At 62.5% G+C, this 55,375-nt stretch carries 53 protein-coding genes and 2 pseudogenes (1 of these 55 cut by a window edge); 29 read left to right on the forward strand and 26 right to left on the reverse strand.

The genetic code is table 11. The annotated features are described in order from the left end of the window. Positions 1–195 (forward strand): annotated as a pseudogene (locus tag DFO48_RS24080) (allantoinase); the annotation flags it as partial. 392 nt (positions 196–587) lie between these two features. Beyond that, entirely contained in the window at positions 588–1,052 is a 465-nt protein-coding gene (gene bfr / locus DFO48_RS24085; RefSeq protein WP_003074880.1) for a bacterioferritin, read from the forward strand. Between the two features lie 392 nt (positions 1,053–1,444). On the opposite strand, the gene DFO48_RS24090 is transcribed toward bfr, so the two are convergent. Beyond that, on the reverse strand, positions 1,445–2,125 hold the full coding sequence (locus tag DFO48_RS24090; RefSeq protein ID WP_046462706.1) for a 7-cyano-7-deazaguanine/7-aminomethyl-7-deazaguanine transporter: 681 nt from the start codon (positions 2,123–2,125) through the stop codon (positions 1,445–1,447). 248 nt (positions 2,126–2,373) lie between these two features. Then, the gene (locus tag DFO48_RS24095) at positions 2,374–2,796 is read right to left on the reverse strand and encodes a hypothetical protein (RefSeq protein WP_114865041.1); all 423 of its coding nucleotides are present in this window, start codon (positions 2,794–2,796) and stop codon (positions 2,374–2,376) included. A 140-nt stretch (positions 2,797–2,936) separates the two neighbouring features. Between DFO48_RS24095 and DFO48_RS24100 the strand changes: the two genes are divergently transcribed. Next, positions 2,937–3,776 (forward strand): helix-turn-helix domain-containing protein, encoded by an 840-nt coding sequence (locus DFO48_RS24100; protein ID WP_114865006.1) that lies wholly within the window; start codon positions 2,937–2,939, stop codon positions 3,774–3,776. Positions 3,777–3,934: 158 nt separating this feature from the next. Here the strand turns inward: DFO48_RS24100 and DFO48_RS25760 are convergent, their stop codons facing one another. Next, on the reverse strand, positions 3,935–4,357 hold the full coding sequence (locus DFO48_RS25760) for an FCD domain-containing protein (protein WP_233506515.1): 423 nt from the start codon (positions 4,355–4,357) through the stop codon (positions 3,935–3,937). Positions 4,358–4,402: 45 nt separating this feature from the next. Next, positions 4,403–4,669 (reverse strand): annotated as a pseudogene (locus tag DFO48_RS25920) (GntR family transcriptional regulator); the annotation flags it as partial. 27 nt (positions 4,670–4,696) lie between these two features. Between DFO48_RS25920 and DFO48_RS24110 the strand changes: the two are divergent. The 4 genes from DFO48_RS24110 to DFO48_RS24125 are packed head-to-tail and all read left to right on the forward strand — an operon-like array spanning position 4,697 to position 8,815. After that, positions 4,697–5,905, forward strand: coding sequence for a porin (locus DFO48_RS24110; protein WP_114865007.1), 1,209 nt, complete (start codon positions 4,697–4,699; stop codon positions 5,903–5,905). Continuing rightward, positions 5,902–6,279 (forward strand): RidA family protein, encoded by a 378-nt coding sequence (locus DFO48_RS24115; protein WP_003074868.1) that lies wholly within the window; start codon positions 5,902–5,904, stop codon positions 6,277–6,279. The genes DFO48_RS24110 and DFO48_RS24115 overlap by 4 nt, the downstream gene beginning before the upstream one ends. After that, positions 6,260–7,777: an FAD-binding oxidoreductase gene (locus DFO48_RS24120; RefSeq protein ID WP_114865008.1), complete on the forward strand. Its 1,518-nt coding sequence runs from the start codon at positions 6,260–6,262 to the stop codon at positions 7,775–7,777. Before DFO48_RS24115 ends, DFO48_RS24120 begins: the two co-directional genes overlap by 20 nt. 27 nt (positions 7,778–7,804) lie before the next feature. Continuing rightward, positions 7,805–8,815 carry a Bug family tripartite tricarboxylate transporter substrate binding protein gene (locus DFO48_RS24125; RefSeq protein ID WP_114865009.1) on the forward strand — a complete coding sequence of 337 codons (1,011 nt, stop codon included), beginning with the start codon at positions 7,805–7,807 and terminating at the stop codon, positions 8,813–8,815. 670 nt (positions 8,816–9,485) lie between these two features. Here DFO48_RS24125 and acnB read toward each other — a convergent pair. The 5 genes from acnB to DFO48_RS24150 all read right to left on the reverse strand — a co-directional run bounded on the left by acnB (position 9,486) and on the right by DFO48_RS24150 (position 15,590). Continuing rightward, positions 9,486–12,071 carry a bifunctional aconitate hydratase 2/2-methylisocitrate dehydratase gene (gene acnB, locus DFO48_RS24130; protein ID WP_003074861.1) on the reverse strand — a complete coding sequence of 862 codons (2,586 nt, stop codon included), beginning with the start codon at positions 12,069–12,071 and terminating at the stop codon, positions 9,486–9,488. 97 nt (positions 12,072–12,168) lie between these two features. After that, positions 12,169–12,744 (reverse strand): hypothetical protein, encoded by a 576-nt coding sequence (locus tag DFO48_RS24135; RefSeq protein WP_114865010.1) that lies wholly within the window; start codon positions 12,742–12,744, stop codon positions 12,169–12,171. A gap of 31 nt (positions 12,745–12,775) precedes the next feature. Next, positions 12,776–13,780, reverse strand: coding sequence for a CoA ester lyase (locus tag DFO48_RS24140; protein WP_003063564.1), 1,005 nt, complete (start codon positions 13,778–13,780; stop codon positions 12,776–12,778). After that, positions 13,777–14,586 carry a trans-aconitate 2-methyltransferase gene (gene tam / locus DFO48_RS24145; protein ID WP_114865011.1) on the reverse strand — a complete coding sequence of 270 codons (810 nt, stop codon included), beginning with the start codon at positions 14,584–14,586 and terminating at the stop codon, positions 13,777–13,779. The genes DFO48_RS24140 and tam overlap by 4 nt, the downstream gene beginning before the upstream one ends. A 14-nt stretch (positions 14,587–14,600) precedes the next feature. Then, positions 14,601–15,590: a malate dehydrogenase gene (locus DFO48_RS24150; protein ID WP_003053219.1), complete on the reverse strand. Its 990-nt coding sequence runs from the start codon at positions 15,588–15,590 to the stop codon at positions 14,601–14,603. A gap of 230 nt (positions 15,591–15,820) precedes the next feature. Here DFO48_RS24150 and DFO48_RS24155 point away from each other — a divergent pair, with 230 nt between their 5' ends. From DFO48_RS24155 to DFO48_RS24190, 8 genes are all read left to right on the forward strand, one after another. Further along, positions 15,821–16,612 (forward strand): GntR family transcriptional regulator, encoded by a 792-nt coding sequence (locus DFO48_RS24155; RefSeq protein WP_003063570.1) that lies wholly within the window; start codon positions 15,821–15,823, stop codon positions 16,610–16,612. 146 nt (positions 16,613–16,758) lie between these two features. Beyond that, positions 16,759–17,184 carry a succinate dehydrogenase, cytochrome b556 subunit gene (gene sdhC / locus DFO48_RS24160; protein WP_003063573.1) on the forward strand — a complete coding sequence of 142 codons (426 nt, stop codon included), beginning with the start codon at positions 16,759–16,761 and terminating at the stop codon, positions 17,182–17,184. Between the two features lie 41 nt (positions 17,185–17,225). Next, complete coding sequence (gene sdhD, locus DFO48_RS24165) at positions 17,226–17,591, forward strand: succinate dehydrogenase, hydrophobic membrane anchor protein (protein WP_003063575.1); 366 nt, start codon at positions 17,226–17,228, stop codon at positions 17,589–17,591. A gap of 33 nt (positions 17,592–17,624) precedes the next feature. Then, on the forward strand, positions 17,625–19,430 hold the full coding sequence (gene sdhA, locus DFO48_RS24170) for a succinate dehydrogenase flavoprotein subunit (RefSeq protein WP_114865012.1): 1,806 nt from the start codon (positions 17,625–17,627) through the stop codon (positions 19,428–19,430). Between the two features lie 27 nt (positions 19,431–19,457). Then, positions 19,458–20,162 (forward strand): succinate dehydrogenase iron-sulfur subunit, encoded by a 705-nt coding sequence (locus DFO48_RS24175; RefSeq protein ID WP_003053210.1) that lies wholly within the window; start codon positions 19,458–19,460, stop codon positions 20,160–20,162. Beyond that, positions 20,162–20,455 (forward strand): succinate dehydrogenase assembly factor 2, encoded by a 294-nt coding sequence (locus DFO48_RS24180; protein WP_003053208.1) that lies wholly within the window; start codon positions 20,162–20,164, stop codon positions 20,453–20,455. Before DFO48_RS24175 ends, DFO48_RS24180 begins: the two co-directional genes overlap by 1 nt. A 30-nt stretch (positions 20,456–20,485) precedes the next feature. Beyond that, positions 20,486–21,796: a citrate synthase gene (locus DFO48_RS24185; RefSeq protein WP_003063579.1), complete on the forward strand. Its 1,311-nt coding sequence runs from the start codon at positions 20,486–20,488 to the stop codon at positions 21,794–21,796. 266 nt (positions 21,797–22,062) lie between these two features. After that, entirely contained in the window at positions 22,063–22,467 is a 405-nt protein-coding gene (locus tag DFO48_RS24190; RefSeq protein WP_233506516.1) for a nuclear transport factor 2 family protein, read from the forward strand. Between the two features lie 24 nt (positions 22,468–22,491). Here the strand turns inward: DFO48_RS24190 and DFO48_RS24195 are convergent, their stop codons facing one another. Beyond that, the gene (locus tag DFO48_RS24195) at positions 22,492–23,487 is read right to left on the reverse strand and encodes a quinone oxidoreductase (RefSeq protein WP_114865014.1); all 996 of its coding nucleotides are present in this window, start codon (positions 23,485–23,487) and stop codon (positions 22,492–22,494) included. A gap of 125 nt (positions 23,488–23,612) precedes the next feature. Here DFO48_RS24195 and DFO48_RS24200 point away from each other — a divergent pair, with 125 nt between their 5' ends. The 3 genes from DFO48_RS24200 to DFO48_RS24210 all read left to right on the forward strand — a co-directional run bounded on the left by DFO48_RS24200 (position 23,613) and on the right by DFO48_RS24210 (position 30,544). Beyond that, on the forward strand, positions 23,613–24,914 hold the full coding sequence (locus DFO48_RS24200) for a DEAD/DEAH box helicase (RefSeq protein WP_114865015.1): 1,302 nt from the start codon (positions 23,613–23,615) through the stop codon (positions 24,912–24,914). Next, a complete protein-coding gene (locus DFO48_RS25765) occupies positions 24,911–25,417 on the forward strand; it encodes a hypothetical protein (protein ID WP_233506517.1) in 507 nt (168 codons plus the stop codon). The genes DFO48_RS24200 and DFO48_RS25765 overlap by 4 nt, the downstream gene beginning before the upstream one ends. Positions 25,418–25,744: 327 nt before the next feature. Then, on the forward strand, positions 25,745–30,544 hold the full coding sequence (locus DFO48_RS24210) for a DUF3320 domain-containing protein (protein WP_114865016.1): 4,800 nt from the start codon (positions 25,745–25,747) through the stop codon (positions 30,542–30,544). Between the two features lie 84 nt (positions 30,545–30,628). Here the strand turns inward: DFO48_RS24210 and DFO48_RS24215 are convergent, their stop codons facing one another. After that, entirely contained in the window at positions 30,629–31,138 is a 510-nt protein-coding gene (locus DFO48_RS24215) for a hypothetical protein (RefSeq protein WP_114865017.1), read from the reverse strand. A gap of 153 nt (positions 31,139–31,291) precedes the next feature. Here DFO48_RS24215 and DFO48_RS24220 point away from each other — a divergent pair, with 153 nt between their 5' ends. After that, the gene (locus DFO48_RS24220) at positions 31,292–31,747 is read left to right on the forward strand and encodes a helix-turn-helix domain-containing protein (protein ID WP_003074838.1); all 456 of its coding nucleotides are present in this window, start codon (positions 31,292–31,294) and stop codon (positions 31,745–31,747) included. A gap of 64 nt (positions 31,748–31,811) precedes the next feature. Here DFO48_RS24220 and DFO48_RS24225 read toward each other — a convergent pair whose 3' ends face one another. Together DFO48_RS24225 and DFO48_RS24230 are read right to left on the reverse strand one after the other, a co-directional pair. Continuing rightward, positions 31,812–32,327: a glycerate kinase gene (locus DFO48_RS24225; RefSeq protein WP_114865018.1), complete on the reverse strand. Its 516-nt coding sequence runs from the start codon at positions 32,325–32,327 to the stop codon at positions 31,812–31,814. Between the two features lie 105 nt (positions 32,328–32,432). Then, a complete protein-coding gene (locus DFO48_RS24230; protein WP_233506519.1) occupies positions 32,433–33,341 on the reverse strand; it encodes a LysR family transcriptional regulator in 909 nt (302 codons plus the stop codon). A 95-nt stretch (positions 33,342–33,436) separates the two neighbouring features. Between DFO48_RS24230 and DFO48_RS24235 the strand changes: the two genes are divergently transcribed. Beyond that, complete coding sequence (locus tag DFO48_RS24235) at positions 33,437–34,420, forward strand: aldo/keto reductase (protein WP_114865019.1); 984 nt, start codon at positions 33,437–33,439, stop codon at positions 34,418–34,420. A gap of 19 nt (positions 34,421–34,439) precedes the next feature. Here the strand turns inward: DFO48_RS24235 and DFO48_RS24240 are convergent, their stop codons facing one another. Continuing rightward, entirely contained in the window at positions 34,440–35,438 is a 999-nt protein-coding gene (locus DFO48_RS24240) for a GlxA family transcriptional regulator (protein ID WP_003074830.1), read from the reverse strand. A 174-nt stretch (positions 35,439–35,612) separates the two neighbouring features. Between DFO48_RS24240 and DFO48_RS24245 the strand changes: the two genes are divergently transcribed. The 3 genes from DFO48_RS24245 to fghA all read left to right on the forward strand — a co-directional run bounded on the left by DFO48_RS24245 (position 35,613) and on the right by fghA (position 38,791). Next, a complete protein-coding gene (locus DFO48_RS24245) occupies positions 35,613–36,416 on the forward strand; it encodes a hypothetical protein (protein ID WP_114865020.1) in 804 nt (267 codons plus the stop codon). A gap of 149 nt (positions 36,417–36,565) precedes the next feature. After that, on the forward strand, positions 36,566–37,687 hold the full coding sequence (locus tag DFO48_RS24250; protein ID WP_114865021.1) for an S-(hydroxymethyl)glutathione dehydrogenase/class III alcohol dehydrogenase: 1,122 nt from the start codon (positions 36,566–36,568) through the stop codon (positions 37,685–37,687). Positions 37,688–37,939: 252 nt separating this feature from the next. Then, on the forward strand, positions 37,940–38,791 hold the full coding sequence (fghA, locus tag DFO48_RS24255; RefSeq protein WP_114865022.1) for an S-formylglutathione hydrolase: 852 nt from the start codon (positions 37,940–37,942) through the stop codon (positions 38,789–38,791). Positions 38,792–38,842: 51 nt separating this feature from the next. On the opposite strand, the gene DFO48_RS24260 is transcribed toward fghA, so the two are convergent. Together DFO48_RS24260 and DFO48_RS24265 are read right to left on the reverse strand one after the other, a co-directional pair. Next, positions 38,843–39,832 (reverse strand): sensor domain-containing diguanylate cyclase, encoded by a 990-nt coding sequence (locus DFO48_RS24260; RefSeq protein ID WP_233506520.1) that lies wholly within the window; start codon positions 39,830–39,832, stop codon positions 38,843–38,845. A gap of 89 nt (positions 39,833–39,921) precedes the next feature. Beyond that, the gene (locus DFO48_RS24265; protein WP_114865023.1) at positions 39,922–40,197 is read right to left on the reverse strand and encodes a VF530 family DNA-binding protein; all 276 of its coding nucleotides are present in this window, start codon (positions 40,195–40,197) and stop codon (positions 39,922–39,924) included. Between the two features lie 243 nt (positions 40,198–40,440). Here DFO48_RS24265 and DFO48_RS24270 point away from each other — a divergent pair, with 243 nt between their 5' ends. Then, positions 40,441–40,797, forward strand: coding sequence for a cupin domain-containing protein (locus DFO48_RS24270; RefSeq protein WP_003074818.1), 357 nt, complete (start codon positions 40,441–40,443; stop codon positions 40,795–40,797). Positions 40,798–40,839: 42 nt separating this feature from the next. Here DFO48_RS24270 and DFO48_RS24275 read toward each other — a convergent pair whose 3' ends face one another. Together DFO48_RS24275 and DFO48_RS24280 are read right to left on the reverse strand one after the other, a co-directional pair. Then, on the reverse strand, positions 40,840–41,139 hold the full coding sequence (locus tag DFO48_RS24275; RefSeq protein WP_114865024.1) for a putative quinol monooxygenase: 300 nt from the start codon (positions 41,137–41,139) through the stop codon (positions 40,840–40,842). Positions 41,140–41,282: 143 nt separating this feature from the next. Further along, entirely contained in the window at positions 41,283–43,202 is a 1,920-nt protein-coding gene (locus tag DFO48_RS24280) for an FAD-binding monooxygenase (protein ID WP_114865025.1), read from the reverse strand. A 136-nt stretch (positions 43,203–43,338) separates the two neighbouring features. Between DFO48_RS24280 and DFO48_RS24285 the strand changes: the two genes are divergently transcribed. After that, positions 43,339–43,857 (forward strand): MarR family winged helix-turn-helix transcriptional regulator, encoded by a 519-nt coding sequence (locus DFO48_RS24285; RefSeq protein ID WP_114865026.1) that lies wholly within the window; start codon positions 43,339–43,341, stop codon positions 43,855–43,857. Between the two features lie 97 nt (positions 43,858–43,954). On the opposite strand, the gene phnX is transcribed toward DFO48_RS24285, so the two are convergent. The 5 genes from phnX to phnD all read right to left on the reverse strand — a co-directional run bounded on the left by phnX (position 43,955) and on the right by phnD (position 48,632). After that, positions 43,955–44,818, reverse strand: a complete 864-nt coding sequence (phnX, locus tag DFO48_RS24290; protein ID WP_114865027.1) for a phosphonoacetaldehyde hydrolase — start codon at positions 44,816–44,818, stop codon at positions 43,955–43,957. A 58-nt stretch (positions 44,819–44,876) separates the two neighbouring features. Further along, positions 44,877–45,965 carry an iron-containing alcohol dehydrogenase PsrA gene (gene psrA, locus DFO48_RS24295; protein WP_114865028.1) on the reverse strand — a complete coding sequence of 363 codons (1,089 nt, stop codon included), beginning with the start codon at positions 45,963–45,965 and terminating at the stop codon, positions 44,877–44,879. 119 nt (positions 45,966–46,084) lie between these two features. Next, entirely contained in the window at positions 46,085–46,924 is an 840-nt protein-coding gene (gene phnE / locus DFO48_RS24300) for a phosphonate ABC transporter, permease protein PhnE (protein ID WP_114865029.1), read from the reverse strand. Next, positions 46,921–47,766 (reverse strand): phosphonate ABC transporter ATP-binding protein, encoded by an 846-nt coding sequence (gene phnC, locus DFO48_RS24305; RefSeq protein ID WP_114865030.1) that lies wholly within the window; start codon positions 47,764–47,766, stop codon positions 46,921–46,923. Before phnC ends, phnE begins: the two co-directional genes overlap by 4 nt. Beyond that, positions 47,763–48,632, reverse strand: a complete 870-nt coding sequence (gene phnD / locus DFO48_RS24310) for a phosphonate ABC transporter substrate-binding protein (RefSeq protein WP_003074799.1) — start codon at positions 48,630–48,632, stop codon at positions 47,763–47,765. The genes phnC and phnD overlap by 4 nt, the downstream gene beginning before the upstream one ends. A 175-nt stretch (positions 48,633–48,807) precedes the next feature. Between phnD and DFO48_RS24315 the strand changes: the two genes are divergently transcribed. Continuing rightward, on the forward strand, positions 48,808–49,743 hold the full coding sequence (locus tag DFO48_RS24315; protein WP_114865031.1) for a LysR substrate-binding domain-containing protein: 936 nt from the start codon (positions 48,808–48,810) through the stop codon (positions 49,741–49,743). A gap of 173 nt (positions 49,744–49,916) precedes the next feature. Then, complete coding sequence (locus tag DFO48_RS24320) at positions 49,917–50,897, forward strand: tripartite tricarboxylate transporter substrate binding protein (protein WP_114865032.1); 981 nt, start codon at positions 49,917–49,919, stop codon at positions 50,895–50,897. Between the two features lie 119 nt (positions 50,898–51,016). On the opposite strand, the gene DFO48_RS24325 is transcribed toward DFO48_RS24320, so the two are convergent. Beyond that, positions 51,017–52,183, reverse strand: coding sequence for a PA0069 family radical SAM protein (locus tag DFO48_RS24325; protein WP_114865033.1), 1,167 nt, complete (start codon positions 52,181–52,183; stop codon positions 51,017–51,019). 355 nt (positions 52,184–52,538) lie between these two features. Between DFO48_RS24325 and rnk the strand changes: the two genes are divergently transcribed. Further along, positions 52,539–52,946, forward strand: coding sequence for a nucleoside diphosphate kinase regulator (gene rnk / locus DFO48_RS24330; RefSeq protein ID WP_003074792.1), 408 nt, complete (start codon positions 52,539–52,541; stop codon positions 52,944–52,946). Between the two features lie 62 nt (positions 52,947–53,008). On the opposite strand, the gene DFO48_RS24335 is transcribed toward rnk, so the two are convergent. Further along, positions 53,009–54,181 (reverse strand): acyltransferase, encoded by a 1,173-nt coding sequence (locus DFO48_RS24335; RefSeq protein WP_114865034.1) that lies wholly within the window; start codon positions 54,179–54,181, stop codon positions 53,009–53,011. Positions 54,182–54,431: 250 nt separating this feature from the next. Here DFO48_RS24335 and DFO48_RS24340 point away from each other — a divergent pair, with 250 nt between their 5' ends. Next, on the forward strand, positions 54,432–55,016 hold the full coding sequence (locus DFO48_RS24340) for a GbsR/MarR family transcriptional regulator (RefSeq protein ID WP_003074786.1): 585 nt from the start codon (positions 54,432–54,434) through the stop codon (positions 55,014–55,016). A 10-nt stretch (positions 55,017–55,026) separates the two neighbouring features. On the opposite strand, the gene DFO48_RS24345 is transcribed toward DFO48_RS24340, so the two are convergent. Next, positions 55,027–55,375, reverse strand: the 3' end of a protein-coding gene (locus tag DFO48_RS24345; RefSeq protein WP_114865035.1) for a LacI family DNA-binding transcriptional regulator. It continues 725 nt past the right edge of the window; only the last 349 of its 1,074 coding nucleotides appear in the window; its start codon lies beyond the right edge, outside the window; its stop codon occupies positions 55,027–55,029.

Here is a 55,375-nt window from a genome sequence, read left to right on the forward strand (position 1 = left end):
AGCGGCGACAACGCCCCCAAGATGATGAGCATCGGCATGCACTGCCGACTGCTGGGCCGTCCCGGCCGGATTACAGCGCTGCAGCGCTTCCTCGATCACATCCAGAAGCACGACAACGTGTGGGTGTGCCGCCGTATTGATTTGGCTCGTCACTGGGCCGAGCGTTTCCCCTGCAATGAAGCAGTCGCGGCCTGACTGTACGATCCGAGAACCCCAGGCGATTGAGGAAGGCGAGCTGGGCACTCGATTTTTCGAGACATCATCGCCGCCAATTGCAACTAGTGCGGCCCTGCATCCCTGCCCTGTGGGCAGGAGTAGCCTCTGCGGAGGCTTGCCAAGTGCGCCAAGTGCTGTCCCTGCTTTGCCGTTGATCGGTCCATGCTGACCAAAAGTGCTGGGTGCTATCGCCATCCCTTGCGAGGAATCGGACGAACGCAATCAGCCTCGATACGCACCGAGCAATGCGAATGCATCTGCTTACAGCCCGCATCCAGAGCGCGTGCGCTCGGGAATTGATAGCTGCCTTTGATTCCCGAAGCCGGTCGCGAGATACTTCAGGCTTCGAAAACTCACCGAGAACAACAACTATGCAAGGCCATCCCGAAGTCGTCGACTACCTCAAGGACCTGCTTCGCGGCGAGCTCGCGGCGCGCGACCAGTATTTTGCCCACTCGCGCATCTATGAAGACCAGGGGTTCACCAAGCTCTTCACGCGCCTGGACCACGAGATGCAGGAAGAAACCCAGCACGCCGACGCACTGCTGCGCCGCATTCTGATGCTGGGCGGCCGCCCCGACATGCGCCCCAAGGAGTTCACGCCCGGTGAGACCGTGCCCGAGATGTTGCGCAAGGACCTGGATACCGAATACGAAGTCCGTGCCGGCCTGCAGCAAGGCGTGGCGCTGTGCGAGCAGCACCGCGACTATGTGAGCCGCGACATCCTGCTGGCCCAGTTGCACGATACCGAGGAAGACCACGCCTACTGGCTGGAAAAGCAGCTGGGACTGATCGAGAAGGTCGGGCTGCAGAACTATCTGCAAAGCCAGACCTGAGCCCCTGCAGCGCAGCGCGGAGAAATACTGAGGCCGTCCTTGAAGGACGGCCTTTTTCATGGACTAGAGACGAGCTCGGAAACCATAGTCACCACCAACGACGGCGCAGCTTCTTTCTGCAGGGTTGTCGATCTTGCAGGACTCGCCCGGCCCCATCTTCTGGAACGAGGCTCAACCAAAACTCACGCCGTTGCAGCGTCCCATTGACTCGTTGAGAAACGACAAGTCAGAGCCCCCGGGTGGCTAGGCCGTCACCGGATGTCATAGGGGGACCGCCGCTGCTCGCCTCCAAACTCCAACCAGGCACGGGCTACGGCTGCCAGCAGGACAAGGCGATGCCGATGCAATGCCGGACAGGCCCCTGCACCCGGGCCTGCCCTGCACGCCCATCCTCAGCGGATTGCCGTTGCGGGCGTGACCTGCACCTTCATGCTGCGCACGATGGCCGCCAGCACCACGCCATAGGCGGGAACAAACAGCAGCAGACTCACCCCCAGCTTGATGACATAGTCAACCATGGCGATTTCCACCCAGTTGGCCGCCATGAAGGCATCGGAGCTACGCCAGAAGGCGATCGAGAAAAAGGCCGCGGTGTCCAGCACCTGGCCGAACACCGACGCAGCCGCCGGAGCCAGCCACCAGGAATGGCTTTTCTGGCGGATGCGGTCAAAAACCTGAATATCCAGCAACTGGCCCAGCACATAGGCGGCAAAACTGGCCAGTGCAATGCGGAACACAAAGCCGTTGAAGCTTTGCAGCGCTTCCCAGCCATTGAAGCGGCCCTCGTGGAACAGCACACCCACCACATAGGACACCACCAACGCGGGCAGCATGGCACGCATGATGACGCGTCGCGCCGCAGTCTTGCCGATCAGGCGCACCGTCAGGTCGGTGGCCAGAAAGATGAACGGAAAGCTGAAGGCGCCCCAGGTGCTGTGAAAGCCCAGCAGCGTGATGGGCAGTTGCACCAGGTAGTTGCTGGCGATGACCAGCGCGATATGGAACGCGACGAGAACGGAGAGGTAAAACGGCACGCGCGACGCTTGCGTCTGCACGGCATGAGCGGATGTCATGACAGTCCTTTTTGGTCGATGGGGGCGAGGGAACCCATGGTTGCGAAGAATGCGCCAGCGCGGCGCAACCGTGAATTTTAAGCGGTACGGAATTATCTCTGCCTCTCCCGGCCCGCTTATCCGCCCGGGCGCATGGCGGATATAACGAAAAGCATAGCTTGTAGCACCTACCAATCCATGTCTTCAGCAATAAATCAGTCTGCTTTCAAAGAATGACAGGCGCTAGCCGCTACTCTTTTTTTGATCACTCAAAGCGCGAGCTGCGCCTCCTGCCGGGCCACATGGCGAGAGGCACGCAACCCTGCCCACTGCAGATCAGCCAGGACCAGCACCACCACGGCCTGCACCGCCACCCAGGCCAGCCCCCAGGCACTGAGCGCCAGCCCGGAGGCAAACACCAATACCGCGCAGCCCATTGCCCAGCCCAGATTGCCAAGAGCCACCAGACCGATCAGCGTGCGCGGCAGGGGCTGGCGACGCGCCATCCAGGCGGCGGCCGATGCATAGGCCAGCAGGAAGAGACCCGTTCCCGTCAGCAAAACGGCCGGCAGACCTGTCAGATCTGCCAGCGTCTGCGTGACAACCAGTTGCAGCGCGCCCGTGGCGGCGCAGGAGGCCGCATCGGCCCACATCACATGGCGCAGAAATCGGGGAGAAGCAAAAATGGACATGGAAAACTCCTGTTCTATGACGAAGGTCTTGCGGCCGACCCTGTGCCGGCTGCTGAGGTCCATGATTGCCATCCGCGCGCACAGAGTCGATAACCTCGCAGGTCATGGCAGCATGAGCGCCCTGCCACTACGATGCAGGCATGAACTCCAGCACCGCCCCCTCTTCTTTTCATGCTGCTCGTAAGCCGCCCGGTGCACGCGCGCCGTTTGGCGACCACCTGCGCCACTGGCGCCAGCACCGCCGGCTGAGCCAGCAAGGGCTGGCACTGGAGGCCGAGATCTCGACACGCCACCTGAGCTATGTGGAAACAGGCCGCGCCCAGCCCAGCCGCGAGATGGTGCTGCGCCTGGCCGAACGCCTGTCGGTGCCGCTGCGCGAGCGCAATGCACTGCTGGTGGCTGCGGGCTTTGCGCCCATGTACCAGGCCCGCCCGCTGGACCACCCCGATCTGGCAGCCGCGCGCCAGGCCGTGGAGCTGGTGCTCAAGGGGCACGAACCCAACCCGGCTCTGGCCGTGGATCGACACTGGAATCTGGTGGCCGCCAATGCCGTCGTGCCGCTGCTGCTGGACGGCGTGGCGCCCTGGCTGCTGGAGCCACCCGTGAATGTGCTGCGCCTGAGCCTGCACCCCGAGGGACTGGGCCCACGCCTGGCCAACTCCGCGCAGTGGCGTGCCCATTTGCTGCACCGCCTGCAGCAGCAGATCGCCGCCACGGCAGACAGCGAGCTACAGGCACAGCATGACGAAATCGCAGCCTATCCGTTCGCCGAGGACAAGGACTCCCCGCCGCCCAGCCCCATCGCCGTGCCCTTCGAATTGCACACCCATCTGGGCACACTGAGCTTCATCAGCACCATCACCATCTTCGGCACGCCCGTGGACGTGACGCTGCAGGAGCTGGCCGTCGAATCGTTCTTCCCGGCAAATGCCGAGACCCAGGCGGCGCTGCAGCGGCTGCGCCAGGCTTCAGCATCCTGAGGCCTACAGAGCCCTGCCAGCTTAGATGCCCCCTTGGCCACCTCCACGAACTCCTCCATCTGTTCGAAGTTCTGCAGAGATAGGCATCAGCGTCGCTATGGCATGCACACCCTCTCTCGCTGACCTGCCACGCACAGCGAACGACACAGGCTTCACAACTACCACCCCATAGCTGTATTGACAGCCCGCTCGGTACCAAGCAAGTGCTGCTCCATCAATGCGATTAGCGCGCCTGCATCGCGGCGCAATGCCGCATCGAGCAAGGCCTGGTGCTCGGCCTGAACATTGCGCGCAACCAACGGCCCATGTAGTCGTATCTTGCGATAGCGCTCCGAGTGATCGGCCAGTTGGTTCCAGAACTGCAGCAGCCATTCGGAGCCACAGGCGCTCACCAGCGCCTCGTGAAAGCGCCGGTGCTGCGACTCCCACTCGGAGGACATCGCTGAGGAGCCGCCGAGATCAGGCAGCGACACATGCGCCAGCATGTGGAGCGACGCCATCACCTCGGCCTCCCATCGGGCATCGCCACGCCGAATGGACTCGACCAAGCACAGGCGCTCAATGTCGCGGCGGGTCTTCATCAGGTCTGCGAACTCCCGAGATGAAATCCCCCGTACCCGAGCACCGCGGTTTGACTCCGCCCACACCAGCCCTTCAGTGCCTAGACGCACGAGCGCCTCGCGGATAGGTGTCAGCCCCAGGCCAAACCGCTCATCTAGGTCCGCAGCCCTCAGGCGCTGCCCAGGTGCCAACTCCCCGCGAAGAATCTCCGCTCTCAGGCGCTGGTAAGCGCGCTCCGTCCTTGAGCCGGCGTCGCTTTTTTCATCTGTTACTGCATTTTCCGGCATAGCTGTACGAGAGCTTGTCCCCATATTAGATTTAATTAAGCGCATTATGTTTCATGAAATAGAAAATATTTCATGAAACATGAGTCTCCATTGCCCAACCCCACACAAGACCAGCAGAACAAGATGTTCCCAATGCTGTCACGCGTATTCGTGGCGTCGCTCACCCCCGGATTGGCCTTGATTCCCGGCGCACCCAGTATGGCTCAAAGCAGCTCCACGGTTTACGGAGTCGTTGATCTCGGCTTTGTCCTCGAGAGCGGCGGCCCGAATGACGCCGGCGCCAGCAGGCTGACCAGCGGCGTCGCCTCGGGCTCCCGGCTGGGTTTCAGAGGCGATGAAGACCTGGGAGGCGGGCTGTCGGCGCTCTACGCGCTTGAAATGGGCCTGCTCGCCGATACGGGCGGCTTGGCCCAGGGGGGCCAGGCCGCAGTCAGCATCCATGGCAACTTCGGATCCATCACGCTGGGTCGCCAGTACACGCCCGTGGCGTTGATCCAGACCGAGACCGCCCCATTCGTCACGTGCCTGGCTGGCGACTCCGCCAACCTCATCAGCGCGGGCGGCGCGGGCGGCAACAACCGCATGGACAACACGCTACGCTATACCTACAAAGCATCCAGCGGCTTGGCGGCCGACGTAGTCTATGGGTTTGGCGAAGGCGCCGGCGATTCCAGCGCCGAGCGGCAATACGGGGGCGCTCTCGGCTATGTGGCAGGCCCTGCCTATGCCAAGCTGGGCTACCACAGCGTCAATGATGCTGTCGGCAAGGCCGGCCGGCTGACCTTTCTCGGCGCGACCTATGACTTCGGATTCGCCATGGCCCACTTCAACTATGTAGTGAACAAGGGCTCGGCCGTCTTCGACATCGTGAACCAGGATTCACGCGACATGCTGCTCGGCATACCGGCCGAAGCCGTGCGCGCCTGCCTGCCCATCAGCGGCATCATGGACCTGCACCCTCCGGCCCCGGAAACCGGCTGCCTGGAGCAGCGCGTCTACACCATGGTCCTGCGCGGGCCCGGCGACGATGCAGCCATGAGCCCCATCCACTGGAGCGCGGGCAACACCGTGCCCATGCACCTGAGCTACGGCGAGCACGACAGCGAGCGCGTGCAGCGCTCCAACCAGGAGCTTGCGCAAAGGCTGTCACAGGCCGGCGCTCCATGCTCGCTCTCCGTTGAAGCGGGGCAGAACCACTTCTCCACCCATACGGCCTTGCGCGCACCCCAGGCGTCCTGGGACCAGCGCCTGGAGCACGTCCTGAAGGAATCCACACCATGAAGCACATCGTCGATACCGGCCTGCCTCCCATCGGCCAGCCCTTCTCCTGGGCAGTGAAAGCCGGCGGCCTGCTGTTCACCACGCACGGCCCGGTGCGCGGCGACGGCACGCTCGATACCGGCCCCATCGAGCGGCAGACTCGGTTGACGCTGGAGAACATCCGCACGGCCGTCACCGCGGCCGGCGGGCAGATGAGCGATGTGGCCCAGGTGCTGATCTACATGACAGACGAGCAGTACATGCCCGTCATCGACCGCATCTACCGCGAATTCTTCGAAGCGCCCTACCCCAACCGCTCCAGCGTCGCCGTTCGTAGCCTGGTGGCGCCAGGCATGCGCGTGGAAATGGTGGTCTATGCGGCCATCGCCCCCTGAGCCCGCCAACGCCTGTCGCAAGCGCCGCGACAACACAGCCCCCACCGGAGACACCGCCATGCCGACTGCAAGCAACGCCTTCTCAACCATTGCCGAAACAGACCAGCTACTGGCATCGCTGGCTGCCGCCCTGGCGCCGTACTCCGATGCGTCGCTGCTGGCCATCGAAGATTCCATACCGGCATACGCCGGCACCGACTGGCAGGGCGTGCGCGGAGCTACACCACTCGCGGTACTGCGCCCGCGTACACCGGAACACCTTGCGGCAGCCATGCGCGCAACGCATGCGCTGGGGCTGCCAATCGCCGTGCAGGGAGGAATGACCGGCCTGGTGGATGGAGCATTGGCCCGCCCCGGAGAGATCATCCTCTCCCTTGAGCGGCTGAACGCCATCGAGGACATCGATAGGGCCAGCCAGACCATGACCGTCCAGGCCGGCGTGAAACTGCAGCAAGCCCAAGAGGCCGCGGCCGCTCACGGCCTGCTGCTCCCCATCGACATCGGCAGCAAGGGCTCCTGCCACGTCGGAGGCATCGCCGCGACGAATGCGGGCGGCAATCGGGTACTGCGCTACGGCATGGCCCGCCAGTCCATCATCGGCCTGGAGGCCGTTCTGGCGGACGGGCAGATTGTCGGCCGTCTGGGCAAGGCGCTCAAGGACAACGCCGGATACGACCTCAAGCACCTGTTCATCGGCAGCGAGGGAACGCTGGGCGTCATCACACGGCTGGTGTTCGCGCTGCAGCCTCAGCCGGTCTCGCGGCAGACCGCCATCGTCAGCATGCAGAACTTCGACCAGATGGTCGACCTGCTGGCCCACTGCAGAAAGCGGCTGGGCGCGCGCCTGACAAGTTTCGAGGCGATGTGGCGCGACTTCTACGACGCTGTGACGGTCGATCTGAGCGTGGGAGGCACGCCATTTGCGGCCCCCGGCACCAACCTCGTGCTCATCGAGGCCATGGGGCAGGATGCCGAAGCCGACGAGCAATTGTTCATGGAGGCACTAGGCGAATTTCTCGAGTTGGCTGCCGGCTCGGACGCCGTGATCGCTCGCTCCGAGCAAGAAGCCCGGCGCCTGTGGAGCATCCGGGAGTCATCCGGCGAAGCCGCGGCGGCAGCGGCACCGTTTGCTGGCTTCGACATCAGCCTGCCCATCTCCTCGATGCCTGCATGGCTCGAAGACGTCCACTCGCAACTGCGCGCGCATGGCCTGCACCGCACGCAGACCTACGGGCATCTCGGCGATGGAAACCTGCACCTGGTCGTTGGCTACCCAGCCAACCTGCCGCAGATGAAGCAAGAAATCGAAGACCTGGTGCACCGATCCGCAGGGCGGCTGGGCGGCTCCGTCTCTGGAGAACACGGTATCGGCATCTCGAAGAAGCCATACCTGGCCATCAGCCGGAGCCCGCAGGAAATCGAGTTGATGCGCGCACTCAAGCGCACCCTTGACCCCGCCGGGCGCCTGAACGCCGGCCGCATCTTCGATCTGGAATGAATTCACTGCACACAGAGGAACCCGACCATGACACCTACCCGCAACACCTCCATGCGCCGTGCCGCCTGCACGCTTCTTGCAAGCGCACTTGCCACCGCCCTTGCCCTTTCCAGCCCCATCGCGCTCGCGCGCGGAGGCGCCAAGACGAAGCCCATCAAACTGCTCGTCGGATTCTCGCCGGGCGGCGGCACCGATGTCGTGGCCCGCTATCTGGCCGACAAGCTCAGGGAAGAACTGCACCGATCCGTGATCGTGGAGAACCGGCCTGGCGCAGGAGGCCAGGTGGCAGCGCAAGCACTCAAGGCCGCGCCCAAGGATGGAACCACCCTTTTTTTCACCAATGACCACACCGTCTCCATCATTCCTCTGGTGATGAAGCAGCCGGGCTTCAATACCTCCAGGGACTTCACGCCAGTGGCTGGCGTAGCCATCTATGTCTCTGCGCTCTTCACTGGCACCGGCACCCCCGTCAAAAGCTACGCCGAGTACATTCGCTGGGTTCACGACAAGCAAGCAGGCAAAGGCAGCGTGGGCATCCCTGCACCAGCTTCGCTGCCTGAATTCATGACCATCGCCATCGGCAGCAGGAACTCACTGGACCTTACCCCGGTTCCCTACAAGGGCGCAGCCCCCATGCTCAGCGACATCATGGGCAGCCAGATTCTGGCCTGCATCTCGTCGCTCAACGATGTGCTGGAATCGCAGAAGGCAGGCAAGATCAACGTTCTGGCGGTGTCCGGCAAAGAACGACACCCCGGCATACCTGGCACTCCGACCTTTTCGGAACTCGGGGTCTCCGGCTTCGAGGAAAGCCCCTTCTATGCTGTCTACGCACCGCAAGGAACCTTGACAGGCGACATAGCGGCATTCACCCAAGCCATGCAGAAGATTCTCGCCAGACCCGACGTGCAGGAGCGACTGGCTAGCCTTGGCCTGATTCCGCAATACCTCGACGCCGAGCAGATGCGACTGCGCGAGCAGGCCTACGCACAGACCTGGGGCCAGCTCATCAAGGCCAGCGGATATCTGCCCCAATAGCCGCTCCTCATACCTCATCGCCTGAGCAGAAAGCTCCCATGGTCCCGGCCCAGACACCTAGCTCCGGCAAGGACACCTCCTTCCACAGGATCAGCTTCTTGCACCGGCTTGGCCACGGCCTTGCGGTTGGCCGAAAACGGCTTTAGCGCCGCAACACCCGACCTAAACATTGACGCCATATTGAAAGCCACTGCATCGCTTCAAGATGAAGGCAGAAACACAACCGCCTACGTGGCGAACATTCGGGTCCTCGCGGCAAGCATGGTTTTACTTTCTGCCGAGGCGCGGATCGACGTCATGGTGCTGCTGCCGGCATCGGCCCCATGCACTCCTTACTTGGCATCACCAAAGAAGACCTTCGCACCGCGGTCAATGTCAAGCCGCTCGGTACCTTCATCTGCTGCTAGGAAGCCACACGGTGCATGAAGCCCGACGTCCGCCTCATCGCTCTCTCGCCCCTCGCTGCGCCGGGCGCTGGCAACTTCGTCTACTACGTGCCACCGAAATCGGGCATATTGAGCCTCAAGCGTGTCATGACAGGCGATTTCCTAGAGTAAGCGGCACACCATCCGCTTGGCAGCCTGATGCAAGAAAAAAAGCCCGCAGGACTTGCATCCTGCGGGCTTCTTAGCAAGGCCCTTGAAGGCCTTGATTTCTGGTGCCTAGACGCTTAGATCTTGGCCGCCACTTCAGCGTACTCGGCGATTTCGTTGAAGTTCATGTAGCGATAGACGGAGGCCTTGTCGGCATCGATCACGCCCATTTCCTTCAGGTACTCTTCCTTGGAAGGCAGGTAGCCCAGACGCGATGCAATCGCGGCCAGCTCGGCCGAGCCCAGATACACGTTGGTGTTCTTGCCCAGACGGTTGGGGAAGTTACGAGTGGAAGTCGAGATGACAGTCGCACCTTCACGCACTTGAGCCTGGTTACCCATGCACAGCGAGCAGCCGGGCATTTCTGTACGTGCACCAGCAGTACCAAAGGCGGAGTAGTGACCTTCCTTGATCAGCTCGTCCTGGTCCATCTTGGTGGGAGGAGCCACCCACAGCTTGACGGGGATGTCACGCTGGCCGCCCAGCAGCTTGGCTGCAGCGCGGAAGTGACCGATGTTGGTCATGCAGGAGCCGATGAAGGCTTCGTCGATCTTGGCACCGGCCACGTCAGACAGGGTCTTGGCATCATCAGGATCGTTGGGGCAGCAAACGATGGGTTCCTTGATGTCGGACATGTCGATTTCGATGACGTGAGCGTACTCAGCGTTCTTGTCGGCTTCCAGCAGGTCTGGCTTGGCCAGCCATGCTTCGACCTTTTCGATACGGCGCTGCAGAGTCTTGGCGTCGGCGTAACCGTCAGCGATCATGTTCTTCATCAGAACGATGTTCGATGTCAGGTATTCCTTGATCGGCTCGGGGTTCAGCTTGATCGTGCAACCAGCGGCAGAGCGCTCGGCAGAAGCGTCAGACAGTTCGAACGCCTGTTCAACCTTCAGATCTGGCAGACCTTCGATTTCCAGGATGCGACCCGAGAATTCGTTGATCTTGCCGGCCTTGGCCACAGTCAGCAGACCTTGCTTGATACCGTACAGAGGAATTGCGTGCACCAGATCGCGCAGGGTCACGCCAGGCTGCATCTCGCCCTTGAAGCGCACCAGCACGGATTCGGGCATGTCCAGAGGCATCACGCCGGTGGCGGCGCCGAAGGCCACCAGACCGGAGCCTGCAGGGAAGGAGATGCCGATGGGGAAACGGGTGTGCGAGTCACCGCCGGTACCCACGGTGTCGGGCAGCAGCAGACGGTTGAGCCAGCTGTGGATCACGCCGTCACCAGGACGCAGGGCCACGCCGCCGCGGTTGCTGATGAAGTTGGGCAGTTCGCGGTGGGTCTTCACGTCCACGGGCTTGGGGTAAGCCGCTGTGTGGCAGAAGGACTGCATCACCATATCGGCGGAGAAGCCCAGGCAGGCCAGATCCTTGAGCTCGTCGCGAGTCATGGGGCCGGTGGTGTCCTGCGAACCCACGGTGGTCATGCGAGGTTCGCAGTAAGTACCGGGGCGCACGCCCTGGCCTTCGGGCAGACCGCAGGCGCGGCCGACCATCTTCTGGGCCAGTGTGAAGCCGGCCGTGGAAGCTGCAGGCGCCTGGGGCAGGCGGAACTCGGTGGATGCGGGCAGACCCAGGGCTTCGCGAGCCTTGGCAGTCAGCGAGCGACCGATGATCAGGTTGATACGGCCGCCGGCTTGCACTTCGTCCAGCAGCACGTCGGACTTGAGCTGGAAGTCAGCCACGGTTTCGCCGTTCTTGACGATCTTGCCGGCGTAGGGCAGCACGTCGATCACGTCGCCCATTTCCAGCTTGGAGACATCGACTTCGATGGGCAGAGCGCCGGAGTCTTCTTGCGTGTTGAAGAAGATGGGAGCGATCTTGCCGCCCAGCGTCACGCCGCCAAAGCGCTTGTTGGGAACAAAGGGAATGTCCACGCCCGTGCCCCAGATGATGGAGTTGGTGGCGGACTTGCGCGAAGAACCGGTACCGACCACGTCACCCACGTAGGCAACCAGGTGGCCCTTCTTCTTCAGGTCTTCGATGAACTGCATGGGGCCGCGCTTGCCGTCTTCTTCGGGCTTGAACGCCGCGTCGGGACGCGTGTTCTTGAGCATGGCCAAGTAGTGCAGAGGAATGTCGGGACGGCTCCAGGCATCGGGAGCGGGCGACAGGTCGTCGGTGTTGGTCTCGCCAGGCACCTTGAAGACGGTGACGGTGATCTTTTCCTCGACCTTGGGACGCGAAGTGAACCACTCGGCATCGGCCCAGCTTTGCATCACTTCCTTGGCCTTGGCATTGCCGGCCTTGGCCTTGTCGGCCACGTCGTTGAAGAAGTCGAACATCAGCAGTGTCTTCTTCAGCGCATCGGCAGCCACACCAGCCACTTCGGCATCGTCCAGCAGCTCGATCAGGGGGTGCACGTTGTAGCCACCCACCATGGTGCCCAGCAGCTCGGTGGCCTTGGCCTTGGAGATGAGACCCACCTTCAGGTCGCCGTGAGCCACGGCAGCCAGGAAGGAAGCCTTGACCTTGGCTGCATCATCCACACCGGGCGGCACGCGATGAGTCAGCAGATCCATCAGGAATGCGTCTTCACCGGCGGGTGGGTTCTTGATCAGCTCGATCAGGTCTGCGACCTGCTTGGCATCCAGAGGCAGCGGGGGGATGCCCAATGCGGCGCGTTCTGCCACATGGTCACGGTAGGCTTTCAACATGGGTTCTCTCCAATGGTTTTTTGAAAAAGGCTGCGCGTGGAGCGCGAATTACAGGACTGGCGCATGTGCGATACGCCAGTCCTCAGCCTCGCCAGACTTATTTACTGTCCAGCAGGCTGGGAGGTGGGTTCTTGCGGATGGCTTCGGCCACTTGCTGCTGCTCTGGGCTCATGCACTCATCCGCCAGACGCTGGCCGGCCTTCTGGTTCATCAGCATGGACTTGTTGGCGATCTGCAGCCACACGGCACCAGCTGCCTTGTCTTCCAGGCGTACGGTGCCGGTGGAAGTCTTGACGGGGGACATGTGGTACTTGAAGCCACGACCGTCCACGATGAAGTAGCCGGGGTTGGCTGCGTCGGCGTTCACGTTCACATAGGCGCCCAGCTCACAGGCAATGCGGCCCTTGTGCACGCGTTCGGCCACGGCCAGCTCTTCCGTGCCCAGGGGGGAGGAAGCCGGGCCGGCCGCCACGACGGCGGCGGCACCCGCGCCACCTGCTGCTACGGCAGCGGCAGCCTTGCCCTTCTTGGACGTAGTGGTTGCTTTCTTGGCAACGGGAGCCTTCTTGGCGGCGGCAGCAGCCTTGGCCTTGGGAGCAGTTTCTGCCGCGGCAGAGTGGCTGATTGCGACCAGGGGAGCGGCAATCATCAAAGTGGCGATCAGGGTCTTCATAGGAATTAGCTCCTGCAGACTTGTTATGAGTTCAACGGATTGAGGCCGGGGCAAACCAGGGTTGAACTTCAACCGGCAAGACCTGCCCCGTCTGGTGAGCGCGCTCCAGCAACTGCCAAAAATAGCGGTAGCTCGCGCGGTCGTGTAGTACACCACCAAAACTGATGGGCGCCCAATTCTGCACCGCCGCAGAGGTAAGTATTTGTGCCGCCTGTAGAACTTCGTCTTCTGCAGGCGCAAATGCACGCAAAATCGGGCGAATCTGGTCAGGATGAATGCTCCACATGCGTGTGTAGCCAAGCTCACGCGAGGCTTTTTGCGCACAAGCCCCCAAAGCGTCAGGATTCTTGAATTCCGTGACCACGCAGTGCGACGGCACCTTGCCGTGGGCATGGCAGGCTGCCGCGATCTCCAGCTTGGCGCGAACGACCAGCGGATGCTCGAACTGGCCCTGCGCCGTCATGGCGGACGCGGGGATGGCGCCGCCATGGGCCGAGACGAAATCCATCAGTCCGAAGGAGATGCTCTGCACGGCCGGATGTGCGGCGATGTCGAAGGCCTGCTGCACGGCAGCAGGAGACTCTATCAAGACATGTAGCGGCACACGCTTGTCTGTCGCGCGTTGCAGGGCTGCTTCGGCCTTGATGACGTCATCCACCGACTCCACCTTGGGAATCATGATGTGGCAGAGCTTGTCTGCCGCACCGCCGGCAATGATGTCCATGTCTGCCTGGAAATGTGCATGCTCCACCGCATGCACCCGGGCCGCCACACGCGCGCCTTGAGCCGCGCCGTTCGCCAGCTCGACGACCAGACGAGCGTGCTCGGCCTCCTGGCCGACAGGAGCGCCATCCTCGCAGTCCAGCGTCACGTCGAACACGCAGGTGCCGAACTCCTGCATCATCTCGGCCTGCAGTTGCAGGCTTTTGCGCATGCGCGCTTCCACGCCGCTGTAGTGATCGCAGACGGGCAGACGCTGAGCGCCACCCTGGGCATCGAGCAGCACGGTGGCGGGGTGAACCAGTTCTTTCGTCATGACTTGCGCTGAGCCACCATGAAAAGTCGGGGGAAAGCCAGCAGACGCTTGCCGTCGGCTCGCTCCGGATAAGCCGCATCAATGCGGCTTTGATACTCGCTCAGATACTCGGCTTGCAGCTCCTGGGGCAAACCTTCCACGAAAGGCTTGAGGCCCGTGCTGCTGAGCCACTGCACAATCGCTGCGGCCGAGTCCATGGGATGCTGGTAGATGGTGTGCCATACATCCACGCTCGCGGCCTCATTCGAGGGGGCAGCCAACAGGTCGTAATACACGCCTATGGGCAAAATCTCGGTACGCACCTTGCTCGCATCCCCGATGTGCGCCGCAAACAGGGGCAGCTGCGCGACTTCGCGCATGTTTCGGTGCGAGGGTTCCTGACGGTTGTCAGGCATCTGCACGGCCAGCACGCCACCGGGCGCCAGCAGCGAAAACAGACGGGGAATCAGGCTCTCATGCTCGCCCACCCACTGGATGGAGGCATTGGCATAAATCAGATCAGGCGCTGCTTCACCTTCAGCAGGTGCCCAGGAGGCAATATCACCGGCCTCGAACCTGGCCTGCGGCAACTGCTTTTGCGCAGTCTCCAGCATGGCTTCGGAATTGTCGACACCGAGCACATCGGCGCCGGGAAAACGCTCCACCAGAAGCTCGGTGGAGTTGCCCGGCCCGCAGCCCAGATCCACGATGCGGAGGCTGCGAGCGGGTGAATGCAAGCTGGAAGGTACTCTTGCCAGCAGTTCTGCCGCAGGGCGCGTGCGCTCATTGGCAAAGCGCAGATACAGCGCAGGGTTCCAGTCTTGCATAGGTTTTGCGCTGATTACAGCAGGTGCTTGACGCCGTCTTGCTCGCCTTGCAGCTCAGCCAGAGTCTTGTTGATGCACTCTTGCGAGAAGGCATCGATTTCCAGACCTTCGACGATCTTGTATTCGCCGTCAGCCGTGGTGGTCACGGGGAAACCGAACACGATACCGGCGGGGATGCCGTACTCGCCGTTGGAAGGCACGCCCATGGTGACCCATTCGCCGTTGGAGCCCAGGGCCCAGTCACGCATGTGGTCGATGGCAGCGTTGGCAGCCGAAGCAGCCGACGACAGGCCGCGAGCAGCGATGATGGCTGCGCCGCGCTTGCCCACGGTGGGCAGGAACACGTTGGCATTCCATTCCTGGTCGTTGATGGCTTCCTTCACGGACTTGCCGTCCACGGTGGCGAAGCGGTAGTCGGCGTACATGGTGGGCGAGTGGTTGCCCCACACAGTCAGCTTCCTGATGTCGCCAACCTTGAAGCCGCCCTTGGCAGCCAGCTGGGAAGCAGCGCGGTTGTGGTCCAGGCGCAGCATGGCGGTGAAGTTCTTGGCGGGCAGATCGGGAGCCGACTTCATGGCGATGTAGGCGTTGGTGTTGGCGGGGTTACCCACAACCAGAACCTTGACATTGCGCGAAGCCACGGCGTTCAGAGCCTTGCCCTGGGCGGTGAAGATCTGGGCGTTGGCAGCCAGCAGGTCAGCACGTTCCATGCCGGGGCCACGAGGACGGGCGCCCACCAGCAGAGCGTAGTCGGTGTCCTTGAAGGCGGTCATGGGGTCGGCGTGGGCTTCGATGCCGGCCAGCAGAGGGAAGGCGCAGTCTTCCAGCTCCATGATCACGCCCTTCAGAGCGTTTTGAGCCTTTTCGTCGGGGATTTCCAGCAGTTGCAGAATAACGGGCTGATCTTTACCCAGCATTTCGCCGGAGGCGATGCGGAACAACAGGGCGTAACCGATTTGGCCAGCTGCGCCGGTAACGGCGACACGGACGGGCTTCTTGCTCATGGTGAAACTCCAAGATTGGAAAAAAGTGAGATGTTATGGGCGCCAGGCGGCACCAGCGTAACCACCAGTAGCGCAAGCTCCGCAAACATGCGGCAAGTGTACTGCTGAAATCAAAGCCCGGTCAATTTGTCTTATGTCTTATATAAGATATGATCTTCACTTAGCGACCAGAGTCAAATCGACTGTTTTTTGTGCATCGCATCGCGGAGGCGATACCTTCAAAACCAACTATGCCCAGCCCCCACAACACAGCCCCGGACAACAACGCCAGCCATAGCGGTGGCGCCGGCGTCTCCACCCCAGCCTTCAGCCCTCTGTACCAGCAGATCAAGGGGCTGATCCTGCAAAGCCTGGAAGCTGGCGAATGGCGCCCCGGAGAACTGATCCCCAGTGAAATGGAGCTGGCAGCCCGCTTCAAGGTCAGCCAGGGCACGGTGCGCAAGGCAATCGATGAACTGGCCGCCGAAAATCTGGTCATGCGCCGTCAGGGCAAGGGCACGTTTGTGGCCACTCACGCCGCTCAGCAGGTGCAGTACCGCTTTCTGAATCTGCGCCCCGATGCCGGCGACCTGCAGGGCGAAGGCCGCGCAGAGCGCCACATTCTGGAATGCCGCCGCCTGCGCGCGCCTGCCGAAGTGGCCCGAGCCCTGGCCCTGCGCACTGGCGACGCCGTGATGCATGTGCGCCGCACCCTGTCCTTTGCCGCAATCCCGACTATTTTGGAAGACATCTGGCTGCCTGGCAACGCCTTCAAGGGGCTGACGACCGAGCAGATGTCCAACTACCAGGGCCCCACTTACGCCATGTTCGAGCTCGACTATGGCGTGCGCATGGTGCGGGCCGACGAGAAAATTCGCGCCGTTCTGCCGGATGCCGAGCAAGCCCAGCTGCTGAACATTCCCAGCACCACGCCGCTGCTCAGCGTGGAGCGAACTGCTTACACATACAACGATGTTCCAATGGAGTTACGACGCGGCCTGTACCGCACCGACACCCATCATTACCGCAATGCTTTGAACTGAATCCCCCCGTAAAAGCGTTGATTGCAACAGAGCCCAATCATCTGCTATGCAAATTCGGCTAACGGATTCTGCTGCATTGCAATAGAATTTTGTGTCGCTTCGCACTAGCGATTACAACGCAGTTACATCCACGAAAGTACCCTGCCATGACAGAGCAAAAAGCAAAACAGCGGCCAGAGTTCCGCAATATCAACTTCTTCTCGGACCTACCGACCTATCGCCTGCCCCTGGCAGGCATCGTGTCCATCCTGCACCGCGTCAGCGGCCTGCTGATGGCGATCCTGTTGCCGTTCATCATCTGGATGTTCGACAACTCGATCTCGTCGGAAATTTCGTTTGATTCCTTCACGTCGGTATTCGCAGGTCCCTTCGGCTGGTTTGCCAAGCTCGTCTGCCTGGCACTGATCTGGGCCTATCTGCACCACTTCTGCGCAGGTGTCCGCCATCTGGTGATGGACGTGAACCACCACGCCGTGAACAAGCAGACCGGCAAGTCCACCGCCGCAGTCGTGCTGTGCATCAGCGTTGCCCTGACCGTGGTGCTTGGCGCCAAGCTGTTCGGTCTGTACTGATCAGCGCCCAGTCAATAACACCTCACGATAAGGAAACAACCATGTCCGTGAATTACGGCTCCAAGCGTACTGTTGTCGGTGCGCACTACGGCACCCGCGACTTTCTGGCTCAACGCTCTACTGCCGTCCTGATGGCTCTGTACACCGTTGTGCTGCTGGTGCGCTTTCTGACGGTCGGCGGCCCCGTGGGCTACGAGCAGTGGGCTGGCATTTTTGCGCCCCAGTGGATGAAGTTTCTGACCCTGGCCCTCTTCGTGGCTCTGGGCTGGCATGCCTGGATCGGCGTGCGTGACATCTGGATGGACTACGTCAAGCCCGTGGGCCTGCGCCTTGCACTGCAAGTGGTCACCATTGTCTGGCTGGTCGGCTGCATCGGCTGGGGCATCCAGGTTCTGTGGCGTCTCTGATTGAGACACAGTCTCCACGATTGAAGGTTAAGAATGAGCTACTCCAAAGCAAATATCACCAAGCGCAAGTTTGACGTCGTGATCGTCGGTGCCGGCGGCTCCGGCCTGCGCGCTGCGCTGGAACTGTCGCGCGCCGGTCTGTCCGTCGCCTCGCTGTCCAAGGTTTTCCCCACTCGCTCGCACACTGTGGCTGCTCAAGGCGGCGTGTCCGCTTCGCTGGGCAACATGAGCGAAGACAACTGGCACTATCACTTCTACGACACCATCAAGGGCTCCGACTGGCTGGGCGACCAAGACGCCATCGAGTTCATGTGCCGTGAAGCACCGAACGTCGTGATCGAGCTCGAGCACTTCGGCATGCCTTTCGACCGCAATGCCGACGGCACCATCTACCAGCGCCCCTTCGGCGGCCACACCGCCAACTACGGCGAAAAGCCCGTGCAACGCGCCTGCGCTGCTGCTGACCGTACCGGTCACGCCATGCTGCACACGCTGTACCAGCAGAACGTCAAGTCCAAGACCAACTTCTTCGTGGAGTGGATGGCGCTGGACCTGATCCGCAACACCCAGGGCGATGTGGTCGGCGTGACCGCACTGGAGCTGGAAACCGGCGACCTGTACGAACTGCACGCCAAGGCCGTGCTGCTGGCCACCGGCGGTGCCGGCCGTATCTTCCAGGCTTCGACCAACGCCTTCATCAACACCGGTGACGGCCTGGGCATGGCTGCTCGCGCCGGCATTCCTCTGCAGGACATGGAGTTCTGGCAGTTCCACCCCACCGGCGTGGCCGGTGCCGGCGTGCTGCTGACCGAAGGCTGCCGCGGCGAAGGCGCTATTCTTTTGAATAGCGAAGGCGAGCGCTTCATGGAGCGCTACGCTCCCACGCTGAAGGATCTGGCACCACGTGACTTCGTGTCGCGTTCGATGGACCAGGAAATCAAGGAAGGTCGCGGCTGCGGTCCCAACAAGGACTACATCCTGATGAAGCTGGACCACCTGGGTGCCGAAACCATCCGCAAGCGTCTGCCTTCCGTGGAAGAAATCGGCCACAACTTCGCCAACGTGGACATCACCAAGGAACCCATCCCCGTGGTTCCCACCATCCACTACCAGATGGGCGGCATCCCGACCAACATCAACGGCCAGGTCGTGGTCTGGGACGGTCAGCAGAACAATGTGGTGAGCGGCCTCTACGCCGTGGGCGAATGCTCGTGCGTGTCCGTGCACGGCGCCAACCGCCTGGGCACCAACTCGCTGCTGGACCTGCTGGTCTTCGGCAAGTCTGCCGGCAAGCACATCGTGGAATTCGTCAACGGCTTCGGCGCTCACCACGAAGTGCCCGCCGACGGCGCCGAGCGCACCCTGGCCCGCCTCAACCAGCTGCAAGACTCCAAGGACGGCACCTACGCCCAGGACGTCGCCGGCGAGATCCGCCAATCCATGCAGACCCACGCTGGCGTGTTCCGCACGCAAAAGAGCATGGACGAAGGCGTGGAAAAGATCAACGCGATCCGCGAGAAGGTCGGCTCCGTGACCCTGAAGGACAAGTCCATGGTGTGGAACACCGCTCGCATGGAAGCCCTGGAAGTGGACAACCTGATCGAAGTGGCACAAGCCACCATGACCTCGGCCGCAGCCCGCAAGGAATGCCGTGGCGCACACACCGTGTACGACTACGAGCACCCTGCCGACCACGCCGAATTCCCCCTGGGCCGCAACGACAAGGAATGGCTCAAGCACACCCTGTGGGACAGCGCCACCAACAGCCTGTCCTACAAGCCTGTGAACCTCAAGCCCCTGACCGTTGCCAGCGTTCCTCCCAAGGTCCGCACGTTCTAATTCAGCAGCCCACGAGAGAAGATCAAAATGAAGCGCACATTCAAAATCTACCGCTACGATCCGGACAAAGACGCCAAGCCCTACATGCAAACCGTGCAAGTGGAGCTGGACGGTCACGAGCGCATGCTGCTGGACGCCCTGGTCAAGCTCAAGGCCATGGACCCCTCCATTGCCTTCCGTCGCTCCTGCCGTGAAGGCGTGTGCGGCTCCGACGCCATGAACATCAACGGCAAGAACGGTCTGGCCTGCCTGACGAACATGAACACCCTCAAGGGCGACATCGTTCTCAAGCCCCTGCCCGGCCTGCCCGTGATCCGCGACCTGATCGTGGACATGACCCAGTTCTTCAAGCAGTACCACTCGATCAAGCCCTACCTGCAAAGCGATGTCTACGCCTCGCCCAGCAAGGAGCGCCTGCAGTCGCCCGAAGAGCGCGAAGAGCTCAACGGCCTGTACGAGTGCATTCTGTGCGCCAGCTGCTCCACCAGCTGCCCCTCGTTCTGGTGGAACCCCGACAAGTTCGTGGGCCCGGCCGGTCTGCTGCAGGCTTACCGCTTCATCGCGGACAGCCGCGACACAGCCACGGGCGAGCGCCTTGACAACCTGGAAGATCCTTACCGCCTCTTCCGTTGCCACACCATCATGAACTGCGTGGACGTGTGCCCCAAGCACCTGAACCCCACTGCAGCCATTGGCAAGATCAAGGAGCTGATGGTTCGTCGAACCGTCTGATGCTGATGACGAATACTCTGCTCGACGAACGTGAGCGCGACCTGCTGAGGTGGCGCAGCCGCCGTGGTCTGGTTGAGAACGATCTGTTCATCGAGCAGTTCTTCGCCACCTACGGAAGCCAGCTCACGCGGAGACACGCGACTGGCCTGTCTGCCTTGATGGATCTGGCAGACAACGACCTGATGGATCTTTTCTTGCGCCGCAAGGAACCTGAAGGACAACTCGATACCCAAGAAGTCAGGGAAGTGCTGGAGATGGTGCGCAAGCGCCAGCCCGGTAACTGTCCCCAGTAGGCTAGGCAAACTAGAGAAGGAAGTTTGGAAATGAAACTCGCTGACAACAAAGCAACGCTGTCTTTCAGCAATGGCGCTCCCAGTGTGGAAATGCCGGTGTACCAGGGCAATATCGGCCCGGATGTGATCGACATCCGCAAGCTCTATGCCCAGACTGGCATGTTCACGTATGACCCGGGCTTCCTCTCTACCGCCGCCTGCCAATCCGCCATCACCTACATCGATGGCGACAAGGGCGAGCTGCTGTACCGCGGCTACCCCATCGAACAACTGGCCAAGAACTGCAACTTCCTGGAAACCTGCTACCTGCTGCTGTACGGGGAGCTGCCCAACGAGAAGGAAAAGGCCAACTTCGAAGAGCTGGTGACCAAGCACACCATGGTCAACGAGCAGATGCAGTTCTTCCTGCGTGGCTTCCGTCGCGATGCTCACCCCATGGCCGTGCTGACCGGTCTGGTGGGCGGCATGTCGGCCTTCTACCACGACAGCACCGACATCACCAACCCAGAGCACCGCAACATCGCCGCGATCCGCCTGATCGCCAAGATGCCTACGCTGGTCGCCATGGCATACAAGTACGGTATGGGCCAGCCCTACATGTACCCCAAGAACGACCTGTCGTATGCCGGCAACTTCATGCGCATGATGTTCGGCAACCCCTGCGAAGAGTACAAGGTCAACCCCGTGGTTGAGCGCGCTCTGGACCGCATCTTCATCCTGCACGCAGACCACGAGCAGAACGCTTCGACCTCCACCGTGCGTCTGTGCGGCTCGTCGGGCACCAACCCCTTCGCGGCCATCTCCGCTGGCGTGGCTTGTCTGTGGGGCCCTGCCCACGGCGGCGCCAACGAAGCCTGCCTGAACATGCTGGAAGGCATCCAGGCCAACGGCGGCATCGAGAAGGTCGGCGAGTTCATGGAACAGGTCAAGGACAAGACCAGCGGCGTGAAGCTGATGGGCTTTGGCCACCGCGTCTACAAGAACTACGACCCCCGCGCCAAGCTGATGCAGGAAACCTGCAACGAAATCCTGGCCGAGCTGGGTCTGGAAAACGACCCCCTGTTCGCCCTGGCCAAGAAGCTGGAAAAGATTGCCCTGGAAGACGACTACTTCGTCCAGCGCAAGCTCTACCCCAACGTGGACTTCTACTCCGGCATCGTGCAGCGCGCCATCGGCATCCCTGTCAACCTGTTCACCGGCATCTTCGCTCTGGCCCGCACCGTGGGCTGGATCGCTCAGCTCAACGAACAAATGGCCGACCCCGAGTACAAGATCGGTCGTCCCCGCCAGCTGTTCACCGGCTCCGTGTCGCGCGACGTCAAGCCTATCGCTCAGCGTTGATCGGCAGGCCCAGGCCCGGATTTCCGGGTCTCAGGGTGGCAAAAAGCCCGCAGACTGCAAAGTCCGCGGGCTTTTTTACGTGAGCTTGCAATCTCGGCATTTGACAAAAAAAAGCATAGCTTCTTGCGCATTACCCATAACGATTTCAGATTGAAATCGCCATGAAATCCTTTGATAGCATGCGCTATCCGCTATAAAAATTCATGATTCAATCCGAGTCAGAAATGCCGAGCAGACCCGGAGTCGGCTCTTCTATACTGCTCTTCATGCATGCACAACGACAACGCAATCTGGAGCTGGCCCACGCCGTGCTGGACTGGAACCAGCGCCACCTGAACCGCCACACCACGCTGAGCCGCGAGCAAGTCGCCGAATGCTTTGCCGAGCGATTCGTGGTCGAGCCCAATGGCCGCCACTATGCTGCCGACCTCGAGAGCTATCGCGAGTTTCTCGAAGGCATGAAGCAGGACATGGAAGGCATTCGCTACGACATCCGGCACACCACGGCCGACGAGGACTCCGTGGTCTTTTCCATGGATGTCTGCATCACCAAGGCAGATGGCAGCGCCCAGCACTTTGTCGCCATGCTGCTCATGCGCTTTGACGAGCATGGAAAAGTCAGCCTGTGGCGCGAGGTCTATCTGCCACTACCCCAAGCCGGCGCGCAGTAAGACCGCTAACGCAGACAGCCCCCGTCAAGGCACGAGCAAGATGGGCTGCTGGGCGCCATGCGCCTCCAGTTGCCGGTGGGCCTGCGCGGCATCGGCCAGTGCAAACTCCTGCGGCTCGCCCATGCGGAAATGCTTTTTACGCAGCGCCTCGAACAGGCGCGCGGCCATGGCATCGCGCTCCCTGGGCTTTTTGACGAAGTGAAACACCATGGGCCGGCACACGCTGTTCGACTTGGCGGCAAGACGTGCAATCTCCAGCGGCGACACCGGGCCCGACGACTGCCCGTACATCACCAGCTGGCCGCCGATGCCCAGACTTGCCAGCGAACCATCAAAGCTGTCCTTGCCCACGCCGTCATAAGCCACCTCCACGCCTTCGCCGCCGGTCAGCTGCTGTACACGCGCAGCCACATCCTGAGCGCCCGTACCGCGATAGCGGATCACCTCCACGCAGCCGGCCTGATCGGCCTTTTTCGCCGTGGCATCACTGCCCGCCGTGCCGATCACCATGGCGCCCAGCTGCGTTGCCCACTGGCTCAGAATCTGCCCCATGCCGCCACCGGCGGCCTGCACCAGAATCCGAGATCCCTGGCCTACCCGGGCCACCCGGTGCAGCAGCACATCGGCCGTCAGTCCGCGCAGCAGGCTGGATGCGACCAGCGCATCGCTGAGGTCATCGGGCAAGGCAATCAGCTCGTCATGCGAAATCACGCGCTCGGCGGCGTAGATGGAATAGGCGCCAGAGACATAGCAGACCCGGTCACCGGGCCTGAAGCGAGTCACACCCTGCCCGACCTCGGCCACCACTCCCACGGCTTCGATGCCGGGCGTGCCTGGCAGCGCCAGCGTCTTGTAAAGCCCGGAGCGCACATAGATATCGTGAAAGTTCACGCCAATGCGCGTGTGCCGCACGCGCACCTGACCAGCAGCCAGCGGCTGCGAGTCGACCGAAGCGATCTTCAGGACCTCGGGGCCTCCGTACTCCGTCATGACAATGGCTTGATGCGTGGCCTGAATCATGGCTTGCGCTCCTTGATGGTTGGAATCCTCCGAATGTAGCCTGCCGCCGCGCTTGTCCCTGCGCCTCGCTGCGACGCGGCAATTCCCGCACAATGCGCCTCCTGCACACCGCTATTGATTCTTCTATGTCTTTTGCCCCACTAGGCCTGCGCGCCGAGCTTCTGGATGCCACACTCGATCTGGGTCTGCGCGACGCGACGCCGATTCAGACCGAGGCCATCCCCGCCGTGCTGGCCGGGCGCGATCTCTGGGCCTGCGCGCCCACGGGCTCGGGCAAGACCATGGCCTATCTGTTGCCTCTGCTGCAGGCCTGGCTGGCGCAAAAGCGCGGCCACACCGGCTTTGTGCGACCGCTGGCCACCCTGATTCTGGTGCCCACGCGCGAGCTGGCCCTGCAGGTGCATGAAAGCCTGAGCGACATCACACGCCAGTTGCGTGAGCAACCACGCAGCCGCGTGGTCTATGGCGGTGTCTCCATCAACCCGCAGATGATGCAACTGCGCGGCAGCGCCGACTTTCTGGTCGCCACGCCGGGCCGCCTGCTGGATCTGGTGGAAAACAATGCCGTGCGCCTGAACGCGGTGCAGCATCTGGTGCTGGACGAAGCCGACCGCCTGCTGGACCAGGGCTTTGCCGAGGAACTCAACCGCGTGCTGGCCCTGCTGCCCGCCAAACGCCAGACCCTGCTGTTGTCGGCCACCTTCCCGCAGAACGTGGAGGCGCTGGCCGCCCGCCTTCTGCACGACCCCGTTCGGGTGCAGGTCGATGCCGACCAGACTGCCGAGCATTCGAGCAGCCCCGAGAACATCAGCCAGCGCGCCATTGCCGTGGACAGCACCCGCCGCACCCAGCTGCTGCGCCAGCTCGTCACGCAGGGCGAGAACCAGCCCGAATGGGAGCGAGCCCTGGTCTTTGTCGCCAAGCGCCACACCGCCGAAATGCTGGCCGACAAGCTCTACAAGGCAGGCATCTACGCCACCACCTTCCACGGCGATATGAGCCAGGGCGCGCGCAAGGATGTGCTCGACCAGTTCAAGGCCAAGCGCTGGCAGCTGCTCATCACCACCGATCTGGCCGCGCGCGGCATCGATATCGCACAGCTGCCTACGGTCATCAACTACGACCTGCCTCGCTCGCCCGCCGACTATATTCATAGAATTGGCCGCACGGGCCGCGCAGGGCACGCGGGTTGCGCCATCACCTTTGTAAGCCCCGCCGACACTGCGCACTGGCAACTGATCTGCAAGCGCAACCAGCTCGAGATCGATCTGGAGCAGATCCAGGGCTTTGAGCCTACCGAAGCCCTGCCACCGCCGCCGGTTGCGCAGGATGGCAATGGCGGCATCAAGGGCCGCAGACCCAGCAAGAAGGACAAGCTGCGCGCTGCGGCTGCGGCTGCGGATGCAAAGCAGAAGCCAGCCGATTGACCAATCGGCTGCAGAGCCCGGCACTCCAAGCCTCACTTGCGACAAGGCCGCTCCTGCGGCCTTTTTTACGTCTGACAGAAACCGCCTTCTATCAGGCCGGACAGCACGGCGAAAGCGAGCCAGGGATGTCACTGACCTGTCTTGCAGGAGCCTGTGAAGCGATGCGGGGGGCAGCGGCAATGAAATCGTTGAAAGCACTAGCAGGGTCGAGCATCGTCATTGCCTGCTCCGCAGCCCAGGTCGACAAAGCCGATCAGACTGCCAAGACCAGTCAGTTTGCCCAGGTCAATCAACGTGCCCAGGCCAGCCAGCCGGAAGACGCCTGGCATATCAATCAGCACGCCGCAAGCTGCACACCGTCAGCCATCATTTCAGCGAACGGCAACGTGGCAAGAAATGGCAAGAAATGGAACGAGGCAAACCTGGGTCTAGGCATCAGACGATGCGTTTTCCAGCAATTTTTCCTTGCAGGCCGGCTTCTATCGCCCCGGCATAGCCCCTGAAGCACCTACGCCCAAGGCGAGTACACGCCGCTGACTTTTGGCGATCTGCACTCTGGCGTTGATGCCCGTTTGCGCACCAACTACACACGCCCCGTCATGGCGACCGCCAGAGCCCTGGTGCGCAGGCAGGGTGAGCGTTACAGCATTACGGTCCGCGCTGCACCGAAGACCAGGGACCAATGCTCGGCTTTCATTGCGCTTGAGCTGGGCTGGAAACTGTGACCAACTTGTAAAACGGGTAGGTCTGCAGTGCGCTCATTGCCAATCCGCATTGGCTGCACCAGTGAGCACGCTAAAGTGGCAGCTCACTGTGCTTTTTGATACCCCATGCACGCAGACTCGAATTTCGCCCTCATCACCCGCCAGCTCGAAAAAGGCCGCCAGGCGCTGCTTGACCTGTCCACACGCAACCGGCTGCTGAGCCTGCCTCAGGCCGCCACGGCACGCGTGCTGCATTTTGCGGATGAACGCACGGACGAGGTCTATCGCCTGCTGGCGGGCGAAAGCAAAGCCATGAGCTTTGCGCCCGCCAGGACCGAGGAGGAGGAGCAAGTAGCCGCCGGCCCGGCCGAGGAACAAGAGACACAGACCGCCCTCGCCCTGCCCCAGCCCGAGGAGGGCGTCGACGAGCAGCTCGATGCGCGCGGTGTGGCCCAGCGCCATCGTGACCTGAAGCTGCAGACGCGCCTGTCCAGCGAGAAGCTGCAGCGCCGGCTGCTGGACATGTACTCCGATGCCCGCACCTTCATCGAGGAACAGGGCGTCAACATCCTGTTTCTGGCGCTGGGTCAGCTGCAGTGGTTCGACCGCAATGCCCCCGACAAGCCGCGTTTTGCGCCGCTGATTCTGCTGCCCGTGGCACTGGAGCGCAAAAGCGCGGCCGAACGCTTCACCCTGTCCTGGTTGCAGGAGGATGCGGCGGAGAACCTGTCGCTGGCCGCCAAGCTCAAGGCCGACTTTGGCCTCGAGCTGCCCGAATTCAATGCTGGCGACGACTTCGATCCCCGCGCCTACCTGGCCGCGGTCGCAACCATGGCCGCAGCCCAGCCCGGCTGGCAAGTGATGCCCGACGCCATGACGCTGGGTTTTTTCAGCTTTGCCAAGTTCCTGATGTACCGCGATCTGGACACTGCGACCTGGCCACCGGAGAAGCAGCTCGAGCGGCAGGCGCTGATTGCCGCCGCACTGCAGGACGGCTTTGAGGCACGCGAACATCTGTTCCCCGAAGACGCCGATGTGGACCAGCTGATCCCCGTGGACAGCCAGCGCCATGTGGTCGATGCGGACAGCTCGCAGTCACTGGCCATCGAAGCCGTGCGCCGAGGCGAAAACCTCGTCATCCAGGGCCCGCCGGGCACGGGCAAGTCCCAGACCATCACGAACGTGATTGCGGCAGCGATTGCCGGCGGCAAGAAAGTGCTGTTCATCTCAGAGAAGATGGCCGCGCTGGAGGTGGTCAACCGCCGCCTCAAATCCGTGGGCCTGGGGCCCGCCTGTCTGGAACTGCACAGCCACCATGCCAACAAGCGCAAGGTGCTGGAGGAGCTCAAGGCCACGCGCGATCTGGGCAGGCCGCGTGTGGAGCACCGCGAGCAGATCATCCATGAGCTGAGCAACGTGCAGCAGCAGCTCAACTCGCACAGCCGGACCATGCATCAGGCGCTCGCGCCCTGCGCACTCACGCCCTACCAGATCCTGGGCCAGCTGGCGCGGCTGGATGCGGTGCAGATCGCGCATCTGCCAGATCTGCTGCAAGGCGCACAGAACTGGTCGCCCGAGGACTTTCGTTCACGCCAGCAGATTGCCGAAGCGCTGCGCCAGGCGGCGTCCAAGGTGAGTCCGGTGACCGGGCACCCGTGGCGCGGCGTATGCCACCCGGCACTGCTCAAGCTGGATGCACAACGTTTTGAGCAGCAACTGCCGGCGCTGCAAGCAAAGCTGGCCCAGTTGCAGCAGGACGGTGCGCTGCTGGCGCAATCCCTGAGCGCACCGGCAGCGCAAACCATTCAGACCCTGCATGCGCAGATCACGCTGGCGCTACAGCTCGCCAGTGCCCCGGCCATAGACCGGCAGGCCGTCGCCAGCAGCATCTGGGATCAGGGCCTGGACCAGTTGCACAAGCTGCTCGAATGCGGCGCCCAGTTCAGCCGGCAGGCACAGAACCTGCGCAGCAGCTTTGCCGAATCCGCCTGGACGGCGGACTGGAACGCCCCACGCCAGAGCATCGCAGCACATGGCGACTCGCTGTTTCGCATTTTCAACGGCGGCTACCGCGCAGCGATGGCCAGCCTCAAGGGCCAGCTCAAGACGACATTGCCGAGCTCGCGTGCAGAACGTCTGAATCTGCTCGACAGCCTGATCGAAGCCCAGCAACTGCGCCAGAGCCTGAGCCAGCAGCAGACCCTGGGGGCCAATGCCTTTGGCAGCCTGTGGCAGGGCGAGCAAAGCAACTGGGCGCAATTGCAGGCCGTGCTGGGCTGGATGGCCGGCCCCGACGGGCAGGGCCGCAGTGCTGCCTTTCGCCAGCTCTATGCCCAGTTGCCATCGCCCGCACATTGCGCGGATCTGGCCGCCAAGGCCGATGCATCGCTGCAGGCATTCGAGGGCTCTGCGCAAAGCTTGCTGAGCGGCTACCAGCTCGATACGCAGGAAGCCTTTGGCGCCGCCGACCTGGCTCGCATTGCGCTGACCGACTTTGGCGAGCGCCTTGCGCAATGGATCGCCGAGCCCAACGCCTTGCTGGACTGGACCTCCTACCACGCCACCCGTGAGCAGGCACGTGCGGCCGGCATGGCCCCCCTGGTGCAGCAGCTCGAGAATGAATCCATTGCACAAGATGCCCTGCCCACCATCCTCGAGCGCGCTTATTACGAAGCGCTGCTGCGTCAGGCCACTCAGGCTCACCCCGAGCTGGTTGCGTTCAACGGCGATCAGCACAGCCAGAAGGTGCGCCAGTTCCGGGCGCTGGATCTGGAGCGCATCGAACTCGCGCGCGCCCAGTCGGCCATCTCGCATTACGAGCAGGTGCCGCGCAGCGCATCCGGCATGGGCCCGCTTGGCGTGCTCAATGGCGAGATTGCGCGCAAGCGCGGCCATATGCCGCTGCGCAAGCTGTTCAGGCTCGCTGGCGAAGCCGTCCAGGCCATCAAGCCCGTGTTCATGATGAGCCCTCTGTCCGTAGCCCAGTTTCTGGAACCTGGTGCGGTCGAGTTCGATCTGCTGGTGATTGACGAAGCCAGCCAAATCGAGCCCGTGGATGCGCTGGGCGCCATCGCCCGCTGCAAGCAACTGGTGGTGGTGGGCGATGACCGGCAGTTGCCGCCCACGCGATTTTTCTCGCGCATGACCAGCGAGCAGGACGACTTCGACGACGAGGACGAGAATGGGGACGCCAGCCAGTTCATCGCCACAGCAGCCGATGTGGAGAGCATCCTGAGCCTGTGCCTGGCCAAGGGCATGCCCCAGCTCATGCTGCGCTGGCACTACCGCAGCCGCCACCAGTCGCTGATTGCGGTGTCCAACCAGCAGTTCTACAACAGCGGCCTTTACGTCGTGCCCAGCCCCTTCACGGCCCGCTCGGGCATGGGGCTGCGCTTTCACCATCTGCCCGAAGGCCGCTTTGACAGCGGCGCCAGCCGCATCAACCGCATCGAGGCCCAGACCATTGCACGCGCCATCATGGAGCACGCACAGCAGTCGCCGCAGCTCAGCCTGGGCGTGGCCGCTTTTTCGTTGCAGCAAAAAGTCGCCATTCAGGACGAGCTGGAACTGCTGCGTCGCCAGCAGCCCGAGGCCGAGCCCTTTTTTGCCGCCCATCCCAACGAACCCTTCTTCATCAAGAACCTGGAAAACGTGCAGGGCGACGAGCGCGATGTGATCTTCATCTCGGTGGCCTATGCGCGCAACGCGCAGGGCTATCTGCCCATGCGGTTCGGTCCGGTGAGCGCCGACGGAGGCGAGCGCCGCCTGAACGTACTGATCTCGCGCGCCAAGCAGCGCTGCGAGGTGTTTTCGTCCATCACCGCCGAAGATATCGATCTGGAACGCGGCAAGGGCAAGGGCGTGGCTGCGCTCAAGGTATTTCTGCAATACGCGGCCACCGGCCAGTTGGCCCTGGCCGGTGTCAGCGGACGCGATCTGGAATCGCCGCTCGAAGAAGATGTGTACGAAGCGCTGACGGCACAGGGTCTGCAGGTGCAGACTCAGATCGGCATTGCGGGCTTTTTCATCGACCTGGCCGTGGTCGACCCCGAGCAGCCTGGCCGCTACCTGCTCGGAATCGAGTGCGACGGCATGAGCTATCACCACAGCCGCAGCGCGCGCGACCGTGACCGCCTGCGCCAGTCGGTGCTGGAGAGCCAGGGCTGGACGCTGCTGCGCATCTGGGGCTGCGACTGGTTCCGCCAGCCGCGCGCCCAGACCGAGCGCGTGCTGGCAGCCGTCGAAGCTGCCAGGCTGCGCAAGGATGCCGAACCAGTTCAGCCGGCAATAGCCACTTATCAGTCACAGACAGCCACAGAAGTCGTAGAGCGCGCAGCGCAGTCCGATGCCGGCAGCGCCGAGACGGAATCGGCCTCCGGCCCTGACGACAGCCTCTATCAGGAAGCCCGCTTTGCCGTTCCAGCCGGAGAGCTGCATCAGCAATCCACAGCGCAGCTGGCCCAGCTGATGCGCCGCGCGGTGGAGCTGGAAGGACCGATTCATTTTGACGAGCTGGTCACCCGCATGCGTACGCTCTGGGGTCTGCAACGCGCCGGCAGCCGCGTGCGCGATGCGCTGGAGCAGGCACGTCAATCGCTGCTGACCGATAAGGCACTGGCCGCAGAGGGTGAGTTTCTCGACCTGCCGGGACGAGCGGTGCGGGTGCGCAATCGCGCAGAAGTAGGCTCGGCCAATCTGCGCCGCATCGATTGCCTGCCGCCAGCCGAGATCCGTGCAGCGATTGCCCTGGCCCTCAGGACAAGCCTGGGCGGCCAGCGCGACGAGCTGCCCGCTGCGGTGACGCGGCTGCTGGGCCTGAGCGCTGTCACCGCGCCGGTACGCGAGCTGGTGCTGACGCAGCTCGATGCGCTGCATGGCAGCGGCGCCGTGGCATTCAACGGGACGCTGTACCGGCTGCCGACCTGAGTCCCGAGTCAGCAATGAAAACGCCCTGACTTTCTTCAGGGCGTTTTCATTGCACCAGGCCCCATGTCTGCAACGCGCTCTGCGTCAGCGGTCGTTGCTGACCTTGCGGTCCTCGCTCTTGGCCTCCTCCATGGCCTCGGGCTCCAGCTCCTCCGCCGAACGATTCAGGTGAACAAACACCCCCCAGCCGACCATGAGCATGCCGACGGCGACGACCAGGGCAGCGGAATACAGCAGCTTCTCGGGCTGCTCCTGGGCCTTGAAGGTGGCAACCAATCCCTCGATGGCAAGAGCGACCACCAGCACCACCATAAAGCGCGAGAGAAAGCGTCGCACTCTTGTCGGACCGCTGATATGGGCGTCGCGCACCACCTCTTCTTCAATCACGGTCTGGGAAATCTGCAGGGCCACCACGCCTGAGGCCAGAATGCCCAGCGCCTCCACCACATGCAGCGTGGCCTCCGGCTGCAGGCCGGCAGCAATCACGGCCCAGGCCTTGGTGACGGCCATCCAGATCAGGCACAACGCCGCCAGGCCGAACAGCAGGGCTATCAGCGAATGGGCCAGGGTGTAGAGCCAGTGAACAAGCTTCATGAGCAACTCCAAGACCGTGTTGACGATTCATCGCCGTCCATGCTTGCAGACTTGATCCGGCCTCTTCGTAGGACAGTCAAGAAAACTGGTGACTCAATGCAAAGAGCGCCCTGTTTGCCCTGAGCACTCCCCAAATTTGCCTACCATTGGCATATGCCTCGCCAGAACACCAGTCCCGCAGAGTTTCCGCCCGCCATTCTTTTGCAGATAACGCAGCTGGCCCAGCACATCGTGGCCCAGCGCAAGAGTCGGGGCGAAACACAGACGCAGTGGGCACAGCGGCTGGGTATTTCCCAGCCCACCATGGCACGCATCGAGCGCGGCGACCCGGCCGTTGCCATGGCGACCTATGTGTCCTGCCTGTGGCAGCTCAATCCCGAGCTGGATCTGACACGGCTGCTCGCCCCCAAGGCTCCAGCGCTGGCACCAGCATCCCGCCTGGATGCACCCTGCCTCGACATGCAAAGAGCCGTGGCGCCAAAGAGGGCAAAGTCCGTCGCCGAGCCTGCCATCAAGACCGCGCACCACGATGAGCAGCAGGCTCAGATTGAGCGCAATTTCGCTGCCGCCAAGGCCGCATTGGATTTTTTCAAAAGCCCGCTGTTCTGAAGTTTCAAAAGCACAAACCCCGGCCATCACTGACCGGGGTTTGGTGTTTTGGAGCAAAGCCCCATCAGGCCAGGTTTCGTCCCATGGCCAGCACAGCGGCCACATTGCGGGCGGCGCTGCGCACATTGTGCTCGGCCTCTTTCAGCGCATCGTCGATGCTACAGATGCGGCTGAGCACGCTGAAGATGGCGTCAATGCCATGGTCATGCACCACATGGGCATTGGTGCCCAGACCACCAGCGATGCCAATGACGGGCTTGCCATGCAGCCTGGGGACCGAGGCCACACCAAACGGTGTCTTGCCAAAAATGGTCTGCAGGTCGATACGGCCTTCGCCGGTGATGGCCAGATCGGCGTCACGCACGGCGGCGTCCAGGTCCACGGCACGGGCAATAATTTCGCAGCCGGGGCGCAACTGGCCTTTGAGGAAAGCCAGCATGGCCGCGCCCATGCCGCCTGCTGCCCCTGCGCCCGCAACAGCATCGACCTGCACGCCCAGGTCGCGTTCGATGATTTGCGCAAAGTGCTTGAGCACGGCGTCGAGCTGCTGCACGACTTCAGCGCTTGCACCTTTTTGCAGGCCAAAAACTGGTTACAGCGCGATTAGCCATCCTCTCCAGTCATCAGCCCCGGGCCGCTTGCAACTTGATTACACAAAGAGTAAGTAGACACTCAAAGTCAAACTTCAACCGCTGGCCCGAGACAACCTCAGGGCATGGCGTTCAAACAGCGCGATCAGATGATCGGCCACTGCGCGCACGCGCCGGGAATGCGCCATATCGCTGTGCATGACCAGCCATATGGTTTGATCCACGCCCAGCTCGGGTTGCAGGCAGACCAGGCCAGAGCGACTGGCCAGAAAATGCGGCAGCACCGCCAGCCCAAGGCCCGCCTCCACTGCAGCCAGCTGCACCGTCAATGTATTGGCCAGCATGCGGCAAGGCTTGCCTCGCAAGACTTTGTGCATCCATTGCGCTGCGGGTAGATGGGCATGTGACTCGGGCCAGCCAATCATGAGGTCATGCTCCCAGACCTGACTGGTAGGCCCGCCTGCCCGGTTTGCCACATAGGACTGCGCACCATACAGGCCCATGCCCAGTGTGCCCAGACGCCGTAGCCTGACATTGCCCGCCTCGGGTTTGACCATGCGCACCGCCATATCCGCATCACGCCGGTGCAGATTGACCGCCTGCACGCCGCTGACAATTTCCAGCTCCAGTTGCGGGTACTGGGCCAGCAATTGGGGCAGCGAATCCATGATGAGAGAGTTGGCCAGATTTTCAGCTGTGGCCAGGCGCACCGTGCCTGCAACCAACGTCTGCTGGCGGGCCAGATCACCAAAGGCATGAGCCGCACTTTCCAGCGCCTGTGCGCGCTCCAGCAAAGCCTGACCGTCATCACTTAGGCGATAGCCGCTTTGGTGACGGCTGAACAAGGGCACGCCCAATGCTTCCTCCAGCCGTTGCAGGCGGCGCGAGACTGTCGCAATGCCCAGGCCAAGCACCAGGGCTGCGGCACTGAGTGAGCCACCACGAGCCACGGCAAGGAAGATGCGGGCGTCATCCCACTGCACAGCAGTATCAAAGTCAGTCATTTTTCAAAAATGGAAAATTGCTTTTCAGGAAAGCCTCTATGAATATCAATTTTGAAAAATGATACTGCCAGCTCTCTGAAACCAGAAAGTCATCTATGCAATTGAGAACCTTGGGTCGCAGCTTGCAAGTCTCCGCATTGGGGCTGGGCTGCATGGGCATGAGTGAGTTCTATGGGCCCCGCGACGATGAACAGTCTTTGCAGACCCTGAACTGGGCTGTGGACCATGGCGTGAATTTTTTCGACACCGCTGACGGCTATGGCCATCACCACAACGAAGAGCTGCTGGCGCAATTTCTGCGTGGTCGTTCGCAACGCGTGAAAATCGCCACCAAATTTGGCATTGTGCGCAAGCAGGGCGACTACACGCGCAGCATTGACAGCAGTCCAGCCTATGCAAGGGCCAGTTGCGAGGCATCCCTGCAGCGTCTCGGTGTGGAGCAGATTGACCTCTTCTATGTGCACCGCATCAACTCTGAGCAGGCCATCGAAGACACCATGCAGGAGTTGGCCCGCCTTGTACAGGAAGGCAAGATCGCCCATATCGGCCTGAGCGAAGTCAGCGCCGCCACATTGCGCCGCGCCCATGCCGTACACCCTGTCACTGCCGTGCAAACCGAATATTCGCTGTTCACCCGCGATGTGGAAGCCGAGGTGCTGCCCACCTGCCGTGAACTGGGCATCGGCCTGGTGCCCTACTCTCCGCTGGGGCGTGGATTCTTGACGGGTCGTTTCCAGCATCAGGCCCCACAGGCAGTAGGAGACTTTCGCCCCAGCTTGCCGCGCTTTCAGGCTCAGAACATTGATGCCAACCGTGCGCTGGTGGATGCCGTCACCACCATCGCCCAGCGCAGACATTGCAGCCCCGCGCAGATTGCGCTCGCATGGTTGCTGGCACAAGGCGAGGATATCGTTCCCATTCCCGGAACCACACGTATTGCCCATCTGGCCGATAACCTGCAAGCGCTGCAGATCCATCTGGAAGCGCAGGAGCTGACCGCACTTGGGCAGTTGCAGCTAAAAACACCTGTGGCCGGTGCCCGCTACAGCGAAGAAGGCATGAAGGGCGTCAACGCCTGAGCCGCTTCAGCACCGGCCCTCAATCCCCGAAGCGCTCGCGGTAGGCCACGGGGGTGATGCCCAGCTTGCGCACAAACAGATGGCGCAGTGCCTGCTCCGAGCCCAGGCCCACCTTGGCTGCCACGGTCTTGAGCGGCAGGCCGCCCAGGTTTTCCAGCAACTGCTTGGCGCGCTCCAGCCGCGCGTTTTCGACAAACATGCTGGGGCTGCACCCTGTCTCCTGCTGAAAGACGCGCCGGAAGTTGCGCTCGCTCATCGCCGCCTTGGCGGCCAGCAGCGCCAGCGGCATGGGCTGATCAAGGTGCTCCAGCACCCATTGCTGGGCGGCCTGCACGCCGCTGTGCTGGGTGGACTGGGCCGCCAGCGAGACGCTGAATTGCGACTGCCCGCCGGGCCGCTTGAGGTACATGACCAGATCACGCGCCACATCCAGCGCCAGCGCGTGGCCAAAGTCCTGCTCCACCACGGCCAGGGCCAGGTCGATGCCCGCCGTCACGCCCGCCGAAGTCCAGTAACTGCCATCGCGCACATAGATCGCATCGGCATCCACATCAATCTTCGGAAAGCGCTGGGCCAACAACCCCGCCACGCTCCAGTGCGTGGCCGTACGCCGGCCATTGAGTACACCGGCTGCCGCCAGAAAAAAGCTGCCGCTGCAAAGCGCAATCATGCGTCCCACCAGCGGAGCCACGCGCGCCACCCAGTCCACCAGATTGGGGGACGCGGCCAGCACCTGCTCTATATGGCGCGAGCCCACCAGCAGCACGGTGCAGCCCGTGCCATCGGCTTCTAGCTGGGTCAGGGTGTGTGTGGCTTGCAGACCCATCAAGGTGTCTGATTGCACCAGCCCGGTCTGCGCCGCCACCACACGCACGGTATAGCCATCGGGCTGCCCCTTCTGGCGCAGATGCACATTGGCATAGTCAAACACCGACATGGGGCCAATGGCCTCCAGAGCCTTGAAGCCGGGGTAGACGACCAGATCGACGCGGTGCGCGCCCGCATGGCGATGTTCCATATCAAAAACAAGAGCTTGAAACGCAGGTAAATAAAGCGCCACAGGCTTGTTTTACGGACAAGCCCAAAGCAGATAGCAACGACTATACGCAGACCAGCCAGATCACTGATGCAGGCGCCTGGGCAACCACCGCTACAGTTGGGGAATCCCGATCTGAACCGCGCCTAAAGAACCATGATTCCTGGCCCATTGTTTTCCCTGCCCCAGTTGCTGTTGCTGCTCTACCCGTTCGTAGCCATGGCCCTGGGGGCAGGCCTGCTGCTCTACGGCCTGCACTGGCGTCATAAAAACCGGAAACTGCCAGCCGATCAGCGCCCGCGCTTCTGGCGCGCCAGCACCATCACTTTGAGTGTGATTGCCGTCGCTGGTTGCCTCTGGGGCGCGTTTTTGCAGTTCAAGAGCTGGCAGTTTCAGCAAGACTACGCGCTGCAATCCCACTACCGCCAAAGCCGCCAGCAGTTTGTGCTGCCGCAGGATTTTCAGTATGGCGAGCTGCTGATTCCCAAGGGCAGCCTCATCAACCGTTATGACCCGTTTGACAATGGCGAGCCGCAGCGCCCACTGCGCATGAGCCGCCTTGATGCCGTGCGCTTTGCCCACCCGGTGCAGGTTGCCGGCGTCTGGGCCACGGCCATGAGTGGGAGCCTGCTGGAGCTGGACCGCGACCAGCGCATCAGCCCGGTTTTCCATTTCGACCGCAAGGCCAAGGAAGGCTACGGCGACTGGGTGCTCGATCCTTCGCACCCTTATCTGGAGTGCAAAAAAGGCCAGCAGGCGCGCTTCGATGTGCCGCTGATCAAATACGACATCGTGGCCGAGTTTGGCAAGCCCGAGCCCGACGGCCCTGCCGCGCGCTTCAAGCCCAGCCAGTGGGCGGTGACGGAATGCTTCGGCGCGGAGTCGCTCGAAGTAAAGCCGGCCTATACCGAGGAAGGACCGGCAGATGCGCAGGCCCAGGTCTGGGAATTGAAAAACTAAGTTCCATCATCTGCGGCCAACAGACCCATCTGGTCGGCCATCGCTGTGGGCCGGCCACCTCACATGCTCTACAGTCCAAGGTTCGCAAAACGAAGTACGACAGAGGCTCTTTCCGCTTCGCTTTCCCCGCCTTCTACAGAAAGACAGTCATGAAATCACGCGCCGCCGTAGCCTTCAAAGCCGGAGAACCCCTGCAAATCGTCGAGATCGACGTCGCGCCGCCCAAGGCTGGCGAGGTGCTGGTCAAGATCACCCATACCGGCGTCTGTCACACCGACGCCTTCACCCTGAGCGGTGATGACCCCGAAGGCATCTTCCCCGCCGTGCTGGGCCACGAAGGCGCAGGCATCGTGGTGGAAGTGGGCGAAGGCGTGACCAGCGTGAAGCCCGGCGACCATGTGATTCCGCTGTACACCGCCGAATGCGGCGAATGCCTGTTCTGCAAGAGCGGCAAGACCAATCTGTGCGTGGCCGTGCGCGCCACCCAGGGCAAGGGCGTGATGCCCGATGGCACGACACGCTTCAGCTACAACGGCGAGCCCATCTATCACTACATGGGCTGCTCCACCTTCAGCGAATACACCGTAGTTGCCGCCGTCTCGCTGGCCAAGGTCAACCCCGATGCCAACCCCGAGCAGGTCTGCCTGCTGGGCTGCGGCGTGACCACGGGCCTTGGCGCCGTCAAGAACACCGCCAAGGTGCAGGAAGGCGACACCGTGGCCGTGTTCGGCCTGGGCGGCATCGGCCTGGCCGTGATCCAGGGCGCCAAGCTGGCCAAGGCCGGCCGCATCATCGCCGTCGACACCAACCCCGGCAAGTTCGAGCTGGCCAGGACCTTTGGCGCTACCGACTGCGTGAACCCCAAGGACTTCGACAAGCCCATCCAGCAAGTGATCGTCGAGATGACCGGCTGGGGCGTGGACCACAGCTTCGAATGCATCGGCAATGTGGACGTGATGCGCGCCGCGCTGGAATGCGCCCACCGCGGCTGGGGCCAGTCGGTCATCATCGGCGTGGCCGGTGCCGGCCAGGAGATCAAGACCCGCCCATTCCAGTTGGTGACCGGCCGCAAGTGGCTGGGTACGGCCTTTGGCGGCGTCAAGGGCCGCAGCGAGCTGCCCGGCATGGTGGAAGACGCCATGGCCGGCAAGATTCAGCTCGAACCCTTCGTCACCCACACCATGGGCCTGAAGCACATCAACGAAGCCTTCGAGCTGATGCACAAGGGCAAGTCGATTCGCTCGGTGGTGAACTACGCTGACGCTTCGTAACCGCCTGAGGCGCTTCGCCTGAGCGGCCCCGCGCCTTCCCCCTTTCTCGCTTCGCGGAAGGGGGACGAAACCCTCGGTGCGCGGCGGCGCTTCCTCGGTGCCTCATCGATGGGCCGCGCTAGTTTTGAAGAAGCACCCAGCGCTTTCAATTTCATAGCTGCTTGCGCATGCCTTGATTGACTTTCAAAGATAAAACTTCTGCAAACTCTTGGATAGCAAGCGTTGGCAGCTTTTCTTTTAGGAGTAACTCCCATGGAACTCAAAAACGCCCACGCCTGCTTTGGCGGCGCTCAGCGCTACTACGAACACCATAGTTCCGAGATCGGCCTCGCCATGAAGTTCTCGGTCTATCTGCCGCCCAAGGCCGTGATGGGCGAGAAGGTGCCGGCCCTGCTCTATCTGGCCGGCCTGACCTGTACCGAAGAAACCTTCATGATCAAGGCCGGAGCCCAGCGCCTGGCCTCCGAACTCAATATCGCCCTGATCTGCCCCGACACCAGCCCGCGCGGCGCGGGTCTGGCGGGAGAGGCCGATAGCTGGGACTTTGGTGTAGGCGCCGGCTTCTACCTGGACGCTACCACCAGGCCCTGGGCGCTGCACTGGCGCATGGAAAGCTACATCCTCAACGACCTGCTGCCCCTGGTCGGCAGCAAGCTGCCCGTGGACCTGCAGCGTCTGGGTATCTTCGGCCACAGCATGGGCGGCCACGGTGCGCTGACCCTGGCGCTGCGCCACCCCGGCCGCTTCAAGTCGGTCTCGGCCTTTGCACCGATTGCCAACCCCATCAACTGCCCCTGGGGCCACAAGGCGTTCAGCGGCTATCTGGGCGACGACAAGGCCGAATGGGCCAGACATGACGCCAGCGAGCTGATGAGCACGCAAGCCTCTGCCCCCTACCCCGCAGGCATCCTCATCGACCAGGGGCTGGCCGACAAGTTCCTGATCGAAAAGCAATTGCTGCCCGAAGCCTTCGAAGCCGCCTGTGCCAAGGCAGGCCAGCCGCTCACGCTGCGCCGGCATGCGGGCTACGACCATGGCTACTATTTCATCCAGAGCTTTGTCGATGACCATCTGCGCCACCATGCGCAGCAGCTGGGCGCCTGATCCAGCGGGCCTGGCTCGCCCCCCAAAGGGTCTGGCTTTAGCTGTCACACCTCAAGCAATGCAGTGATCCGCCGGGCCCCGATCCGCTACGATCGCCCGGTGGCCGCCTTGCAGCTTCGCGCTGTACAAGGCCTGATCGGCGCGGCGCATGATGTCCTCCAGGCTGCTGTCAGTCGGCATGAAATGCGCAATCCCGACGCTCAATGCGGGCACGGGACTTCCCGTGGCATACCGCTGCAGCGCCTGCTGTCCGGCCTCCAGCAGTTGCCGCGCCAAGCCGGAAACCTGGGCAATATGACGATCACAGCACAGAATGGCAAACTCGTCTCCGCCCAGACGACAGAACACATCCTCTGGAGCCAGCAACCAGCGCACGGCAGCAGCCAGATCACGCAGCGCCTGATCACCTGCAGGATGGCCCAGACCATCATTGATGGCTTTGAAGTGGTCTACATCAAAGCTCATGAGCCAGGCTGGCCGCCCCTGCAGCCTGTGAGCCGTATAGGCTTGAGCCAGCTCGCGCATGAAACCCCGGCGATTGCATAGCCCCGTCAACTCATCATTCAAGGCCTGCTCCTGCAACTGCTGCTGCATGCGCTTGCTGGCCGTAATGTTGCTGGCCACCCAGACCACGGCTCTCTCGCCCCAGAACAGCTCCCCCAAGGCACTGACGCGACCTTCAAACCAGATCGCCTCGGCGGGCCCTTCCAGGGGCAGACCCAGCACATCGTGCGCGCTCAGCTCATATTCCACGACCTGCATCTTCTGGCTGCTCAGCGCCTCCTGAATCTGCTGTATGAACCACTGAGCCTTGGCGGGAGCCAGCACATCGGCGATGGATTGACCGACCAGGGACGTTCCGTCATGGTAGTAACGCTGATCCTTGCCACCCAGAACTGCCGCGTAGCGCCCCGACGCCGTCAGGATGAAGGTTGGATCCGGCAAGCCGTTGCAAATGTTTTCGTACTGGCTGGCTGTGAAGAATGTGGTGTCGGACATGGGCACAAGCGAAGCGGGAACGACAAATTCTCGCAGAATCATTTTTTCGCCTTCCACCAGTGCAGCGGAGACATCCACAAGCAAGAAAACCGCCTGACGGCGGTTTCTCCTTGATGCGGTCCGGCGCCGGATCAGTCCTCGGACCGCTCGGCTCTCCTCGCGCGCCGCTGCTGCTCGCGCTCATCGGCACGCTGGGTCTGCACATACAGCTGCTCCACCTGTTCGCGCGCCCAGGGCGTCTTGCGCAGAAACTTCAGGCTCGAGGAGATGCTGGGGTCCAGATTGAAGCAGCGCACGGGCACGCGGCGTCCCAGCTCGCGCCAGCCGTAATAATCCACGAGATCGGTAACGATGCGCTCAAGCGTCAGCCCATGCAGCGGGTTGCGCGGTTGTTCTTGGGAAGTCATGGGCGCATTGTCGGGGAATCGCCCCCCAAGCGTCTGCTCCGGGGACAAACGCCACAGGCCACAGCGCCCCTCCCCCGCCCAGCCGGGGACATGGAAAATGCGCCACGCCAATGACATGGATTTGGCTTTCCTGCGCACCGACAAGAGATCACACTTTTGCCAACCGGCCTGACGACGGCCAGCCGCAGCGGGCGTGAACGCAGTTTGCCTCTATGGCCGTGACGAGGCGTGAAGGAGCACCGGATGTCCAAGCAACAGCAAGTCCCCGAAACCCGGGGGGTGGCAGTGCAAATACTGGCCACACTCGACCTCGGCCCCGAGATCGAAGGCATGGCGGGACGCCAGCTTCGCATGCGCCTGGTGACCATGGCGCCAGGCGGCGTCTTCGGCCCGGTTCACGACCACAGGGACAGACCTGGCATGGTCTACATCCTCGAAGGATGCATCACCGACCATCGAAATGGCGTGGCCACCGACTATGGCCCGGGCGTGGGCTGGCCCGAAGACAGAAACACCACGCACTGGCTGGAAAACCGTTGCGCCGTGACGGCGGTGGAGATCTCGGTCGACATCATCAAGCTGCAGCCAGGGACGAACTAGGCGCTTCACGCTGGCGGCTGGCACCGCCTTGCTGCAGCCAGCTCAGGTGGCACGCGGTGCCTGCACCTCGTAGAGCCTCAGATCCCGCTGCCCGATGCCCAGCTCCGGCCAGACCGCGCGCCAGACCTGAATGTGCGCGGATGCGAAATGCGCATCCAGCGCCGCCTGATCCGCCCACAGCTCCTTCACATGGATCAGCCCCGGCACCAGCACATCCTCGGCATAGCCGTACTCAAGACAGCCCTGCTCGGCACGCGAGGCCTCCACCATGGCACGCATGGCAGGTCGGGCAAGCGCCAGGTTTTCGGATGGCAAACGCACCGTACCCACGATCAACAGCATGTCTTCTCCCCTTCAGCACAGGCAAACATCGTAGCAAGCAGCGCCCACTCACCCTGCCTCGGATGCGAAAAAGGGAGAGCCATGCCCTCCCTGAAACGCCTTCCAGGCATTGATGCTGCTCAGCAGTCCCGGGGCGCGGGCTCTCAGGCCCGCATGAAAGACTCGAAATACGCGCTCAATGCAGCGTGGTCGCCCAAGGGCAGCACCTGAGCCACATACTGGTCGGGACGCACCACCACCAAAGCGCCCTGCTGGCGGTCGATGCCGCGCAGCTCGAAGATGTCCTGACCGGCATTCTTCAGATCGGGGCTGAACACCTTTTCATAGTCGATCATTCCCAGCTGGCCCTTGGGGGGCAGCAGCAAGGCGGGCAGCGTCTCCAGCGCCACCTCGGTATAGGCCTGCGGGAAGACTGCACGCAGATCAAAGATGCTGTCGATATCCTGGCCAGCCGGCGTGAAGCGGCGCAGCGGCGATGCCGCGTCACCCTCAAGGAAGCGGCACAGCGCCAGCAGGCCCGACTCGGGCTGCGCCAGGTCGTTCTGAGCTGCAAACGCATACAGGCGCCAGCGGCCATCGGCCTTGCCGCAGTGACCCAGCTGCACGGGCTTGGCATCGCAGACGCGCACCACCGGCGCGGAATGAAAGCGCATGCCCACTGTGAAGCCGCTGGCCAGTGCCTGATGCTTGGCCTGCCCCGTCAGCAGCGAGGGCGCATAGTGCGTGCCCACGCCGGCCGTGAAGCGGCCATGCTGCTCGAAGTACTTCTGGAACTCCTTGGGGTCCACGCCGCCCTGGCCGCCTTCCTTGGCCGGGTCGCTGAACATCTTGGCCCATTCGCGGTCAAAGTCGATCAGTTGCTGGGCCACGACCTGGCGCTCGGACGAATAGGTGTGCAGCAGCTCGGGCGCACATTGCTTGCGCAGCACGGCGGCCAGCTTCCAGCCCAGGTTGAAGCTGTCCTGCATGGAGAAATTCATGCCCTGCCCGGCCTTGGGGCTGTGGGTGTGGCAGGCATCGCCGGCGATGAAGACGCGCGGCAGGGGCGAGTCCGGTGTGGCCACGGCATCGGTCACATCGTCATATTTGGCGCAGATGCGCTGGCCGATCTCATACACCGACCACCAGGGCACATTCTTGACTTCGAGCTTGTAGGGGTGGAGCACGCGCTGGGCGGTTGCTATCAGCTGCTCCACCGTGATGTTGCGGCTGGCCACGCGCTCGTCGGCATCGAGCTTGTCCATCTCCACATAAAAGCGCACCAGATGACCGCCTTCGCGCGGAATGATGAGCACATTGCCCTGCTCGGACTGAATGGCCACCTTGTAGCGCACATCGGGGAAGTCCGTCACGGCCAGCACATCCATCACGCCCCAGGCCTGATTGGCCGAATCGCCGACCAGCTGGCGGCCGATGGCCCGGCGCACATTGCTGCGCGCGCCGTCGCAGCCCACCACATAGCGGGCCTGCACGGTTTCAATCTGACCGGCATGGGCGGCGTCGCAGCGCTCCAGCGTCACGGTGACCGGATAGTCCGCTGCGCCGTGGTCGATCTTCACATCCAGCACCCGGCGGGCGTAGTGCGGCTCCAGACGGCTGGGCGAGTTGCGCATGCGCTCCAGATAGTGGTCGTGCACGCGCGCCTGGTTCAGGATGACGTGAGGAAACTCGGACAGACCGTCTTCCGTATCCTGCACGCGGCCATGGCGGGCGATCCGGCCGGGCTGGCCGGGGTCTGGCTTCCAGAAGGTGACGTCGTTGATCCAGCAGGCCTCCTTGAGGATGGAATCGGCAAACTCGAAGGCCTCGAACATTTCCATGGTGCGGCAGGCAATACCGTCGGCCTGGCCCAGCTCCATCGGGCCTTCCTTTTGCTCCACGATGCAGGTACGGATGTCCGGGAAGGCCGCCAGCTGCGCGGCCAGCGTCAGGCCGGCAGGGCCGCAGCCCACGATCAGCACATCGACTTGCGAGGGCACGGCCTCGGTATGGGCAGGGGCCAGCGGCGAAGCCGGAGCGATCAAGGGGTTGCCGGGACGAAAACCGTTCAAATGAAACTGCATGGAGGCCTCAAGTTCTTCAAGTACGCAGACGCCAGTGTCTGCCCAATCAGTCCGCACACAAATAGTATGTATGCATACCAAATGCATGCATCGTATTATTCGAACCTTGAAATGCCAACCCCACCTAGGGAAAACCATGATTAACTCTGCACTGCCAAACGCTGCCTCAGACAGCGCCAGCAGCCCCCCCTTGTTTCCACGCCTGGAGGTGGAAACCTTTCCCGGCCACGGCATACGCCGCCTGCAGCAAGTGGCCGTGGCCGTGTTCAGCCAGGCCACGGAAGCCTGGGGCGTGACGCCGCTGCAATTTGCCGTGCTGCAAAAACTGGTGCATCTGCCGGGCATAGACCAGCGCACGCTGAGCATGGAGGTGGGCTTTGACAAATCCACCATCGGCGGCGTGATCGACCGCCTGGAAGCACGTGGTCTGCTGCAGCGCCAGCACACGGCCAAGGATAGACGCGTGCGCCTGCTGTCCCTGACGCCCGAGGGCCAGGCCCTGCTGACCGACGCCGGCCCGTCCGTGCTGCAAGCCCAGCAGCAGATGCTGGACCCGCTGAGCGAGACCGAGCGCGAGCTCTTCACACAGCTGATGCGCAAGGTCATCGAGCATCACGAGCAGCTCGCCCCCGAAGCGCAGACGCCCGCAGGCTGAGCCCCAACCGCAGAAAAAAGCCCCAGGCCGTCAGACCTGGGGCTTGGCTGTTCAGGGCCGGGCTTGCAACCGGGTCTGCAAGCTGCCGAACCGAGTCCTAGAACGGCATTTTTCCGGCACGCATCTCGGCCGCGATCTGCACCAGCACAGCCGGCAGATCGGCCACGCTGCGCACCACGTAATGGGCCCCTGCCTTTTTGAGCTTGGCTTCGGCCACGGCGACACGGGCCTCGACCTCTTGCTCGGGCGCACTGGCAAACTCCTGCACGCTATAGCCGACCTCGTTGCCCGACAGGCTCAGGCCCACGGTCCACATGCCTGCGCGCAGACCCTCCTCAATGCCGGGCACGGTGTCGTCCACCTTCACGCAGGCACGCACATCGCCAATGCCCAGCGCCAGCACATTCGCCAGTGCCATGAACGGGCCGGGACGACCGCCGGCTTCCAGCTCGTCGCCCGCCACCACATAGTCGAGCTTGAGGCCTGCGCCCTCGGCCTGCGGCAGCAACTGGTTGAGCACCTCGCGCGGGTAACCCGAGCAGGAGCCGACCTTCAGGCCCTGGGCGCGCAGCCATTGCAGCGTCTGCACAGCGCCTGCTATGGGGGCCGAAAATTCGCCCACCTTGGCAATCTGCAAAGGCATGAAGCGCGCGTAGATGGCATCCACATCCTCATCGGTCGGTGTCCGGCCAAAAGCGGTCTGCCACTGCGCGGCAATGCTTTCATCCTGCAGCAACTGGTGGATATGGTCCCATTTGGACAGACCCATGGGCCCGCGCGCCTGGGCCAGGGTGATGGTGATGCCGAAGCTGGCAAAGGCTTCGACAAAAATCTGCGTGGGTGCGAGCGAACCAAAGTCCACCAGCGTGCCGGCCCAGTCAAAGATGACGGCTTGCAGTGGCGACAGATCGGCGGCGGGCTGGGACAGCACCAGAGTTTCAGCTTGAGCGATGGAGTTCATGGTTTTCAGTGGTGGCTTCAAGAGGATGGAAAGCGGAAACCGGCTCAGGTTCCGGGACTCAGTTCAGAGAGCGAATGAAGTTGCGTCCGCGCGGGCCGCTGGCGGCTTTTTGCACCATGGCGCTCCAGGCCTGTGGAGGCACGCCATAGTGGGCCGGATCGGTGGCAACGCCCAGCCCTTGCAGAACGCTGCGCAGACGCTCGACGGCCGCAGCGGGCGTGCTGGCATCGAAGATGGAGAGCAAGGCCGCATCGGCCGCAGCATCTGCGCCCAGCGCCATCTCCAGCACCAGGGGCAGGCTGAACGAGCAGGCCAGACCGTGCGGCACGCCATGCTGCAGCGTAATGTCGTAGGACAGCGAATGCGCCAGCGCGGTCTTGGTGTTGGAAAACGCCAGGCCGGCCATCAGCGCTGCCTCAGCCATCTCGCTGCGCAGCTGCGCGCTGCCCAGATCCTGCATCAGCGCGGGCAGCGTGACCAGGGTTCGGCGCGCCGACTGCACGGCCAGTGCCATGGAGACCGGGTTGCGGTTCACGTTCCAGATGGATTCCAGCGCATGCGACAGCGCATCCAGCCCCGAGGCCAGAGTGGCACCGGCCGGCAGGCTGGTCATCAGCTCGGCATCGATCACTGCGACCTCGGGCCAGGTGCAGGACTGGTGCAGCGAATACTTCTGGCCGGCGGCCTGATCCCAGATCGTGGCCCAGGGCGTGACTTCGCTGCCGGTTCCGGCCGTGGTGGGGATGGCGATCAAGGCCTTGTGCCCTTCCTGCCCCAACTGGCCGCCCTGCTTGAGCAGTGCCAGCAGGTCGGCAAACCGGCCACCGGGTGTGTGGCAGATCAAGGCCTTGGCCGAGTCGATGGCGCTGCCGCCACCCAGGGCCACGATCACGGGCACCTCGGCATGGTCGCGCTGCACCTGCTCGTACAGCGGCGCCAGCCACTGCACATCGGGATTGGGGGCAATGCTGTCGATCACGCCGCGCAGCTGCGCCCCCAGCAACTGGCGCATGCGCTGCACCAGGCCCAGGCTTTCAGCCTCGGGAAAAGTGACCAGCAGGCAGCTGCGCCCGGCCAGCAAGGCCGGCAGCTGATCGAGACTGTTGCGACCCACGCTGATGTGCACGGGGTTGTGATAGGTCCACACGAGAAAGCCTTTTGACGTTTTTGAGCGAAATCAGCCCTTGGCGCTTATGCAACAAGCGCTGATAGCTCATATTTTTGATATTTTCAAGCACTGCGGCGCACACCGGCACCGCGGCGAAATCAGTGGCGAGCGCCCTGCTGTATGCGGCTGCGCAGCCAGTTCGATGCCATGTCGGCGGCAATCACCATCACCGTGATGACGATGATGCAGGTCGCGGTCTCCTGGTAGCGGAACAGCTTGAGGCTGCTGACCAGCTCGAAGCCCAGACCGCCCGCCCCCACCATACCCAGCACGGTGGCCGAACGCAGATTGACCTCGAAGCGGTAGAGCACCACGGCAATCCAGGCGGTGATGACCTGCGGCACCACGCCAAAGGCGATGATCTGCAGCTGGCTGGCGCCGGCGCTGCGCAATGCCTGCAGCGGGCCGTCGTCGATCTCCTCGATCGCTTCGGCAAAGAACTTGGCCAGCATGCCCATGCCGTGCAGGGCCAGGGCCAGCACGCCGGGAAAGGGCCCCAGGCCCACGGCCGAGACAAATACCAGCGCCAGAATCAGCTCGTTGATGCTGCGGATCACATTGAGAAACTGGCGCGTGATGCGGCGCAGCCAATGCCAGCCGTGCAGATTGCCGGCCGCAACAAAGGACAGTGGCAGCGCCAGAATCACGCTGAGCAAGGTGCCCCAGATGGCGATCTGTATCGTCTCCAGCGCCGGTGCCCACAGGCGCGGCAGCATGCTCCAGTCCGGCGGCACCGAGCGCGAGAGAAAGTCGCCAATCTGCGGCATGCCGCCCGCCAGCTCGCTCCAGCTCATCTGCGCGCCCGCAGCGCTCCATTGCAACACCCAGGCAATGACCAGGGCCAGCGCGGCATAGCCCAGCCAGCCGCCCTTGCCTTGCGGACGCGCGGCCGTCCATTGCCAGCGGTCTGGCGTGTGCGTCAAGCTGTGGCTGTTCATTGCAGACCTCCTGCGGCAGTGGCTGGCGACATCGCCCCTGGCAGCCAGTTGCCGACTGCGGTGCTGCTGAGATGCAGCGCAGCGCCCTGCTCTGGGGCATGTCCGACGGGCTGCGGCTCGCCGCTGTAGATGGCGTTGAGCGCGGCCTCGTCCAGCATGGCCGGTACGCCATCAAACACCATGCGCCCCTGGGACAGACCGACGATGCGATCACCAAACTCCCGGGCGTAATCGACCTGGTGCAGATTGCAGACCACGGCAATGCCCAGCTCGCGCGTGGCATCGCGCAGATACTGCAGCACGCTGCGCGCGGTCTTGGGGTCCAGGCTGGCCACGGGCTCGTCGGCCAGAATCACCTGCGGCTGCTGCGCCAGTGCACGGGCAATGCCCACGCGCTGCATCTGCCCGCCCGAGAGTGCCTCGGTGCGCTCATCGGCCTTGTGGGCCAGTCCCACACGCTGCAGGCATGCGTCGGCCAGTGCGATATCGCTTTGCTTGAACAGCTGCAGCATCGAGGCCAGCGTGCCGACCTGCCCCAGCCGCCCCGTGAGCACGTTCTTGCGCACCGACAGGCGCTGCACCAGGTTATGGTGCTGGAAGACCATGGCCACATGGCGGGCCAGCTCACGGCGCGAGTGCTTGCGCATCAGGTCGATGCCGCCCACCTGCAGCTGGCCGCTGTCGGGCTGGTTCAGCCCGTTCATGCAGCGCAGCAAGGTGGACTTGCCCGCGCCCGACAGGCCCAGCATGACCACGAACTCGCCGGCCTTCACATCCATGTCGATGCCATGCAGCACATGGTTGCTGCCATAGCTTTTGCGCAGATTTCGGATGCTGATCATTTCATCTTCCCGAGGTCCAGGTTCAACGCCTTGGCGGTCTGGCGCACCACGTCATAGGCCTGATCGTTGGTTGGAGCAAAACCATTGAGCTCGCCACGGTCGCCCCAGGGCAGGCCCTTGATCTCGGCCAGTGCCGCAGCCACTTTCTTCTTGGTGGCTTCGTCCAGATTCTTGCGCCACGCCATGGGCGACTCGGGGATGTCCTTGGAGCGCCAGATGACCTGGAAATCCTCGGCCTTCACATGGCCCTTGGCGACGGCCGTCTGGAAGATGGGATCGGCCACGGCCGCCGCATCCACCTTGCCGTTGGCCACGGCCATGATGCTGGCGTCGTGCGAGCCCGAGAAGATCACGCGGGAGAAATACCTGTCGGTATCGATGCCCTCGCCCTTGAGGCCAGCCTTGGGAAACAGATGGCCCGATGCCGAGCTGGGATCGACAAAGGCAAAGGTCTTGCCCTGCAGCTGAGGCACGGTGCCCAGGCCTTTGTCCTTTTTGCTGATGATGATGCTGTTGTACGAGCTCTTGCCCGATTTCTTGGCCACGGGAATGGCGAATGCCTCGGCGTTCGCCAGTTGGCTGGCCAGCACATAGGAGAAGGGGCCGAAATAGGCCACGTCGATCTTGCCCGAGCGCATGGCCTCGATCACGCCGTTGTAGTCATTGGCCACAAAGGGCTTGATCTTCAGGCCGGTCTTGGCGGCCAGCTGGTCCATCACCTGCTGGCTGGCGCGCATCATGGCCTGGGCGTCCTCGGAAGGGATCAGGCCCACGCGCAGCTCGGTGGGCTGCTGCGCCATGACGCCGGTGGTGGCGGCCAGGGTCAGGCTGGCGACTGCGGCCTTGAGCCAGGTTTTGCGGGTCATCGTCACGGAATTCATCCTTTGCATGTGCGTGTGAAGTGCAGCTTTTCCGGGCTGCCGTCGCACCGTCATTGCAGTGCGTTGACGCAAATATTAGGGACGACATATGACTGTCATGTGAAGGTTTAAGAATCAGTTTTGACAGCTTCCATAGATCAAACCTTGAGATGAAATTGGCATGAGCACCGCCCGCTACCGAGCTTTTATCGCAGTGGCCCAACAAGGCAGCCTGAGCGCAGCCGCCCGCGCTTTGGGCGTGAGCCAGCCCACGGTCTCCAGCCAGATCGCCACGCTGGAGCGGCAAAGCCAGATCGAACTCTTCCATCGCCAGGGCTATCGCATGACGCTGACTGGCGCCGGCCACAAGCTCATGACACTGGCGCAGAAGCTGCTCGTACTGGAGGCGGAAACCGAGTTCTTTCTGCGCGACTCGGGCCAGCTCAACCAGGGCGAACTCAAGATCGGCGCCGTGGGGCCGTTTCATGTGATCGAGATGGTGGCGGCCTACAGCGCCCGCCATCCCGGCATGAAGCTGTCGATCCGCATGGGCAACTCGCAGCAGGTGCTGCACGATCTGGAGAACTACACCACCGATGTGGCGGTGCTGGCCGGCCTGTATGACAGGCCCGAGCTGCTGGTGCGCGAATATGCGCGCCATGCCATCATCCTGTTTGCCCATATCGACCATCCGCTGGCAAGGCGCGAGCAGGTCGAGCTGGCCGAGCTGCACGGCCTGCCGCTCTTGCTGCGCGAGCAAGGCTCGACCACGCGTACGGCCATCGAAAAAGCGCTGCAGACGGCCGGCGTGAAGCCCCGCACCCAGCTGGAGATCGGCAGCCGCGAAGCCATACGCGAGGCCGTGGCGCGCGGCCTGGGCATCGGTGCCGTGTCCGAGGCCGAATTCATTGCCGACCCGCGCTTTCGGCCCGTGCGCATTGCCGGCGACCCGGCAAGCACCACCACCTACGTCTACTGCATGAAGGAGCGCAGCGAAAGTCTGCTGGTGCGCTCCTTCCTCAAGGCCATTGATGGTGGCGCGCTACCCGGCCTGACTGCTGCCCTGCAGAGCGCTCCAAAACCCTTGATCGCCACAACGGCCAAGAAGCTGGCGTAATTCGTCAAACCCTCTGTCCTCCTTGCGCCGAGAATTTTTGACAGCGCTGCCCGGGCAATCAGTTCCCGGCCGGCGACAGTCCTGCAGATTGGCCCCGGACAAAGCACTGTCCGCAGAGCGTTCATAGACGCAGCGGGCAGGCTGCCGGGCAGTCAAAAACAGAGGAGACAAAGATGAAACAAACCATGCCCTGGAAGGCCGTTGCCCTGGCTACCGGCCTGAGCCTGAGTGCAGCGGCCATGGCGCAGCAAGCGCCCTGGCCCGTCAAGCCCATACGCCTGGTAGTCGGCGGCCCGGCCGGCGGCAATGCCGACTCGCTGGCGCGCCTGCTGGCCGACGGCATGCAAAAGCAGCTGGGCAAGCCGGTGATTGTCGAATCCAAGCCCGGCGCGGCCGGCGTGCTGGCCGTCAACGACCTGCTCGCCAACGGCAAGGATGCCCATACGTTCTTGCTGATCCAGGGCGGCATCGTCAGCGAGACACCGCTGGCCTACAAAGTCAGCTACCAGCCGTTCAAGGATCTGAAGCCGCTGGCCCAGCTCAGCCGCAACGGCCTGGTGCTGATTGCCAACAAGGACTTCCCGGCCAGCAATCTGCAGCAGCTAGCCGACTATGGCAAAAAGCAGCCCGACGGACTGGACTTTGCCTCGTATGCCACGGGCATGCGCGGCCATACCTCGGGCATGCTGCTGGGGCAGTTGCTCAATATCAAGATGAAGCACCTGGGCTACAAGGGCTCTCCCCCGGCGCTCAGCGACCTCATGGGCGGCCATGTGCCGCTGATGATGGACGGGCTCACCACCGCCCTGCCGCTAATCAAGGCCGGCAAGGTCAAGCCGCTGGCCGTGAACTACCCCACGCGCATGGTGCAACTGCCCGATGTACCCACCTTCAAGGAACTGGGCTACCCGCAACTGTCCGAGGTGAGCTGGTTCGGCGTCTGGTCGCGCCCCGATATCCCTGCCGATGTGCAGGCCAGGGTCAGAGAGATTGCGCTGCAGTATTTCAAGCAGCCCCAGGTCGAAGCCAGGCTCAGGGACATGGGCATGGAACCCGGCACCGACGCGACCCCGGAAGCGCTGATGAGCGAGCTGCAGAAGGCCTATCAGCGCCAGCAGGCCTTGCTCAAGTCCATTGATTACCAGCCTCAGTAAACAGTTCAGGTGTCCAAAAGGCCGGAGTCACGCCAGATTCCGGCTTTTTGCAACCGGGTAGCTGCAGCTCGCTGCGTCGACCCGCTCCGAGTCGGCACGCAACGGACTGAGACGAGACATCAGAAAAGACTTTGCTGCGGCGACAGCAAGGAATGATGGTACTGCTCGCAGTCCAGTTGCACACGCTCACGATTCAGCCCAAGCTTGCGGCAGGCCAGTGCAAAGCGTTGCGCCAGCATATCGGCCCAGGCGCCCGTTCCCTTCATGCGCTGGCCAAACCGGCTGTTGTAGGCCTTGCCGTCGGCTCTGCCCGCTTCGCTGATTCCATGCAGGTCTCGCACACGCTCCATCACGCGTTGGGCGCGCTCGGGATAGTGCAGCATCAGCCATTCATTGAACAGCGGAGCCACTTCCCACGGCAGACGCAGTACGGCATAAAAAGCCTGCCTGGCACCGGCCTCGCTGGCTGCGGCCAGCACCTGCTCCATATCGTCATTCAGGAACGGAATCTGCGGCGCCAGGCTGACGCCTACGGGTATGCCTGCCTCGCTCAGGGTCCGGATCATGCGCAGCCGCCGATGCGGCGCAGCGGCGCGTGGCTCCAACTGCCGGGCCAGCTCGGGCTGCAAGGTGGTCAGCGTCACATAAACGGCCACCAGATGCTGCTGTGCCAGCGGCACCAGCAAATCAAGGTCGCGCTCGATGCCGCTGCCCTTGGTGACGATGGAAAACGGATGCCTGGCCTGCGCCAGAACCTCTATCACGCGGCGCGTCAACCCGACTTCGCGCTCCACAGGCTGGTAGCAGTCCGTGACCGAGCCGAGCATGATGGGGGCCGCCACATGGCTGGACCGGGATAACTCGGCGCGCAGCACCTCGGGCAGGTTCTGCTTGGCAATCAGCCTAGTTTCGAAATCCAGACCCGGCGAATAACCCAGATAGCCATGCGTGGGCCGGGCATAGCAATAGATGCATCCGTGCTCGCATCCTCTATAGGGATTGAGCCCCAGATGAAAAGGCAGATCGGGCGATTCGTGGCGGCTCAGGGCTGATTTGGCCCGCTCCCACTCCAGATGGGTGCCCCAGATCTTGGCCTCCTCACCCACTTCACCTCCTTCATCCTGTTCAGGCTTGCCCCAGCCGTCATCGAAGCCCTGGCGCAGCTCCTGCGCAAACCGGTGCGTGATCTGGCTGGCAGCCCCTCGCCCCTTGATGGGCTGCATCGGCCGCACCGGCACATCGGTCTGAATGGAGTCCAGTCCAGAGGATGAAGAAAGTTTTTGCATAAAACAACTGTACATAAATACAGTTATTCATTGCAAGAAATGGACACTGACCATGGCTGCATTCCGGTCAATACAGTGAGAGTTGATTGAGTCGGATTTGGATAAAGAATGACTGCCTCCCTTGTTCAATGCGCATAGCACGCTCCATTAACTAGAGCAAGTTCAAAGTCAATCCGCACCCAGTGGGTGCGAGATGGCTTGGCAGTTTGCGATTCAGCGCCGACAATTCCCCCAATGCACCAAGTTGGTGCTTTTTCACTGAATGCCTTGGCCCGGACAACACCGTTGCCCGGGCTTTTGTCCGTTTGCGCAACGCCAAAGCGCCAACCACACCATCTCGCAAGGGAGTTACTACATGGAGCGCAAGCCCAATATCACTCTGTCCTCCTTGGACCTGGATCGCATTGAATCGCTGCTGGAAAAGAACAACAGCCAGTTCCCCGGCCGTGATGCACTGGAGGCGGAGCTGGACCGTGCGGATGTGCTTGACCCCGCAGAAATACCCGCCAACGTGGTGACGATGAACTCCACCGTGCGCTTCACCATTCTCGAGATCGCCAAGACCAACACGCTGACACTGGTCTACCCCAAGGATATGGATGGCAGCACCGACAAGGTTTCCATCTTTGCGCCGGTGGGCATTGCCCTGCTGGGCCTGTCAGTGGGCGACGAGTTCAAGATGCCCAGCCCTACCGGCCAGGTAACCGTGCGCGTGGATGCCATCGAGTTCCAGCCCGAAAGCGCGGGCGAGCTCCATCGCTGAACCGGCACACCCAACAAAAAAAGCAGCTCACCGGAGCTGCTTTTTTGTTGCAAGGATCAGACTCAGCGCAAGCCGGCCACCATGGTGGTCAGCAGACCCGCCCCGATCAAGCCTGCCTGCCAGCGCAGGGCCTGACTCCATGACGAAACATGGCGCTCCACCAGTTGATACAGCGCGTAGCCAGCAGTCAGTGAAAGCACAAAGGCAAACGGGATGCCCACCATCGCGGCAGTGACCGAACCGTGCCAGAAATGGTTGACGACCGCATTGACCAGCAGGCAGATCGAAAAGTGAATCAGGAACACCGAGTAGGAAATCTCTCCCAGGCGACGCAGCGGAGCTAGACCCTGCCAGCGAGCAATGGCCTCTGTACGCATGCAGACGATGAGCAGCATCGCAGTCACGCCAGCGAGAAAAATGCGGTCACGCCACTCATAGACCAGCGCGCCGATGATCAGTGCTGCAATCAGCAGGCCCCAGCTCCAGGCCGTCAGGCGCTTGTCTGCCGCCACTGCCCAGAAGGCCATCATGCCGACGCCATAGGCGCCCATGAAATAAATCGCCCAGACATCCAGGTCTGCATCGAGATTGAAGCTCAGCAACGAAGCTGCCGTCCCCACAACCACCAGCCCCTGCATGCCAGTCACAGCCCAGGGCCACCAGCGCTTCATGGCCGTATCGCCCCAGCGTTTCAGCGCCCATTGCTGCAGCCAGCGCACGCCAGCCAGCAGCAGCACGGTCGCGGCGAACAACTGAAAGTCTATGGACACATACCAGACGCCAGCCGACAGTGACTCCTCGCCCACAATGCCCTGCAGCAGCAAAGCATGAGCCATGAGCTGCCATAGATCGGGGTCGGCAGACACGGACTCGTGGTCGAACCAGGGACGAATCGCCGCAGACACCACAATCGTCACCACCAGTGCCACGGCATAAGGCACGACCAGGCGTACAAAGCGCTTGCCGATCTTGGACCAGGGTGAATCAAACCGCGCCAGGCCCATGGGAGCCAGGCTGGCTGCAGCCAGAAAACCGCCGATCACCAGAAAGATCTGTACGGCCATCCGGGCGTACTCATAGAGCCAGTCCAGCAGGTCGGGCATGACGGGGTGAGCTACATCCGACATGGGTCCGTAGAAAGCCAGGTGATGCCAAACGATGGCGGCACAAGCCAGGCCTTTGGTGCAGTCGATCAGCGCGCTGCGGGAATGAGAGGAAATAGAACTTTGAACCATCAGATCACGGCCGCCTGCAGCCCATAGGCTGCCCGGCGGCAGGGTGAGTTTGCCTGGCAACAGGCAACGTAAAAAAGCCGACTTAAAACAGGATGGCGATTTTGCGCCGATTCCCAACAATTTGCTGACAGCGTTGCAAGTTTTACGAAACATATCTGCGCGGGCTTCATGCGCCAAGCATGAAAAAAACAGAGCGATTGCACTCCGGCTTGATTTCCCTGCCCCACTGGAAACCCTGGGCAAAGGCACAATGGAGGCCATGACGCAAGCCAAACCACTGTCGGAGCTGAGCCGACAATTTGTTTCGCATTTCGGCGAGATGGGCAGCCGCTGGGGCATCAATCGCACCGTGGGGCAGATCTATGCCCTGCTGTTCATTTCGCCCGAGCCGCTGAACGCAGACCAGATTGCAGACACGCTGGAATTCTCGCGCTCCAATGTGAGCATGGGGCTCAAGGAGCTGCAGGCCTGGCGGCTGGTTCAACTGCGTCACCAGCCCGGCGACCGGCGCGAATACTTCCAGGCACCCGAGGATGTCTGGGAAATCTTCAAGCGACTGGCCGAAGAGCGACGCCGCCGCGAGATCGAACCCACGCAATCCATGCTGCGTGCTGCCATGATGGAAGAAGCCAGCACCGACGAAGAACGCTACGCCCAGCAGCGCATGCGCGATATGCACGAACTCATCGACAAGCTGATGAGCTGGTTTGACGATGTGCAGCGTCTGTCACCAGAGACCGCCATGCAGCTCATGGGCATGGGCTCGGCCGTGACGCGACTGCTGGATCTGAAGGACAAGATTACCGGGCGAGGCAAGTCAGGCACACAAGCCTGACTCCGACAACTCAGGTGCTGGCCCTGGGCACCAGCCTGAAGCCCAGATCCACGCAGGCCTCTCTGACGGCGTCCCCTGCCAGCAATTGCAGCAGCATGTTGGCAGCTGTGCTGCCCACTTCATCTCTGGGTGTGTGGATGGTTGTCAGAGGCGGCACCATCTGATCACTGCCAGGCAGGTCGTTGAACCCCGCGATCGCCACCTGCTCGGGCACCTTGACCCCCATGCGGTTGGCCTCCAGCAACGCGCCTTGTGCAATGTCGTCGTTGCAGAAAAAGATGGCATCCACCGTAGTCTGCGCCTTGAGAAGCGTCTCGAATTGCCTTGCACCCAGCGCCAGCGATGAGCGCTCGGGGTTG

The sequence above is a fragment of the Comamonas sp. AG1104 genome (assembly GCF_003350425.1).
Lineage (GTDB): Bacteria > Pseudomonadota > Gammaproteobacteria > Burkholderiales > Burkholderiaceae_C > Comamonas > Comamonas testosteroni.

What these genes read in the sequence shown, in the direction of transcription:
- bfr (WP_003074880.1), top strand. Translation starts at nt 588, where the DNA reads ATGCAAGGCCATCCCGAAGTCGTCGACTACCTCAAGGACCTGCTTCGC.
- DFO48_RS24090 (WP_046462706.1), bottom strand. Translation starts at nt 2,125, where the DNA reads ATGACATCCGCTCATGCCGTGCAGACGCAAGCGTCGCGCGTGCCGTTT.
- DFO48_RS24095 (WP_114865041.1), bottom strand. Translation starts at nt 2,796, where the DNA reads ATGTCCATTTTTGCTTCTCCCCGATTTCTGCGCCATGTGATGTGGGCC.
- DFO48_RS24100 (WP_114865006.1), top strand. Translation starts at nt 2,937, where the DNA reads ATGAACTCCAGCACCGCCCCCTCTTCTTTTCATGCTGCTCGTAAGCCG.
- DFO48_RS25760 (WP_233506515.1), bottom strand. Translation starts at nt 4,357, where the DNA reads ATGAAGACCCGCCGCGACATTGAGCGCCTGTGCTTGGTCGAGTCCATT.
- DFO48_RS24110 (WP_114865007.1), top strand. Translation starts at nt 4,697, where the DNA reads ATGAAACATGAGTCTCCATTGCCCAACCCCACACAAGACCAGCAGAAC.
- DFO48_RS24115 (WP_003074868.1), top strand. Translation starts at nt 5,902, where the DNA reads ATGAAGCACATCGTCGATACCGGCCTGCCTCCCATCGGCCAGCCCTTC.
- DFO48_RS24120 (WP_114865008.1), top strand. Translation starts at nt 6,260, where the DNA reads ATGCGGCCATCGCCCCCTGAGCCCGCCAACGCCTGTCGCAAGCGCCGC.
- DFO48_RS24125 (WP_114865009.1), top strand. Translation starts at nt 7,805, where the DNA reads ATGACACCTACCCGCAACACCTCCATGCGCCGTGCCGCCTGCACGCTT.
- acnB (WP_003074861.1), bottom strand. Translation starts at nt 12,071, where the DNA reads ATGTTGAAAGCCTACCGTGACCATGTGGCAGAACGCGCCGCATTGGGC.
- DFO48_RS24135 (WP_114865010.1), bottom strand. Translation starts at nt 12,744, where the DNA reads ATGAAGACCCTGATCGCCACTTTGATGATTGCCGCTCCCCTGGTCGCA.
- DFO48_RS24140 (WP_003063564.1), bottom strand. Translation starts at nt 13,780, where the DNA reads ATGACGAAAGAACTGGTTCACCCCGCCACCGTGCTGCTCGATGCCCAG.
- tam (WP_114865011.1), bottom strand. Translation starts at nt 14,586, where the DNA reads ATGCAAGACTGGAACCCTGCGCTGTATCTGCGCTTTGCCAATGAGCGC.
- DFO48_RS24150 (WP_003053219.1), bottom strand. Translation starts at nt 15,590, where the DNA reads ATGAGCAAGAAGCCCGTCCGTGTCGCCGTTACCGGCGCAGCTGGCCAA.
- DFO48_RS24155 (WP_003063570.1), top strand. Translation starts at nt 15,821, where the DNA reads ATGCCCAGCCCCCACAACACAGCCCCGGACAACAACGCCAGCCATAGC.
- sdhC (WP_003063573.1), top strand. Translation starts at nt 16,759, where the DNA reads ATGACAGAGCAAAAAGCAAAACAGCGGCCAGAGTTCCGCAATATCAAC.
- sdhD (WP_003063575.1), top strand. Translation starts at nt 17,226, where the DNA reads ATGTCCGTGAATTACGGCTCCAAGCGTACTGTTGTCGGTGCGCACTAC.
- sdhA (WP_114865012.1), top strand. Translation starts at nt 17,625, where the DNA reads ATGAGCTACTCCAAAGCAAATATCACCAAGCGCAAGTTTGACGTCGTG.
- DFO48_RS24175 (WP_003053210.1), top strand. Translation starts at nt 19,458, where the DNA reads ATGAAGCGCACATTCAAAATCTACCGCTACGATCCGGACAAAGACGCC.
- DFO48_RS24180 (WP_003053208.1), top strand. Translation starts at nt 20,162, where the DNA reads ATGCTGATGACGAATACTCTGCTCGACGAACGTGAGCGCGACCTGCTG.
- DFO48_RS24185 (WP_003063579.1), top strand. Translation starts at nt 20,486, where the DNA reads ATGAAACTCGCTGACAACAAAGCAACGCTGTCTTTCAGCAATGGCGCT.
- DFO48_RS24190 (WP_233506516.1), top strand. Translation starts at nt 22,063, where the DNA reads ATGCATGCACAACGACAACGCAATCTGGAGCTGGCCCACGCCGTGCTG.
- DFO48_RS24195 (WP_114865014.1), bottom strand. Translation starts at nt 23,487, where the DNA reads ATGATTCAGGCCACGCATCAAGCCATTGTCATGACGGAGTACGGAGGC.
- DFO48_RS24200 (WP_114865015.1), top strand. Translation starts at nt 23,613, where the DNA reads ATGTCTTTTGCCCCACTAGGCCTGCGCGCCGAGCTTCTGGATGCCACA.
- DFO48_RS24210 (WP_114865016.1), top strand. Translation starts at nt 25,745, where the DNA reads ATGCACGCAGACTCGAATTTCGCCCTCATCACCCGCCAGCTCGAAAAA.
- DFO48_RS24215 (WP_114865017.1), bottom strand. Translation starts at nt 31,138, where the DNA reads ATGAAGCTTGTTCACTGGCTCTACACCCTGGCCCATTCGCTGATAGCC.
- DFO48_RS24220 (WP_003074838.1), top strand. Translation starts at nt 31,292, where the DNA reads ATGCCTCGCCAGAACACCAGTCCCGCAGAGTTTCCGCCCGCCATTCTT.
- DFO48_RS24230 (WP_233506519.1), bottom strand. Translation starts at nt 33,341, where the DNA reads ATGACTGACTTTGATACTGCTGTGCAGTGGGATGACGCCCGCATCTTC.
- DFO48_RS24235 (WP_114865019.1), top strand. Translation starts at nt 33,437, where the DNA reads ATGCAATTGAGAACCTTGGGTCGCAGCTTGCAAGTCTCCGCATTGGGG.
- DFO48_RS24240 (WP_003074830.1), bottom strand. Translation starts at nt 35,438, where the DNA reads ATGGAACATCGCCATGCGGGCGCGCACCGCGTCGATCTGGTCGTCTAC.
- DFO48_RS24245 (WP_114865020.1), top strand. Translation starts at nt 35,613, where the DNA reads ATGATTCCTGGCCCATTGTTTTCCCTGCCCCAGTTGCTGTTGCTGCTC.
- DFO48_RS24250 (WP_114865021.1), top strand. Translation starts at nt 36,566, where the DNA reads ATGAAATCACGCGCCGCCGTAGCCTTCAAAGCCGGAGAACCCCTGCAA.
- fghA (WP_114865022.1), top strand. Translation starts at nt 37,940, where the DNA reads ATGGAACTCAAAAACGCCCACGCCTGCTTTGGCGGCGCTCAGCGCTAC.
- DFO48_RS24260 (WP_233506520.1), bottom strand. Translation starts at nt 39,832, where the DNA reads ATGATTCTGCGAGAATTTGTCGTTCCCGCTTCGCTTGTGCCCATGTCC.
- DFO48_RS24265 (WP_114865023.1), bottom strand. Translation starts at nt 40,197, where the DNA reads ATGACTTCCCAAGAACAACCGCGCAACCCGCTGCATGGGCTGACGCTT.
- DFO48_RS24270 (WP_003074818.1), top strand. Translation starts at nt 40,441, where the DNA reads ATGTCCAAGCAACAGCAAGTCCCCGAAACCCGGGGGGTGGCAGTGCAA.
- DFO48_RS24275 (WP_114865024.1), bottom strand. Translation starts at nt 41,139, where the DNA reads ATGCTGTTGATCGTGGGTACGGTGCGTTTGCCATCCGAAAACCTGGCG.
- DFO48_RS24280 (WP_114865025.1), bottom strand. Translation starts at nt 43,202, where the DNA reads ATGCAGTTTCATTTGAACGGTTTTCGTCCCGGCAACCCCTTGATCGCT.
- DFO48_RS24285 (WP_114865026.1), top strand. Translation starts at nt 43,339, where the DNA reads ATGATTAACTCTGCACTGCCAAACGCTGCCTCAGACAGCGCCAGCAGC.
- phnX (WP_114865027.1), bottom strand. Translation starts at nt 44,818, where the DNA reads ATGAACTCCATCGCTCAAGCTGAAACTCTGGTGCTGTCCCAGCCCGCC.
- phnE (WP_114865029.1), bottom strand. Translation starts at nt 46,924, where the DNA reads ATGAACAGCCACAGCTTGACGCACACGCCAGACCGCTGGCAATGGACG.
- phnC (WP_114865030.1), bottom strand. Translation starts at nt 47,766, where the DNA reads ATGATCAGCATCCGAAATCTGCGCAAAAGCTATGGCAGCAACCATGTG.
- phnD (WP_003074799.1), bottom strand. Translation starts at nt 48,632, where the DNA reads ATGACCCGCAAAACCTGGCTCAAGGCCGCAGTCGCCAGCCTGACCCTG.
- DFO48_RS24315 (WP_114865031.1), top strand. Translation starts at nt 48,808, where the DNA reads ATGAGCACCGCCCGCTACCGAGCTTTTATCGCAGTGGCCCAACAAGGC.
- DFO48_RS24320 (WP_114865032.1), top strand. Translation starts at nt 49,917, where the DNA reads ATGAAACAAACCATGCCCTGGAAGGCCGTTGCCCTGGCTACCGGCCTG.
- DFO48_RS24325 (WP_114865033.1), bottom strand. Translation starts at nt 52,183, where the DNA reads ATGCAAAAACTTTCTTCATCCTCTGGACTGGACTCCATTCAGACCGAT.
- rnk (WP_003074792.1), top strand. Translation starts at nt 52,539, where the DNA reads ATGGAGCGCAAGCCCAATATCACTCTGTCCTCCTTGGACCTGGATCGC.
- DFO48_RS24335 (WP_114865034.1), bottom strand. Translation starts at nt 54,181, where the DNA reads ATGGTTCAAAGTTCTATTTCCTCTCATTCCCGCAGCGCGCTGATCGAC.
- DFO48_RS24340 (WP_003074786.1), top strand. Translation starts at nt 54,432, where the DNA reads ATGGAGGCCATGACGCAAGCCAAACCACTGTCGGAGCTGAGCCGACAA.